Raw genomic sequence first — 44,192 nt, 5'->3', positions numbered from 1 at the left:
TTTGGGTAAGGGTTCGATTTCTCGGTCGGAATCAGTTAAAGTATCTCCCGTTTTTGCCCCTTCCATGCGCCCCAGAGCTACAATTTGACCCACGCTAGCTTTTTGAATCGGGGTTTGCTGTTGACCCATTAATTGATATATGCCACCAATGCGATCGCCATTGAGAGTCATACCGTCAGAGATTTGACCTTGCCACACCCTAACTAAAGATAAACGTCCTCCTTGAGCGGTAAAGTAGGTCTTGAGAACTTGAGCGATGGCATCCCCTTCTGGTTTAGCTTGCAAGCCACGACGTTCTGCCGTAATGTCTGGGGAAGGAGCTTCTTTAACCAAAGCATCTAATAAAGGACGTACTCCATAATCTCGTTCTGCTATACCCAAAAATACGGGAACGATGGAATCAGCACTTAAATCTTTCTTCAGATCTTGTAAAATTTCAGCCTGAGGCGGTTCGATGTCTTCGACAAGTTCTTCTAATAAGCGATCGTCAAAATTTGCCAGGGTTTCTAGCATCTCATTTCTGGCAGCTTGTTCGACCTCCGCCAAATGTTCGGGAAAAGCAACGGGATCGGCAGGCAGATCGGGATGATAGTGATATGCCTGTTCGGTAATTAGATCGATGTAGCCAATACAAGCTTCGTTTTGATGGATGGGATATTGTTGGGGAACTAAAGGACGGCTGGAAAGTTCTTGAAGAGCGTGAAGAATTTCTAAAAAGCCGTAGGAACTGCGATCGATTTTGTTAATAAAGACCAGGTGGGGAATCGACCAGTCATCGAGAAATTGGAACAGGGGTGCTAAAGTCAACACCTTTTCGATTACTGGCTCGCAAACTACTACTACCACTCCCGCGCCAACTAAGGCATTGTAGGTTTCTTGGGTAAATTCAACCGAACCAGGACAGTCGAGAAAAGTAAAATTAGTATCTTGATATTGGCTATTAGCTACGGATAATTCTATAGTGCTGTGGCGATCGCGGGCTTCTGGAGAACCATCTCCTATAGTATTGCCATCTTTAATATTGCCTTTACGAGTAATTTTTTGAGTAACAAATAAAATACTTTCTAATAATGTAGTTTTTCCGCCAGAATAGGGGCCGACAATTGCTACATTACGCACGTTCGTGATGCCGTTTTGACTCATGACTTCACCTCAAAGTAGATTGTATGGGTTTTTCTAAAAACACCGATCGCCAGGGCGATCGAGTTTGAAGGAGAATATATGGAGGTATTTAACATTGCTGTCGATTCTACTTTGAGATTACTACTGCTAGGCATTGACTGAATAAAAATTGTAATCTCTCGTAATAGCAACAGTACATTTCGATCTAAAAGTAAAGATAATTATGCTTGAGGTCTAAAAAAAGTTACAATTATTAAAATAGTGGTACTAAAGATCCCCTATATTATTCAGATCTAAGATTTTTGCAGTGGAAACGCCTCAAACTAACCCAATTGTTTTTGATTCTATTGATTCTGCTTTAGCTGATATTAAAGCAGGTCGTTCTGTTGTAGTTGTAGACGATGAAAACCGCGAAAACGAAGGCGATGTAATTTGTGCGGCTCAATTTGCAACTCCTAGCACGATCAATTTTATGGCGGTAGAAGCTAGAGGCTTGATCTGTTTGGCAATGACAGGCGATCGCCTAGACGCTTTAGACTTACCATTAATGGTAAATAAAAATACCGATCCCAACCAAACAGCCTTTACCATTAGCATTGATGCTTCTCCTAAATTAGGAGTAACTACAGGTATTTCCGCAGAAGACCGCGCTCGTACCATACAAGTAGCCATCAACCCTGCCAGCCGCCCTGAAGATTTGGTACGTCCTGGTCATATTTTTCCTTTACGAGCTAAAGTCGGAGGAGTGTTAAAACGGGCAGGGCATACGGAAGCAGCAGTCGATCTAGCTCGCCTAGCAGGGCTTTATCCTGCGGGGGTTATCTGCGAAATTCAAAACCCCAACGGTTCGATGGCAAGATTGCCTGAGTTAGTGGAATATGCCAAGGAACACAATTTAAAACTAATTAGCATTGCCGACTTAATTAGCTATCGCCTCCAACACGATCGCTTTGTTTATCGGGAAACAGTCTGTGAATTTCCCAGTCAATTTGGCGAGTTTAAAATTTATGCCTATCGCAATGCGTTAGATAATACGGAACATCTGGCGATCGTTAAAGGAGAATTGGCAGATTTAAGTAACAAACCTGCAATGGTAAGGATGCATTCGGAATGTCTGACAGGGGACGCTTTAGGCTCGATGCGTTGTGACTGTCGGATGCAATTACAAGCAGCTTTAAAAATGATCGAAGCTAATGAATTGGGGGTAGTGGTATATCTGCGTCAGGAAGGTCGAGGTATTGGTTTGGTTAATAAATTAAAAGCCTATACTCTACAGGATATGGGTTTGGATACGGTCGAAGCCAATGAAAGATTGGGTTTCCCCGCCGACTTGAGAGACTATGGCATGGGGGCGCAAATTCTCAATGACTTGGGTGTCAAACAAATTAAATTAATTACCAATAATCCCCGCAAAATAGCTGGCTTAAAAGGCTATGGATTAGAAATAGTCGATCGCTTGCCTTTATTAATCGAAGCTACCGATTATAATTCGGTGTATCTGGCTACCAAAGCCAAAAAATTAGGTCATTTACTCCTACAAACTTACTTGGTTACTGTGGCTATCAATTGGCAGGGAGAAGTATCTAGCGAAATCCGCTACCAAAAACTCGATAAAATTCGCTATTTGGCTCAAGAACAAAACTTATTAGTACAAGAAGAAGCAAGACCAATTGCGATCGCTTTGTTTAGTAATTCTTCCTTAATTTTCCATCTTGGTTTAGATCGACCAAACTTAGTTAAAAGTAATTGGTATCAAGATCTTAATCATCCCTATTTAGCAGGAATTATCAAAATTTTAGATGTTTTAGGAGATTGGCAAGATGTAAATCTTTTAGAATTTTTAATTGCTGTGGGAGAAGACCCGATGACAGGACTGCAAGTTAAATTAGAACGCCAAAATTATCATCTTGATTTAAAACCTTCTTCTCTGGCTAATAATTTAGAAGGTCAAATAATTTACAGTTTTGATAAACATTAAATGACAATAGTTTGGCTGTTTTATTGTTAAATAAATTACAATATTTTCCTGAAAAAAAATTGCTCTGTGCATCTATTTTTGTTTATGATACAAAACAGTTTGCTTTTTTTATAGGTAATAACCCAGACTCTGATGCAGCAAAATTCACCAAACAACATAGAGCATCAAACATTTGCTAAAAGTGAATTGATTCCTCTTCAAAGCGATATTTACTGGTTGTTGCAACAGGGCATTGTCAAAACCTCTACTTGGACGGAAGAAGGACATCCCATCACATTGGGATATTGGGGTGCGAAAGATATGATTGGGCAACCCCTATCTCTGGTCGAACCCTGTCTGGTAAAGTGTATGACTGAGGTGCAAGCCTTAGCTATTCCCGTCCAACAGCTAGGTAGCGTTAGCGACTTTATTCATCGTCACGTACAGCAAACAGAACAATTGCTATGTATTATTCGCGCCGAGACAATGTATCAAAAACTGCGTCAGATATTAATCTGGTTGAGTCGTAAATTTGGCAAAGAAGTTGGAATTGGTCGGTCGATCGATTTGCGCATCACCCATCAAGATTTGGCAGAAATTATTGGGGCAACTAGAGTGACAGTAACCAAAATAGTCAACCAGTTAGAAAGAGAGGGTTTTCTAAGTCGTCCAGAAAGAAATACAATCGTTTTACTCAATTCAAACAATAACGATCGGTAATTTTTTATGTCTTCTATGGTCAGCATCCATGATGGTGCTAATAATTCTCAACTACTGGCGATCGCTCCCAAGAAATCGGGAGTTAGTGTTAAGGGTACGATAACTATTCCAGGGGATAAATCCATCTCCCATAGAGCTTTAATGTTAGGTGCGATCGCCGAAGGAGAAACCACCATAGAAGGCTTGTTATTAGGAGAAGATCCCCGCAGCACCGCAGCTTGTTTTCGAGCGATGGGAGCAGAAATTTCCGAACTAAATAGTCAGCAAGTAATCGTCAAAGGGGTAGGCTTAGGCAATCTTCAAGAGCCAGCTAATATTTTGGATGCGGGCAACTCTGGTACGACCATGCGCTTGATGCTGGGTTTACTCGCTTCTCACCCCGATCGCTTGTATGTAGTTACGGGGGATAATTCCTTGCGATCGCGCCCCATGTCGCGGGTAGTCAAACCCCTGACTCAAATGGGTGCGAGCATTTGGGGGAGAAAAAACAACTCTCTCGCCCCTCTCGCAGTGAAAGGACAACAACTAAAACCCACTCACTACCATTCCCCCATTGCTTCGGCTCAAGTAAAATCATGCGTCCTGTTGGCAGGCTTGATGGTAGATGGCAAAACTACAGTCACCGAACCAGCTTTATCCCGCGATCACAGCGAGAGAATGTTACGAGCTTTTGGCGCAACTTTAGATATTGACCCCGATACCAATAGCGTCACCCTCACAGGACAGCCTACCTTAAAAGGACAACCAGTAATTGTTCCTGGAGATATTAGTTCTGCTGCTTTTTGGTTGGTGGCTGGAGCAATCGTTCCTGGTTCGGATTTACTCATTACCAACGTGGGGGTTAACCCGACTCGTACTGGGGTATTAGAAGCTCTAGCCATGATGGAAGCAGATATCCAACGGGAAAACGAAAGAATTGTCGCAGGAGAACCTGTCGCAGACTTAAGGGTTAAATATAGCCGTCTCAAAGCTTGTGAGATATCGGGCGTTCTGATTCCCCGTTTAATCGACGAAATCCCCATTCTAGCTGTCGCTGCGGCATTTGCCGAGGGAACTACCGTAATTAAGGATGCTGCCGAATTGCGAGTTAAGGAAAGCGATCGCTTGGCAGTTATGGCGACAGAATTAGGCAAAATGGGGGCAAATATTAGCGAATTGAGTGATGGTTTGGAAATAACTGGTGGAAACCACCTTCAAGGGGCAGAAGTAGACAGTTATACCGATCACCGTATTGCCATGAGTCTGGCGATCGCTGCTTTAAATGCCCAAGGCAAAACTACTATCGCCCGCGCCGAAGCGGCTTCGATTTCTTATCCTAATTTTGTCAGCACCCTCAAAGAAGTAATAAGTAATGAGTAATTAAGTAACCTTAGTTCGGGATAAGAGAATTGCTCGAAGAGAATAGTCTTTAGTCTTTAGTATTTAGTTCTTTTATTATCACCCTACTCCCCTACTCCCCAGTCAATCCATTGTGGCTCATAGATTATAAAGTCATTCTGGGAAAACGATAAAATATAAACTATATACTAAGAAGAGATTTTGAAAAGCAGATATTAAATCTATGGTTACTGTTGTTGCAGTTGAAAAGAAAAAATTAGATAATCCACCTTTAGATATTCACTATTTGGGCGATCGCGTTTTGCGTCAGCCAGCCAAACGTATTGCTAAAGTTGACGACAAAATTCGCACTACTATTAGGGAAATGCTGCAAACCATGTACAGTGCCGATGGTATTGGTTTGGCAGCACCCCAAGTAGGTATCAACAAACAGTTAATTGTTATTGATATTGCTTTAGACAAACCAGACGAGCCTCCTTTGGTTTTGATTAATCCTAAAGTTGTTAAAGCCAGCAACAATTTTTGTAACTCCGAAGAAGGTTGTTTGAGTATTCCTGGGGTATATCTAGAAGTAACTCGCCCTGAAGAAATCGAAGTAACTTATAAAAACGAACAGGGAAAACCCTGTAAACTAAAAGCTAACGGTTTATTAGCCCGTGCTATTCAACACGAGATGGATCATCTCAATGGGGTGATGTTTGTCGATCGCGTCGAAAATGGTTTGGCTTTGAACGAAGAATTGAAAAAACGCGGTTTTGCTGTGAGTGCGGTTAAGCCAATTAAAAAATAAAAACTATAAATAACCTCAAAGGAGCATAAAAAATGATTTCAATGACACCAAAAAGCGGGGTCTGTTTGTTGCTATGTTGCATCACCGCGATCGCAGGAGTAGGTTCGGTATTTGAACTTTCTTCTGGTAACCCCGAACTAGGTAGTATGGTGACGGGGCTTATTTTGGCAGCCAGCATTCCCCTAACAGCTATTTTGTTTTGGGTAGCAGTGCAGGATACTAAAGCCAATCAAAGCTAGATGTGGAGACAGGGAGACGGGGAGATATTATCCCGCGAAGACGGGACGAGGTGACATCACGACTCCTGACTCCTGACTTCTTTAAACTCTGCCATAACGAGCTATTTCTGCGTTTCCCATTTCATTTTTTAACCAAGCCCACATCTGATCGCCTAAAGAAAAGTGCCACCATTCTCCAGGATGTCGTTGAAAACCAGCATTAGTCATAACTCGATAGAGTAGTTGGCGATTGAATTGATATTGTTGATTTTCATTATCGCGATCGCTAACATAGTAGTCGGGATGCGATCGCTCGGAAAGTTCGTCAAATTCTCCACCCATATCTAAAGTTTCGCCGCGATCGTTAATAATCGTTACGTCTACTGCTGCACCAGTGCTATGAGGGGGTGGCATTTTACGGTCTAAACTAGGTGCTGCCCATAATTGGTATACTTGACCCCACAGATCTTGACGCTCTCTTGCTGATAGTTTTTGTTCCTGAAGATTGCGACTTTTGAGCAAAGAGTTGTAGGTGTAGTTCACCATAAACTGCTGCACTCCTACTGGACGATAGGCATCATATATTTTAATTTTCCAGTTGGGATAGCGTTTCTCCAATAAAAATTGTGCTTCCAACAAAGCCTTGACTACTCCTTGGCGCAAACAGTAAGGAGATTTTTTACCATATTCTGCCCCCAATTTTTCATAGGGATGGGGTAATTCTACCGAAAAGTTATCTAGGGGTATTGCAATAAGAGGTTCGCCACAATCTTGAATGGGAATCTGATGATATGGTTTCACGATTAATGGGTAATGAGTAATGGGTAATGAGTAATGGGTTAAAAACTAAAAACCATTAGTTTGCTATCCATGTACAAAGTCTAGTCAAATTTTTACCTACATCCATCCAAAATGACTAGTCGATCGCTAGCAATCATAAATCATAATATTGTTTTCCACATCAAGCATTACAGATATTATGAAAAATACAAATTAGCATTGTAGGCGATCGCACTTTACATGAATATCTTTCTTGAAACAGAACGACTTATTTTACGTAACTTAACCGAAGACGATCTAGATTGTCTGGTGGAGTTGGATAGCGATCGGTTAGTGATGCGCTACATTAATGGCGGAATTGCAGTTAGTCGGGATGCGATCGCCAAGAGCTTTTTACCCTACGTTAAAAGTTATGATTCCCAAGCAGATTATGGTTTTTGGGCAATACTTGCTAAACCCGATCGAGAGTTTATCGGCTGGATCTTTTTACGTCCTGAAATGGATTTTGAATTGTTACGTCAGTTGAATCTTGCCGAAGCAGACGCTACAGAAATAGGCTACCGCATAGGGCGATCGCATTGGAATCGAGGATATACAACCGAAGCAGCAAGGAGTCTAATCGATCGAAGTTTTACCAAATCAAACATAGCTAAAATATCTGCATGGGCTTTAAAGGAAAATCGGGCTTCAACTAGAGTCATGGAGAAAGCTGGTTTAAAGTTGCAGCAAGAGTATTTGGTAACTGCAGATATGCTATCTTCTAGTTTATTATCAGATGCTTTAGTGCAAAATGTCTTAAATCGTCCGTTTGTTAGGTATCAGTTATTAAAATCAACTCCAGCTTCAAAAATGAATAATGAGTAATGAATAATTAATAATCAATTATTAATTGGTAAAGATCTACTAGTTCCAATTCCAGATCTATAGCAGCTAGTTTGATTACCACATCTTCTGTTTCGTATTCTGACCCTATATATAGTATATACATACATATTTTTTTGATTTAAACACTATATATGGTGGTATGATACCAATCTCAAAGTTCAAGAGATTAAATTAAAGATGGATCATTTACGGGAATGGAAAGCAAGTGGAGTAAAGGAGGAATTAACCAACTTAAATGTAGTTTCTCTTGAAGGTACTTCCCCTGCTGAATATTTGCTTTATTCAGATTCTATCCCTAGAAGAAATGATGGCAGAATAAGTGAAGGTTTTCTTCAACGTTATGCCCATACCGATGCTGGCGGTTGGTGGTGTTCGGGAATTGATGTTTTAAGTGGAGAAGAAGATATTTGGGGCTGTTTCAAACCCAATTCTCCCCGCAATAGTTGCGATCGCCTGATTAAATACGAACATCCTCCTAAAACTAGTACTGGCTTATTTGCCCTGAAAGTCACTCTGGATATCTGGCAAGAGATAGCCGAGTCGGCAAAAGTGACTATCGCCCCAGAAGCAATTAAATCCGACAGTGCGGACTTGGGTTTTTGGCAGTGGTTGAGCGATCGCCCAGAAGTACCCCTGTGTATTACGGAAGGGGCAAAAAAAGCTGGGGCATTATTATCCGCTGGCTATGCTGCGGTGGCTTTGCCAGGGATTAATAACGGTTATCGCACTCCTAAAGATAGTAATGGCAAGCGAATTGGTAAATCCCATTTGATTCCTCAGTTGGCTAAACTAGCAGTGCCAGGAAGAACAGTATATCTTGTTTTCGATCGCGATTCTAAACCAAAAACCGTTAAGGCTGTTAATGCAGCGATTAAAAAAACTGGCTATTTATTACAAAAAGCTGGCTGTCGGGTCAAAGTGGTTACTTGGAGTCCCAGTTGGGGTAAAGGAGTAGATGATTTAATTGTCGATCGCGGCAAAGAGTCTTTTTCCCAGGCTTATGAAGATGCTTTGGACTTAGAAACTTGGAAAGCAAAGTCTTGGACTAATTTAACTTATCCGACAGATCTAGAACTCAACAGTCGTTATTTACCCGAATTAGCAATTTCTCCCACAACTAAATTAGTAGGCATTAAATCTCCCAAAGGTACGGGAAAAACTGAAGCTTTAACTAAAATTGTCACCGATGCGATCGCTCGCCAGCAAAAGATTTTGGTTATTGGACATCGAGTACAGTTAGTTAGAGAACTATGTCAGCGATTTGGTTTGAGTTATGTGAGCGACATAGATCCTCTCGCTCGCAACATTGCAAATTATGGCTTATGTATTGATTCTCTACACGGCACTTCTCAGGCTCAATTTAACCCCCAAGATTGGACGAATAGCTTAGTCATCATTGATGAAGTGGAACAGGTGTTGTGGCACGCTTTAAACTCTAGTACTTGTAAAGAGCGTCGAGTAGAAATCTTAAAGTGCTTTAAAACTTTGATGCAAAATGTTCTAGGAGATAGAGGACAAGTATATGTAGCCGATGCCGACTTGAGCGATATTTCCTTAGACTATTTAATTTCTTTGTCGGGAATGGAAATCAAACCCTTCATCGTGCAAAATATCTGGCAAAGCGATCGCCATGTATCTTGGCAAGTATATAACTATACAGGCAAAAGTCCCAAGAAATTAGTCAGCAATCTAACTAGCTACATTCAGCAGGGAGGTAAGCCCCTAGTTTGTCTTTCGGCACAGAAATTAACTAGTAAATGGAGTACCCAAACCCTAGAAGCATATTTAACACAAAAATTTCCCCAGAAAAAAATTCTGCGGATCGATTCCCAATCTCTAGCCGACTCCAGCCATCCCGCCTATGGTTGCATTGCCAAATTAGAAGCCATAATGTGGCAATACGATGTGGTTTTAGCCAGTCCTTCCATTGAAACGGGAATTTCCATCGATCTTAAAGACCATTTTACTTCCGTTTGGGCGATCGCTCAGGGGATTCAAGCAGAAAATGCCGTACGCCAAACTCTATCGCGCCTGCGTCAAAATGTTCCCCGTCACCTGTGGTGTGCTAATTATAGTTTTAATAAAATTGGCAACGGTTCGACTTCCATTCCTGCTTTATTAAGTTCCAATCAACGGTTTACCCAATTAAATATTCGCTTGCTACAACAGTCAGACTTTAGCTATCTCGACGATCTGGATACGGGTTTTCAAGCGGAATCCTTATTGTGCTGGGCAAAAATGGCAGTACGGTTTAATGCAGCAGCAGTCAATTACCGCAATTCTATTTTGGCGGGACTAAAAGGGGAAGGACACCAAATTTTAGCAGCCTCTAAATTTAAACCCGAACCCCCCAAAGCCAAAACTGATAGTTGTTTGGTAGAAGCCATAACTGAAATTAGCCATCAAAACTATTTAGCGGAATGTAGGGCGATCTCAACTTCTCCCAATCTTAACGAACAAGAATATCAGACACTCAAAAAATGTCCGATCAAATCCATTAGCGATCGCCGTATTCTGCGCAAGTACGAATTACAACAACGCTATCATCTCCCCATTACTCCAGAATTAGTTTCTCTCGACGATGACGGTTGGTATGAAAAAATTAGATTGCATTATTTCTTAACTGTAGGTCGTCCTTACTTAGCAGATCGCGATACTCAGGTTGCCCGCAAACTAATCGCCAGAGGTAATGGTAGCTTATTTCTACCCGATTTTAATAACTCCCAATTAGGGGCAGCAATCGGCACTTTAGAATTATTAGGTATTCCTGTTTTGTTGCAAGATATCTCGCGGGAGTTATGCAATATCGATCCAGAATTACAATCTTTAGCAAAAATTGCCTTAAACAATCGTCGGGAAATTAAAACTATTCTCAATCTTGGTATCGCCAAAAACTATAGCCCCGTTACTATAATCAGTCGCTTGCTGAGTAAAATCGGCTGTAAAATTAAATGCCAGCGTTTGCAGAGTTGGCAGAAAAAAAGAATCAGAGTATATCAGATTTTAGCCCCAGAAGATTCGAGAGATAAAGTCTTTAGTCACTGGTTAAATATAGATCGCCAACGTCCTGGTAGTTCTTTATTCTGGTCGCAAGACAACCGCCAATCCTGCCAGTTACACCAGTCGCCTTTGGTCGATAATTACCATCAATTAAGCTTGGATCTTTGATAGTTTTCTGTTAAATGTTAACTATTAACTGTTCAAGAATACCTCAAGATGACAAATGCGATCGCAACTGCTCTTCAATCGATTGTCGATAGAGACACTGAATTAATCGAACTCAGTCAAGCTGATTCCCATTGGCAAACTAAAATCAATTCGGCAATTAAAAATAACCAGCAATCGATCTATTTAGTATTTCCTCATACTGTAGATAGTCTCTCTGCGATCGTCAAACAAGCATCCCAAGAACAATGGAGGCTGTTGATTTGCGGTAACGGTACTAAATTAGCTTGGGGAAAGCAGACTGACAATATTCAGCTAGTTGTTAGCACGCAAAAATGCGATCGCCTTATCGAACACGCTGTCGGAGACTTGACGGTAACCGTAGAAGCGGGAATGAAGCTTAAGGATCTCCAAGCAATATTGCGATCGCACGCGCAATTTTTGCCACTCGATCCTGCCTATCCAGATAGTGCTACTGCAGGGGGAATTGTGGCGACAGCGGATACTGGTAGCTATCGTCAAGGTTATGGGGGGGTTCGCGATTTATTATTGGGTATTTCTTTTGTACGGGCGGATGGTGCGATCGCCAAAGCAGGGGGAAGAGTAGTTAAAAATGTGGCTGGTTACGACTTAATGAAATTGTTTACTGGAGCTTATGGCACTCTGGGAATTATTTCTCAACTGACATTTCGCACCTATCCTAAAATTTCTACTTCTAAAACTCTTTTATTAACAGGCGAAGCAAAAGCTATTGCTAAAGTTACTCAAACCATCCGTAATTCTAGCTTAACGCCCACTGCCATGGATTTATTATCTGAAGGGGCGATCGACTCTTTAAAATTATCTGGAGAAGTGGGTTTAATATTGCGCTGGCAAACCATTCCCGAAAGCATCGAACAGCAAATCAAACGGGTCAAAGCAATTGTCGATGGGTTAAATATTATCGCCCATGACTATGAAGGAGAAGCAGAAACAAACTTATGGCAACAATGCGCCAATCTCACTAACCTACCCAATTCCGAAAATGCAGTCACTGCCAAATTTGGTCTTGCCCCTGCTGTTGCGGTGGATTTTTTGCGCTCGCCAGCAATAGTCAATGGTAATGTAGCTGGGAGAATTCATGCCAGTAGCGGTATCGGACAGTTACAACTAGATCGTCCTGATGATGAGGTTATTTTAAAAATGCGATCGCACTGCCAACAAAACTACGGTTTTTTGACTATGCTTCATGCCCCTTCAACTATCAAGCAACAAATAGATGTCTGGGGCTATCAAGATAACGCCCTCAAAATCATGCAAGCCCTCAAAGACCAATTCGACCCGCAAAATATCTTGAATTGCGATCGCTTTTTAGTTTAATGTTTAATGTTGTTTGATGGGCGATCGCTAAAACAGCCCATTTCCACACTTATAGCGATCCTCAGTCAATGTTTATTACAAAACTTTGCAATCCTGGTAATGCTCGTGACTATTACCTTAAGCTGACAATTACTATCTAACAAATGGCATTAATAATAAATATTTTTTTATATGACTGTTTCTCCCCATCTAAAAGCTAAGGCATTAAAGCCAGGTAGCCGTCGTCCCGCTAAAGAGCTATGTAGTGAATGCGGACTTTGCGATACTTACTATATACATTATGTTAAGGAAGCTTGTGCTTTTCTCAATCAGCAAATTGCTGAGTTGGAAACAGTCGCTCACGGTCGCAGCCGCGATTTGGCAAGGGAAAATGACTTGTATTTCGGAGTCAATCAAGAAATGATGGCTGCCCGCAAAAAACAACCCATTGAAGGGGCGCAGTGGACGGGAATCGTCAGCACGATCGCTTGTGAGATGTTAGAGAAGAAAATAGTAGAAGGGGTAGTCTGCGTCCAAAATACTGCTGAGGATCGCTTTCAACCAATGCCTATTATCGCTCGCACTCCTGAAGAAGTATTGGCAGCAAAAGTAAACAAACCGACTCTTTCCCCCAATCTCAATATATTAGAACAGATCGAACAGTCAGGAATGAAACGCCTATTGGTAATTGGCGTGGGCTGTCAAATTCAAGCTTTGCGGGCGGTAGAAAAAGAATTAGGCTTAGAAAAGCTTTATGTGTTGGGTACTCCCTGCGTTGATAATGTCAGTCGCGAAGGGTTACAAAAGTTTTTGGATACTACTAGTAGATCTCCCGATACAGTAGTGCATTACGAATTTATGCAAGACTTTCGGATACATTTTAAACACAAAGATGGCTCGATTGAAAAAGTTCCTTTCTTTGGCTTAAAAACCAATCAACTCAAAGATGTTTTTGCCCCTTCCTGCATGAGTTGTTTTGACTATGTTAATTCTCTAGCCGATCTAGTCGTGGGCTATATGGGCGCGCCCTTTGGCTGGCAGTGGATTGTCGTGCGTAACGATACTGGTAAAGAAATGTTAGATCTGGTACGCGACCAATTAAATACTCAACCAGTTAGTTCCAGTGGAGATCGCCATAATGCCGTACAGCAAAGCATTCCCGCTTACGATAAGGGGGTAACCCTTCCCATGTGGGCGGCAAAAATGATGGGAGTAGTCATCGAACGTATTGGCCCCAAGGGATTGGAATACGCTCGTTTTTCTATTGATTCTCACTTTACTCGCAACTATCTCTATCTCAAGCGCAAACATCCTGAAAAGTTAGAGCAGCACGTCCCTGAATATGCGAAGAAAATAGTTTCACAATATAAATTACCCGAATAGAGTGGGTAATAGGCATTGGTGACAACTTAACGCTTTGTACCTAGGGTAAATCGCTCTTGAGTAACAAGTAATGAGTACGATAGTTGTCTGAACTTATTAAAGAAGAGCGAACGTTTTCTTTTTAAATCTATATATAGTGTAGTAAATATACCTATACTTAGTCCTTTTTTTCTGCCACAAATTCAATATTAGTGGCTAAATATTTTAAAGGAGTATACTCCGTACAAAATTGGTCTAAAGATTCAAACAACTGATATCGGGGATATTTAATACTATTTTTTGGTAGCAATTGTCTGTGCCACAAATCTATAATTTCAAAGTGAGAATTATTTAATAGTTCTCTTACTTGAGATTTAGAATAAAGGCGATCGTGATAGTAATTACCTCGAAGATGAGCGATATTTTGAGTATAAGAAAATATATAGGGTAAATTAAAACAAAATAATAATCCTCTTGCCTTGAGAATTCGATTTATTTCGAGAAGAGATTGAAAATCTTGGGATACGTGTTCTAATACGCCGAAACTCAAGACCACATCCATCGATTCGTTTGCGTAGGGTAGCTTGTAGGGGTGAGATAGGGGTTCGACAGGAATATGATGCTCGTCCAAAATTGGCGTTTCTTGTCCAAAACTCGAATCATTATCGGCAGATTTAAGGTCGCAACAAATTGTTTTAGCCCCTAATTTATTTAAAAGATATGAAACATGACCTTTTCCACTACCCCAATCTAAGATCTGGAGAGCGTCTATTTTTTGTTGACAATGACGTTCGGATAATGCTTTAACAAATAACGTTAAATATAGATAAATATTTTGACCCGCAGGATTTTTTAAGAAACTATGACTGGCAAAACCATCTACTGTTTTGAGCAACTCCACGTCTAAAGGAATTGGTATCGAAAAGATTTGCTTTCTCAGTTGAGAATATGATTGTTTCATAGTTCGATCTCTTCATTAATTATTGGTACGATCTTATCGAGCGATCGCGATCGTGGTTTAGACTCTTAAGATAAATTACTTATCCCATTAACTATCTTGTGGATTATTGCTGTAAATTGAGTAGTTATTAGGCAAGCATTGGGAGCTTAAAAAAATCAGATGGGGAATAATCGGGATGTAGTAGTCATTACGGGGATGCACCGTTCTGGTACATCTTTGACCGCATCCTTATTACAAAGTGCGGGAGTTTTTATTGGCGATCGTCTTTTAGGGATTAATTTGAGCAATCCCAAAGGACATTTTGAAGATTTAGATTTTGTCGAGTTGCATCAAAATATTTTGCAGTCTCAAGGACTAGCCAGCGAAGGCTGGAACGATAATACTGGCAAACAAATCTCTCTACAATATGTCTCTACAGCGCAGCAATTAATTGTAGACAGAAAGCAATACTCAATCTGGGGTTGGAAAGATCCCCGCACGGTATTGTTTTTAAATTTTTGGTCGGAATTAGTCCCTCAGCTAAAGTACGTTTTTGTCTATCGTTCCCCTTGGGAAGTTGTAGACTCTTTATATCGTCGAGGAGATCCTTTATTTCGAGGCAATCCTAAAATCGCCATTCAAACTTGGATCGATTACAATCAGAAAATTTTGCATTTTTGTCAGACTACCCCTCAACCCTGGATCTTATTAAGAATTGAAGACATTATCGATCGCCCGCAGTTTATTATTAATTCCATCAAACAAAAATTATCCCTCGACTTAAAATCGCCCCAAAACCTCTACGACGATACTTTGTTTAGCAACAGTAAAGTCAATTTATATCGGGCGCAGGCGACCATGGTATACAAATATTTCCCTCAAGCTATCAAACTCTACGGGCAACTTCACGAACTCGCTACTTTAGGAGAAACTACCATCTCTTATACTATGAAAAAATCACCCTATCCAGTTTGGTTTTGGCAAAACTGGCTCGATCGACCTATTATTAGGGTCAAAACTTTTCGATATTGGTCGAGGCTCAAAACAATCGATAATTAACAGTTAGTCTTTAATTATTGGTTGCACAATAGAGCGTAGCAAGTATTAAAATATTAAACAATAATTTGTAAGTTGGTTTAATTCAAAAAAAATACACTACTGTTTGCTTCGAGCATTTACCTGTTCTCTAATTCTCAAAGAAAATAATGACCAATATAGCCCAAAATAATTCTGTAACGATCGTAACAACGGGAATGCACCGTTCTGGGACTTCTTTAACCGCATCCTTGTTACAAAGTGCGGGAGTAAATATTGGAGATCGTCTTCTGGGTGAGGATCGAGGCAATCTCCCAGGACATTTTGAAGATTTAGATTTTGTGGAATTTCATCAAAATGTTCTGCAATCTCAAGGAATTAGCATTGCAGGGTGGACGGAAAAAAGTTCGCTGGAAGTGCAACCACAATATTTAAAACCAGCCTTAGATTTAATTTCAGCCAGACAAGACAAACCTCTATGGGGTTGGAAAGATCCTCGTACTACTTTGTTTTTGGATTTTTGGTCGAAATTAATTCCTCATGCCAAATATGTCTTTGTTTATCGATCGCCTTGGGATGTAGTGGATTCTCTCTTTCGTCGCGGAGACGTAATTTTTCGCACGAATCCTAATTTTGCAGTCAAGCAGTGGTGTCATTATAATCAAATAATTTTAGACTTTTATCAGCATCAACCAAAAAAATGTCTCTTATTAGAAATTTCTAGTATTATTGACGACCCCGATCGCATCATAGATTTATGCCAACAAAAATGGCAACTAGAACTGTCTTCAACCTCAAAGTCTTCTACTTCATCTGCTGGGGATATTTATCAACCATCACTTTTTACCGTCGATAGTAATTATTATCGTCAAACTGCAATTAGTAAGTTTTTCCCCCAAGCTCTAGATTTATACAATCAACTAAAGCAACAGGCAGATCTGAATCAGTCTAGCGATCGATCTCAACTCATGAGTTGTAATTACGAATCTTGGGTATTGCAAGATTGGCACGATTTGCAACGAACATCCCAAGAAAAACAGCAATTAGAAACCGAGTTAAACCAAGCTCAATTAGAACTACAGAATACCAAAGAAAGACTAGCTCAACTAGAAGTCACCGAAACCGAGTTAAATCAAGCTCAATTAGAACTACAGAATACCCAATTAGAATTACAGAATACTAAAGAAAGAGTAGCTCAACTAGAAGCTACCGAAACCGAGTTAAACCAAGCTCAATTAGAACTACAGAATACCAAAGAAAAACTAGCTCAACTAGAAGCCACCGAAACCGAGTTAGATCGAGCTCAATTAGAACTATTAGATATATCCCAACAATCAGCCAAAAATCTGCAAATAGCTCGCAAAAAAATCGAAAAATTGGGCTGTCTGGTGCGAGCTATGGAAAGTAGCAAATTTTGGCAATTCCGACAAAAATGGTTTGCCCTCAAGGAAAAATTAAATATAAAAAGCTCTGATGCCCTATACCAAGAACACCTAGAGTCAGTTAGTGTCGATGATTCTCTCGAATTTACTGTTAAACCAGTAAATACTTATTCAGAAAAAATTTATCAAGGTAACAATAGTAATTATTTAAAATTGCTCAAAGAAAATTTTCCCCATAAAGCTACTCTCAAAAAAACAGCATGGGCAATTAAATCGGGACTATCTTTTACTCCACCAGTACATCTTCAAGAACCCCCACAAAGTAAAGATCCTAAGTACCAAAAGTGGCTTGACCTCAACTATCCAGACTTATATCAACTAAGTAAGATTAAGGAAGAGCTCAAAAAAATTGACTATCAACCAAAAATTAGCATTATCGTACCCGTTTATAATCCCAATGAAGACTTTTTGCGTCAAGCGATCGATTCGGTTCTGACCCAGGTTTATTCCAATTGGGAACTATGTTTAGCCGATGATTGTTCGAGTAAACCCGAAATCAGTCAAATCCTCGAAGAATATGCTCGACAAGACCAGCGGATTAAAATTGTTTTGCGTTCAGAAAATGGACATATTAGTCGTGCTTCCAACTCTGCTGTGGAAATTGCTACGGGAGAATATCTTGCTCTTTTAGATCATGATGATTTACTCGCCCCTCACGCCCTAGCCGAAGTGGTCAAATTGCTCAATCGCCATCCAGAGGCTGATTTTATTTATTCTGATGAAGATAAAGTAAACGAACAGAATATTCACTCAGAGCCTTACTTTAAAGCTGATTGGTGTCCCGATTCTTTTTTATCGCGGATGTATACTTGTCATTTGGGAGTATATCGGCGATCGCTAGTCAACGAGATTGGTAATTTCCGAGTCGGTTTTGAAGGCAGTCAAGATTACGATTTAGTACTGCGAGTCACAGAAAAAACCGATAAAATCTTTCATATTCCAAATGTTCTCTATCATTGGCGAATTCATTTTCAATCTACGGCTGCTTTTGCAGATGCCAAGACCTATGCTTTTGATGCGGGGAGAAAAGCCTTACAAGAAGCGATCGCTCGTAGGGGAGAACCAGGAGAAGTAATTAGTAAGGTACAATTTCCAGGGGTATATACAATCCGCTACGAAATTAAAGAACACAAACTAGTTAGTATTATTATTCCTACCAAAGATTTGGCTGATACTCTCAATGTTTGTCTCAAGTCTATTTTTACTCAGACTACCTATCCTAACTATGAAGTGATTGTGATTGATAACGGTAGTGTCGAAGCCAAGACTGCCGAATGTTTTGCCTATTGGCAACAGTCACAACCCGATCGCTTTAAATGCTATCCCTATGATGTGCCTTTTAATTATTCCCAAATCAATAATTATGGGGTATCTAAAGCTAATGGAGAATATCTCCTCTTTTTAAATAACGATACTGAAGTAATTAGTTCCGACTGGTTGGAGGCAATGGTAGAACAAGTCCAACGTCCTTCTATTGGTGCAGTGGGCGGTCTATTACTCTATCCCGACGATACCATTCAACACGCGGGAGTGGTTCTGGGTATCGGTGGGGTTGCAGGACATAGCCACAAAAATTTTCATGTATCTCAACCTGGATATATTTCTCAAATAGTATCTACCAATAACTATTCTGCCGTTACAGGGGCTTGCTTGATGTGTCGTCAAGAAGTATTTGCTGAAGTTGGCGGTTTTGAAGAAAAATTGGCGATCGCTTTTAATGATGTAGATCTTTGTTTGAAAATTGTCGAGGGCGGTTATCGTAATATTTATTTACCTCATGTCGTCTTATATCACTACGAGTCGAAAAGCAGGGGTTATGAAGATACTCCCGCAAAACAAGCCCGTTTTGCCCGAGAAATCGGCTATATGCAAGAAAAGTGGCAAGATATTTGTCATGCCGATCCTTGTTATAATCCCAACCTGACTAAAAATCATGAAGACTATAGCTTGAATGTTTAATTTTCACTCAACAGTATGAAAAATACTTTAGACAACAAAAATGTCCAGAAAAGAGTCATCTTATTGATTTTTGGCTGTCTATTTCTTGGCTACTGTCTGTTGGTACTTTTGCCTTGGCAACCAGCACCTTATGGTTACGATCTCAATGATTCTTGGGGGAGTGCGGCTCATATTGCCTTTAGAGATAAAATTCAGTTTGGACAAGAGTTTATTAATACCTCTGGTCCTTATGGTTTCTTACGGGTAGCCCATTATTATTTTCCCGAAACCTATGGCTATGGTTTTGGTTTTAGTGTCTTAATTGCCCTGGCTACTTGGGCGGGACTATTTAGACTAGTTCGATATTGTTTGAGTCGTGGTGATGGATCGATATTTTTCTTGATTCCTATATTGTGGTTTTTTCCCAACCAAGACGTATCCCTCGAATCGTTTCAATTTATTTTGCTAATCTTGCCTTTAATACTCTACTTTTACGTTAGCAAGCAGATAACTCCTGCATTAATTCTGACAACTATTAATGGAGCATTAGCCAGCCAGATCGAACAAACCTATTTTATTTTGGCGATCGCTTTTATGAGTTTAATTGCGATCGATGAGATCGGCAAACTAAAAAGAATCCCGCGAGTAGCTTCGGTTTATATCGCTTTTATGCTGATATTTTGGCTGTTTGCAGCCCAAGATCTGGGCAATATTCCCGCTTATATTGTCAATAGCTTAGAAGTGGTTCGAGGATTTAGTGCCTCTATGGGCTTGCCTGGGGAGTTGAGAGAAGTTTTACTTTATTTGTTTGTTGTTAGCACCTTTTTACTGCTAACAACCATAACCGAGCTGCAAAATCGTTCTTGGTGGAGAATATTACCGATATTAGGCTTGGCAATAATTTTCTTTATTACTTTCAAAAAGGCATTTACTCGTCACGATAGTCACGCATTGCAAGCAGTCTTTAATGCCACCCCTGTAATGCTAATTTACACGGCAATATTATGGTCTTCGATCAAAAATCTTTGGCTCAAAGTTAAAATTTTGAGGTTTCCTCCGTTGCTGCTGTTATGGGGTATTACCGCAATCTCGACCATTATCATGAGTTCGGTGATTTTAAATAACTATCTTCAATATGGTTGCGGTAGTTACGCTGTTAAAACCATCGATCGTGTTATTCGACGATTGCCCCAGGTTGCCAAAGTAATCACGGGTCAAGAAGATTTTTTAGCCATTGCCGAACAAGGTAGAGCAGAAATTAGAGCAGCTAATATTTTACCTTCTGTATCGGGGACAGTCGATCTTTATCCCAACGAAATATCCACTATTTTTCCTTACGATTTCCCCTACCAACCCAGACCAACAGTTCAGAGTTTTTCAGCTTATACTAGCAAGCTAGCTAGATTAAATGCCGAACATTTAACTCAACCCGATGCAGCCGAAAATATTTTCTTCGACCTCAAACCAATCGACGGACGCTTGGCAACTGTTGAAGACGGTCTTTCTTGGCCAGAATTGTTAACTCGCTACGATATCGTCGATTTAGAACATAGCTATCTACTGTTAAAACGCAATCCCCAACCCCGACAATATCAATTCCAACCACTACTCAAACGAGAGGTGCAATTAAATGAATGGTTGGAAATGGAAGATCTCCAACAGCCTATTTGGGCAAAAATCGAGCTTCATCCCAATCTGATTGGCAAACTAAATACCACTCTTTTAAGATTGCCACCGATCAATATAGATATAGAAACTACCGACGGTGCGATCGCAGGATATCGTATTGTGGGAGATATTATGCAAGAAGGTTTTTTACTTTCTCCCGTACTATCTAGTAGATGGGATTTTGTGGATTTTGCTACGATTGATTGGCAAAAAAAATTAGAGGGCAAACAAATTAAACGGTTTCGGATTGCAGCAGAAGGCTTTAACGCTATGCAATATCCCAGCAAATATCAAGTTAGTCTCAGTCAACTTCAATTTCCCCGACAAAGCTTTGAAGGAATAGCCAGGTAAAGAAAATAAACTATTATAGTCATTCCAATTAATTAACTAGACGTTATGGAAAATCCTCTAGAAAGAGTCCGCATTTCTCAAACAGCGGAAGAACAACTAATCAAACTCAAGCGTGTAACCAAAATTAAGCAGTGGAATACCCTCTGTCGCTGGGCTTTATGTCGCTCCCTTGCCGAATCTAGTATCCCCTCTCCCATACCAATTAAAACCGACAGTAAAGTAGAAATAGCTTGGAATGTTTTTGGTGGTGAAATAGGAGATACATTACTAATTGCCCTCAAACAACGCTGTTATCAAGATGGATTGGGAACAGATCCAGATACTCTCAAGCAGCAATTTACCCTTCATCTCCATCGAGGTATTGGTTATTTAGCAGGGGATAGTAAAATTCAGCAAATTGAAGATTTAGTTAATGGGTAGGATCGAACATTGGTTTGCTTTTATAGTGATTAACTCGTCCACAATCTAATCCCACCTAATAACCCCGATACATTAGGGATAACTTTGGCATTAGGAGGAAGATCGAATTTAATATGTTTTGCTTCTCCCCCCCCAATATAAAGAAAGTCGTAATTAAATAAATGGTCTAAAGTTGCGATCGCTTTTTCCAGACGACTATTCCATTTCTTTTTACCTTCTTTATCCATTGCTGCCCTACCTAATTGTTCTTCATAGGTTTCTCCCTTGCGGAATGGATGGTGTCCCATTTCTAAATTAGGCACTAGTTTGCCGTTAATAAACAAAGCCGAACCAAATCCCGTACCCAAAGTAATTACCAATTCTAAACCTTGACCCGAAATTGCCCCAAAACCTTGAATATCAGCATCATTAGCCACTTTAACGGGTTTGGATAGCAATTGAGTCAAACTGGTAGCTAAATCGTAATTTAGCCAATCGTCGTCTAAATTAACCGCCGTTTTAATCAAACCATTTTGCACTACTCCAGGAAAGCCAACGGAAGCGCGATCGAATTCATGAGATTTCGCCAAGGTGAGGATTGTATCGATTACTTCTTCTGGCTTGGCTGGTTGAGGGGTTTTTAAGCGATCTCGTTCGGTCAAGGGATTGCCTTCGGGATCTAATACCATTACTTTGATGCCACTACCACCAATATCTACAGCTAGGGTGCGAAAAGATTTTTTTGGTTCGTTCATTATCTGTGATGAATGTTTTTCAAATTCTATTGGGAATTATATACATAGTATCGATCGCTTGGATTGTGAGGGTTGTTGCGATCTAAAAATTAATTTTGCGTATATTTATTAATAAATTACCATGAAAAATAAATATCAAATTCAACCCTGGTTGATTGTACGAGGATCGATTGGTTTGATTTTTGGCTTATCGCTTTTAGGATTGGGATTAATGCCTGCTATTAGTGCCGAAAAAGTAAAATTAATTTATGGTCCTTTTAATCGTAAAATTTCTATAGAGTCTTTAGAGAAATATGCTAAAACAGGTGAAATGACTCGCGAGTTTCGCTTATATTCTAAATTTTTAGATCGGGAAACTTTAGCGCAATTGAAGTATTGGTTAAATAATCGTTTTGAAAGCGATCGCGTGGAAGTTTATCGTTTTACTAATAGTCCTGAAGGGGAAGAGTTTTTAACTGAATTGGGAACGGCAATTAAAACTCATCCGAAAAGAAATGGTTTATATGCCATTCGTTCGGCATTAATTCAAGCTGCCGATAAACCCCAAGAATCTGATGGTTGGACTATTATTGAGGCTATGTATTCTTTTCCTACAGAAGACTTGCAAATTAACACTAGAGACTTATTTAACTTGAAAAAATTTTGGTCGGTTGAAGGAAATAAAAATTCAACTGCCCTAGAAATCTTTGAATTCAAAAAGGATGAATAACTAATAACTCAATAATTATTAATTACCTAATAATAGCTGTTTTAGGTCTGGGTCTAAAGTCGAATTAATAATCGATATTTGTAAAGCATCATAGTTAGGGATATTAAGTAGTTTTTTGTCGAAATATTCTGGGGCTAAAGCTCGATTTTGAAGATAGGTTTGAAAAAAAATAGTAGTCACTACTTTGATTATTGGATAAGCTTTGGTGGGGCTAATACCAACCACATCATCTGGTACTGGTAATATTCCCAAACCTTCTCGCAAAAAGCTAAAATGAGTACCTGGTTTAACTAAGATTAAATATTTATCTAGATCTTCATCTAACCAACTAAAAGGTTCGATCTGTTCGGTTACGGGAGGCATAATTAAATCGTTTGTTCCCGATACGATTGCTGTGGGAACATCGATCGATTTCATGCCTTGTTTGCCGAATATTCTACCCATGGGATTAATTGCGATCGCCGCTTTAATTCTCGGATCTTTTAGATTTCGATCTACTTCAGAAATTTGATTAAAAGTACATTTTGCCAAAGAAGATAAGTCGAGTATAACGTTTTGAAAATCTTCTGTTTGACAATTAGCATTATTATCATCGACAATCAATTTTCCTCCTGCTAAAGCTAAAGCTGTATAACCTCCAAAGGAATGTCCGATAATACCAATTTCTTCTAAATTAATTTTATTGTGTAGTAAAGGATTAGCTACCGATTCTATTTCTAAGCGATCGATAACTGCTTTAATATCTAAAGGTTGCTCGATCAAATTGTTGGGTTCGGGAAAGGAAGCTTTTCCCGATAAAAACTTATCGAATTTTTTGAAGCCAATCCCATCGTGTTCGACTATTGCCACTGCCCAACCGTGACTGGCTAAATGTTTTCCTAAATAACCAAAAGTTTTGCGATTAGAAGCGACACCATGAGAAATAATAATTAAAGGAGCATAAGTATTTGTGGGTAAGTATAAATCAAAATATCCCGATTGAGAATGGTGAGGATTTTTATAAGTTAAAAGTTGTTTTTGCCAGCTAAAATCACCCGATTCAACAAGCTTATTATCTACTTCAGAATAATCATTATTTGTATCTGCAAAAAAAAGCTCATCAATTACTCTACGATCTTCTAAGATTTTTTCTCCTTGTTCTATATAACGGTCTAAAACTGAAATATCAACAAGAATAGTGTTTAAAGGAAATTTCTTTAATAAATTGATAGCAGTCAATCCTTCACTATCGAAGGCAGCAGCAATAATAGCCCCTCGCAAAGCCAAAAAACCATTGCGATTAGTTCTAGTTCTAATTCCCTTGCCAAAATTTCTAATTAGTGTTTCGCCAATTGTAGAGTTACTAAACTTAGCAATAGTTAAGGGATTAAATTCTAAAGGAGTTGCCAATAATTCTGGAATTTTATCGACTTGTTCTGGAGGTAAGCGATCGAGATAATAAGCTAGTTCTCTCGATCTTTCTCCTGTCTCAACAAATGTCTCTAGATCGTTTACTTGAATTTGAAATTGACCAAAAGGAGAAAGATTAAAAACAATTCTTTCCGCTGCGATCGCTCTTATTGGTAATGATGCAGCACATATACCCAGGACTGATGAGATTAACGACTTAATCATTAAAACTAGCTATTGTTCTCAAAATATATGGAAATAGTAGCATCTTTGCCGATTGCTACATTTTTTATTTAGTTATAAATCTTTGATTTTTAGTTTTTTTAGTTTTTGATGCTATTTCCTGTCTATCTACTTAACTAAAAAAATATATTATACCTAGTAATAATACCGTTTCAAACCAAGCCATTCGAGATTTAAAATTACTTTTGAGTTACCAACTCAATCGAAATAATCATAGCTGGCGATCTCAGACACAGATAGATCGCAGAAGACAGTTTTAAATAGAAACAGAACCATAACTATTTTTATAAAAAAATAAATTAGCAAACCAATCAATTAGTATTTTAAACCATGTGTAATTATTGCAATTTTGATGTTTATACTCACTATTTAATCAATGGTGATTTTTCTTTAGAAGATACCTTGAATGTCGAAGTGGGTAGTGACCAATCTCTAGAAGATCTAGCCGTCATCAATCTAGTAGCTACCGAAGCTAATACTTCTTTCTATCAACTAGATGAACTTTTCGAGAATGAGACAGAAGGAGCGACAAAATATAGTGCCATTCTAGTTAATGGAGAACAATTACCAGCATGGATCGCTTTAGATAGTAACACTGGAGAATTTACCCTAAAACCAGAAGCGGAAAAACTCGGCATTTATGAAATTATAGTTCAGACAACTAATAGTTTGGGTACGAATATTGATTTTTTAGTTTCTCTTCAGATAATCAGCGAAGCAGAAAAAGAGTCTTTTGTTACCGAAGATAGCAATACAATCATTTTAAACAATACAGAATCAATCAATAATACTGACCCCCAAGAAACCAATGCCCAACCGCAAATTGCGATCGATGACGTTCAAACTACCGATAGTAGTGCGGGAAGAGAATTAACTTTTACCGTTAGTTTAGATGCTGCTAGTAGCGAAACCGTAACCGTAGAATATAATACCGCAGATAATACGGCTGTCGTAGGAGAAGATTATCTGGCAACAAATGGTAGTTTGACTTTTGCCCCTGGAGAAACCAGCAAAACTATTACCGTCAGTACTACAGGCACTTCCTATCTCGATAATGATGAAAACTTCTTAGTCAACCTCAGCAATGCAACCAATGCAACTATCAGCGATAGTGAAGGAATAGGTACAATAATACCAGCCCATGCTGGACTTAGAGGTTCGTCATTCGTTCAAGAAACTATTACCTTTAGCTTCTTTGACGAATCAGTCTTTGGACAAGGCGGTTATAATGGTGGTTCGGCAGAAAGTAATGCTAGAGAAGTTAGCGACTCGGTCAAAGCCAGCTATCGCGAGATTTTTAGCCACCTCAATACCTTTGTCGATCGCGAGTTTGTGGAAGTAGCCGAATCAGAATTGGAAGTGGGAGATATTCGCATCCTGGTTTCTGATGCCCCCAGCTATGCCTATGCCTATTATGGAGGTAATATTCACCTGGCAGAATGGGCAGCAGCTTCCGATGCAGGAATTAACGGTTTTGAATCTGTTCCAGGGGTATATGGTTATTCAACTTTGTTACACGAATTGGGTCATTCTTTAGGAATGCCTCACTCTTTTGGCACAGATAGTTCGGTATTCGATCCTGAAGAGAATTCCTCTAATACCGTTATGTCTTATACTTTCCCTGGCAATCATCCCGGGACATTTATGGCATACGATATTAAGTCTTTGCAGGAAAGATATGGCGCGGCAGTATATCGTGCTGGAGATACGGTATATGAATTTTTGACCGTAGATAACTATATTGTTAACGGAGAATTAGCAATCGATACTTCTTCTCGCCTCAAACAAACCATCTGGGATAGTGGCGGTACGGATACTTTTGACTTTTCTAATTTGGCTTTTGATAGTTTTGGCTATCGTTTTGACCTCAACCAAAGCAAATATCAAACTACTCAAACTGCTCATCAAGGATCTTCTTATACCAGAAATGGCACTACATATTACGTTCCCAAATACGGTACTTCCATTGCGCTCGATGTAGAGATTGAAAACATCATCAACTCTAGTAGCGATGATATTATTATAGGTAATGCGATCGGTAATATATTTGCTGGCTATCTCCCAGAATTAACTACAGGAAACGATCTTTTAATCGGAACGGATAATTTAGATACCTTAGATTTATCTAGCTTTGCTTTTTCTGAATTAAACCTGACTCAAATTAATAACGATCTGCAAATAGATTTAGGCGCGACGAATTTTGTAACGGTAGCAGACTACTATGCTTTAGCAGAAAACGAACGAATCAATATCCTTTACAAACCAGAAGGAGAAACAGTAACAATCGATTCCCCTGTGGTTTCCATAGAAAATATTACCGTCTATGAAGAAGATAGTACCACTAACGCCCAAGTCACCATTAGTCTCAATAAAGCAGTTCGAGATACATTTACCGTTAGCTACAATACTTTAGATAATACTGCCGTTGCAGGAGAAGACTATCAAGCTGTTAATGGTACGGTTACTTTTAACCCAGGACAACTCACCAAAACCGTAAATATTCCCATTATTGGTGACTCTCTCAATGAAAGTAACGAAAGCTTCTATTTTAGTACTGGTGACGGACAAGCAGAAATTACTATTAACGACGATGAATCTGCTACTCTTCCCCAAATTACCATTCAAGATGCGGGAGTTTTATCTAATATTCCCGTTAGAGATAGCAGCAACAATATTAGAAATACCACAGGGTTACTGTTCAAAATTACTCTAGACAATCCTAGCGATCGCACTGTTAGGGTAAATTATGCTACAGCCAATGGCACTGCCATAGCAGGAGAAGACTACACTGCTAAAAGTAATACTCTTACCTTCCAGCCAGGAGAAACAGCCAAACAAGTATTTGTCACCGTTGCTGTAGACGATACTACCGAAGCAGATGAAATCTTATATCTCAATCTTACTAACCCCGTAAACGCTACCATTGCCGATAACCAAGCAATCGGCACAATTGAAGAAACGCGATCGCTTTCTGCTGGCGATGTTACCGTCAGCGAAGATGGTACGGAAGCTTTGTTTACGGTTAGCTTAGATAAGCCCAGCGTTCAAGGAGTATTTGTTAACTACTCCACTGTAGATGGTACTGCCAAAGCAGGGGAAGACTATACAACAACCAACGGCAGACTATTTATTAAAGCAGGAGAAGCCAGCGCAACTATTACCGTTCCTTTAATCGATGACGGCATAACAGAAGCAGACGAAACCTTTTTCCTCAATCTATCCAATCCCAAATACGTCCTCATCGATGACTCTCAAGGACAGGCAACTATTACCAACGATGATGCCATTCCCACTCAAAACCCAGGGGGAATTTATCAAAATCTCCAGCTATGGTTAAAAGCTGATAGTGGCTTAACTATCGATAATGGAGAAATAACTACTTGGACAGATAACAGTCAATTAGCCTTTGAGTACACCCCTAACGATGTTAACCATCGACCAGTATTAGCAACAGAAGAATTTAACTTCAATCCCGCTATTAGCTTTGACGGCAACGATGCTTTAACTACCACTCGTACCAATTTTGATGGCGGAGAAGTATTTTTTGTCCTTAAAGGTCAAGATAACGGTGGTAATTCCAGTTTACTGAGCGATCGCAATTATTATTATCAATCTGACTTTAAATACGAACAGTGGTGGAATCAAGGTAAACTCGGTTTCACTAGAAAAGGTATAGCTGACTATACTTCCAACATAGATTCTCCCAATAACCAGCTATCTTTACTAAGTTTCAATAGCGACATTAACAGCAACATCGTTAATCTAGCAGTAGAAAATAATGGAGTCTTGTCTCAAGATAGCCTTGACATTGGTGCAAGCAATTCCATTGCGATCGAATATCTAGCGCAAAGTTTTAAAGGAGAAATTGCCGAAGTCATTGTCTTTGATGACGTTCTCAGCGATGCTGAAAGACTGCGACTACGTTCTAGTTTGGCGATTAAATATGGTCTAAATCTCGACCTTAATTCCGATTATGTCAATTCCGACAATCAAATTTGGTGGGATAGCAGTCTGGCAGGACAATATAAATACGATGTAGCAGGTATCGCTAAAGATTATAGTGCCGATCTAGCTCAAGTAAAATCTCGCAGTAGCAACGACGATGCCATTATTACCATTACTGCTGAAGATACCCTCAATGGTTTGGAAGATGGAGAAGCTTTAATTTGGGGTAATAACAATAGCACTGTGTTAAGCGATCGCATCTGGCAAGTCCAAGAAAACCAGGGTGATGTCGGCAAGGTTTCGATATCCTTCGATTTATCGAATTTAGGAGAAGTGCAACCCATAGAAAACTATGCCCTGCAAATAAGCAATAACGAGAATCTTACCAATTCCCACTTCCATATAATTGGACGAACCATTGAAGGCGATACTTTAACTTTTACGGGAATAAATCTAGATAATGGTGAATATTTCACGTTGAATACTGAATTTGACCCAGAACAACCTAACGTTATTATTGGTACTGAGAATAACGATTTTCTTCAAGGTTTTAATGGGAATGATACTCTCAATGGGGGAGATGGTAAGGATACCCTTGTGGGGGGATTGGGTAACGATCTTCTTCAAGGTGAATTAGCTAATGATACTCTCAATGGTGGAGATGGGAATGATACTCTCAATGGGGGAGATGGCAACGATCGACTTTATGGCAAAGTAGGTCACGATGTTCTCTTTGGAGGGGATGGTAACGACTACTTTAGCGGTGCTTCTGGCAACGACACTCTCTACGGAGGAAATGGAGATGACACCATGTTTGGTGGTGGAAATAGCGATCGCCTTTACGGAGAATTAGGCAATGATACCCTTAATGGAGGCGATAGCAACGACACTTTAGCGGGAGAAGCAGGGGATGACTCTCTCATCGGAGGAGCAAGTAGTGATATTCTCAGCGGAGGCGAAGGTCAAGATACCCTGGATGGTGGCGATGGCAACGATCGACTTTACGGCAAAGTAGGTCACGATGTTCTCTTTGGAGGGGATGGTAACGACTACTTTAGCGGTGGTGCTGGCAACGACACTCTCTACGGCGGAAATGAAGATGACATAATGTTTGGTGGTGGAAATAGCGATCGCCTTTACGGAGAATTAGGCAATGATACCCTTAATGGAGGCGATAGCAACGATACTTTAGCAGGAGAAGCAGGGGATGACTCTCTCATCGGAGGAGCAAGTAGTGATATTCTCAGCGGAGGCGAAGGTCAAGATACCCTAGATGGTGGCGATGGCAACGATCGACTTTATGGCAAAGTAGGTCACGATGTTCTCTTTGGAGGGAATGGTAACGACTACTTTAGCGGTGGTGCTGGCAACGACACTCTTTACGGCGGAAATGGAGATGACACCATGTTCGGTGGTGGAGATTCAGATATTTTTGCTCTCGAATCGGGTTCGGGTTCGATTTTAGTGAATGATTTTACCGATGGAACTGATTTCTTGGGTCTTACGGGTTCTCTTAATTTTAACGACCTAGATATTGTCAACAATTCAGCTAACACGGGAATAATAATTTACGATTTGACTAACAATAACGCTGTCTTGGCTAATGTTACGAATATATCTGTAGCTGAGATCGACAGCGATGATTTTATTGCTATTTAACCCATAGCCTCGATCGCTGCTTCTAAAGCGATCGCAATATGCGTCCAGTGTGTACCTCCCTGACAAAAAGCAATGTATGGTTCTCGCAAAGGGCCATCGGCAGAAAACTCGGAGGTACTACCGTCTATAAAAGTCCCACCTGCCATAACTAATTTACTTTCATAGCCAGGCATTTCCGCAGGTACGGGTTCTAAATAAGAATCTACGGGAGAATGCTGTTGTATTGCTTTGCAAAAGGCAATTAGCTTTTCGGGCGAACCCAATTGTATGGCTTGAATAATATCCCGACGGGGTTCGAGGGGCAAAGGATTGACGGGATAGCCCAGTTTATCGAAGACATAAGCAATTAAATGACTACCTTTTTTAGCTTCCCCCACCATACCAGGGGCGAGAAACAAACCTTGATATAACAAACGATTCTGGTTTAATGTTGCACCTCCACTACTACCAATTCCAGGGGCGGTTAAACGACAGGCTGCCATTTCTACCAGTTCTTTTTTTCCCGCTACATATCCCCCAGCAGTGGCGATACTTCCTCCAGGGTTTTTAATTAACGAACCAGCCATTAAATCTGCACCCACATCAGTAGGTTCTAAGGTATCAATAAACTCCCCATAGCAGTTATCCACAAAACAAACTGTATTGGGGTTTTGCTGTTTGACTATTGCTACTATTTGTTTAATATCTTCAATAGATAAACTCTTGCGCCAAGCATAACCGCAGGATCTTTGAATCGATACCAAACGAGTTTTGACTCCGATCGCTTTTTTCAAACCCGACCAATCAATTTCCCCTTCCTCTGTAAGATTCAAAACCCGATAATTAACCCCAAAATCCTGAAGAGATCCTTGATTATTACCGCGCAAACCAACTACTTCTTCTAAGGTATCGTAGGGCGCGCCCGCCACAGCTAACATTTCATCTCCAGGTCGTAATACTCCATACAAAGCACAAGCGATCGCATGAGTCCCCGAAACAAACTGAACCCTTACTATTGCTGCTTCCGCACCCATTATTTGGGCGAAAACTTTATCTAAAGTATCTCGTCCGAGATCGTCGTGTCCATAACCGCTAACGCTGGCAAAATGCTGCACTCCTACCCGATTATCGCGAAATGCCGACAAAACTTTTTTAATATTTTCCTTGACCTGGGTGTCAATACCAGAAAAAATCGGTATTAGTGCTTTTTCTGCTTCTATTAGCAGATTTTTAGTATTCATATATTTTTTTGAAGTGTTTTAACAGCACGCAAATATTACACAGAGTTGAAACTTAGATTAATAAATGACAGTTGCTACATCAGAAAAAATCCCTCCTGCTTGGGGAACAATCATCTACATGGCTATCATTCACTTTATAGCTTTGTTTGCTTTATTTCCTAGTAATTTTAATTGGCAAGCTTTAGGTATTGCCTTTGTACTTTATGTACTTACTGCAGGAGTGGGCATAACTTTAGGTTTTCACCGCCTTATTTCTCATCGTAGTTTTGAAGTTCCCAAATTATTAGAATATTTTTTAATCTTTTGCGGTACGCTGGCGGGTCAAGGAGGGCCCATAGACTGGGTGGGACTGCATCGCATTCATCACCAATATTCCGATAAAGAACGAGATCCCCACAACTCTTTGAAAGGTTTTTATTGGAGTCATTTAGGTTGGATGTTGTGTCAAAATCCTGCCAACCAATATATCCCAAAATATACCAAAGATATATCTAGCGATCGCTTTTATCAATTTTGTCAGTATGGCATGATTCCTATCCAACTAGTCTTAGCAGCCATTTTGTATTATTTTGGCGGTCTGCCCTTTGTAATTTGGGGAGTTTTTGTGCGTTTGGTAGTGGTTTTCCACTGTACTTGGTTTGTGAATAGTGCAACCCATAAATTTGGCTACAAAAGCTATGATTCTCAAGATACATCTCTCAACTGTTGGTGGGTAGCCCTACTAACTTTTGGTGAAGGTTGGCACAACAATCATCATGCTTTTCAATATTCTGCCCGTCATGGTTTGGAGTGGTGGGAAATAGATTTAACTTGGATGATGATTAAAACTCTATCTTTCTTTGGTTTGGCAACAAATATCAAATTGCCTCAAGGTAAAAAAATTTCTCTTTAAAATTGGTGATTGGGTGATTGGGTGACAGATAACAGCTTAAAGCATAGCACTACTACCCACTACCCACTACCTACTATTTAATCTCTCATCTCCTAGCAAATTACTCCATTTCCAATTTAAGAGAAGGCATTAAACGTTGTAAATTTTTGAGAGATTTTCCTTGCCAGGGATTCTTTTTTGCCCCGATGACCACCATTTGAATATTTTTGCGTCGGCGAATATTAATCACAAATTTAGATAAAACGCTAATTCCCGAACTATTAAGAAAGTTAAGTTCTTTAAGGTCTAGAATTATTTTTTCAGGCTCTTGCTGTGCTACCTCTTCCAGTAGTTCGGCGATCGAAGCATATTCCGCAGTACCATTAAGACGAAGCGAACCATCAAAAATAATGTTATTAGAGGCTTCATCATATAAGACATTGTAATTCTCAGCTTTAATTTCCATTGTCATCTTTAAAAAATAATATTTCCCTCGGAGGGCTTGACTTTTGAGGACTGTAAATAATTTGGCTCTAAATAAATCTTTATTACTATTTTGGCTATCTTAACCTCGACCAGATTTAATTTTAAAAAATACAGTTTAAATTTTAAGTTGCACCATTGTAGTAACTGCTAGTTCAGTAGATTCCTCAGGCAAAAATTCAAATTTCCAACCTAATTTTGCCCCATAATCATTAAGCATAGTTAATAGTCCCAGACCAGATTCTTCGCCATCTTCCTCTAGGGCATTTTTTTCTAATTGAGCGATATATAATTCGCTGGGATTGCTATTAAGTAAAGTTTCAATTTTATTTTTAAATTGCGGAGTTTGCTCGGAAGGAATACTATTGGTAAGCTGAAACACGATCAAATCTGGATTGAGATGAATTTGAATGCTAATAGGAAAAGGAGAAAATTCTACACCATATTTCATCGCATTTTCTAATAGCTCATTGGCAATGTAACTGACTGCACTTTTAACTTCTGCTTGTTTATTACAATCCACTTGCTGATGTTCGTCACTTAAGAAAAAAGTACTTAGATAATCTGCCAAAAAATCTGCGGACAAACAATTATTACGCCATCTTTGGCGAAGAGGAATCGAACCAGGAGAAAAGCTTAAAATCAAATATTCTTGACTGGGAGGTAAATTTTGAATATAGTCTCCTAATATTTGTTGAACAGCAAGGTTAGTAGTATTCATATAATTTAAGATAATAAATAAAGTTCAATATAATTAATCGAGTTGATGGACGACTAGAATAACTATTTTTGTTTTAAAACTACCAAAGTTATATCGTCGTATACTTTTTCTACTCCAATATGCGATCGCAAGTCTTTAATTACTGCTTGTCTGATCTCCTGTGCTGACTTTTGCCAATTTTCTTGGACGATAACACACAGATTGTCTAGTCCATAATGTATTCCCATATTGTTTTCTGCCTCTGTAATTCCATCAGTGTAGAGTATGACGACATCTCCTCGATCTAGACTAATTTCGGCTTGAAAGACAAAATCTTTGATAGTTTCTTCTAAACCAATAGGAAACCCTAAATCAATGGTATCTACCCGTTCGACTTTTCCTCCAGAACGAATGACAAGCATTTCTTCATGTTGACCGCTTAAACGTAAAATTCCTTCGTGATAATCTACCAAGCACAAAGACAAATTTTTATCAGAGTCCATGCGCTGGACATTTTTGTAAATAGTACGATTGAGGACTTCAAAAAACTTTTTCGGATCGGTTTCGTTATTTTCCATCAAAGTACGAACGGCAGTTTGTACCATCAACATCAATACCCCACTCTCCAAACCATGTCCCGTAACGTCTCCAATACCGATGGTGACTCTTCCGTGATGCTGCAAAACATCATAATAATCTCCTCCTACTTCATCAGCAGGTTCCATGAATCCTGCAATTTCTAAACCTTCGATTTGATTTAGTTCTTTTTCTTTGGGGAGCAGCATCATTTGCAATTTTTGAGTTACTTCCAGTTCTGTACTCAATCGATTATTTTCAGCTTGCAAGCAGCTATTAAGAGTTTTAATTTCTTCATTAGCTAAAGCCAATTTATCTAAATAAGATGACTCGCGATCGCGCAATCTCTTTTGTTCCAAACAAGCACCAACTCTAGCTTTTAAAAGAGTGGGGTTAAAAGGCTTAGCTAGATAATCAGCCGCTCCCATCTGAATACATTTAACTACACTATCAATTTCATCTAAAGCAGAAATCATAATTGTGGGAATATGTCGCCAAGCACCAGCACGAATCCATTTCAAGACTTGATAGCCATTGATATGTGGCATAATAATGTCTAGCAAAATTAAATCGTAAGCCTCTGTTTTGATTGCCTCAATTGCTTGTTTGCCATCCTTGGCTACGCCTACATTGTAGCCTTGAGCTTTAACCTGACGAGAAAGCAGATCTCGATTGGTTGCATTGTCATCAACAATCAAAATTTTATATTTGGAAGGTTCTAAAGGTTGTTCTTCTTCTTGAGCTAGAAGTATTCCAGAGTCAATAATCAAATCTATATCTAAATTATCTTGGAATTCGGTTTCGACTTCTGAAAAATATTTTTCTTCAACAATGGTCGCATTTTGACTTTTTTGGCTAACATCATTTTCTACTGGAGTTTTTACCTCCAATAGATTTTCAATCTCATTTAAAAGTTTATGGGCAGCAAGATTTATTTTCTCAACATCGCTAACGAATTCCCGTTCGATTAAAGGTATTAACTGCTGACAACGAGAAATTACTAGTTCGGTAGGATTTGTTAATTCTGCTTTTAAAACGGGATTGGTAATAATTTTTGCCAATTCTAATTGATTAGAAGGAGGAATAGCTGGATTTAAAAAATTATTAATCGAGACTAATAATTTAGCACCACAATCGCGGATCTCTTCTAATTGACCAAGATACGCAACATCTAAGTCTATATATTCAAACTCCTCCACGATCATCTCACTGTAACCAACGATCGCATTGATTGGCGTACGTAATTCGTGACGCAAATGAGATAAGAATAAATAAGGTTGGTTATCAGTAGTCATTTAAAATATAGTGGGATAGTAATTAATCAACTTGGCTATCTGGCAAAAAAGCTTTGATTTTGCTCAACAGGCGAGGTAACTCAATTGGTTTGGTATCATAGTCATCACAGCCAGCTTGAAGAGCTTTTTCGCGATCTCCAGACATAGCATGAGCGGTAAGAGCAATTACAGGAATAGATTCAGTACTAGAATCTGCTTTAATATTTTTAGTAGCTTCCCAGCCATCCATCACGGGCAAACTCATATCCATTAAAATTAAATCTGGCATCAATGAGGCTGCCATTTTTACCCCTTCTGCCCCATTCACGGCAATTTCTACTTCATAGCCACGACGTTTTAATCTTCGCGAAAGCATATCTCGATTCATTTCGTTATCTTCGACCAATAATATTTTGAGCATAATTTTAGTAACTTTTTATTTCTGGGGATATTTCACATAAAAACTCATTAGCCATTATGCAGATATGCTAGTGGAAATGGTTTGATTGTTTGTTTCGTTTTGCTGGCGGGCGATCGCGTTATCTAGTAAGAAACTGACTTCATTAAACAAAACAGATCTTTGATACGAACCCTTTTCAAAAATTTTGTTAACTCCACCATTAAGTTTTTGACGGTCTTGATTAGTAATGGTTTTAGCAGTTAAAACGATGATAGGAATAGACTTAAGTCGGTCATCTTGCTTGAGACAATGGACTAGCTCAAAGCCATCCATTTCAGGCATCATTAAATCTGAAAGAATCAATCCTGGAGTAGACTGACATTCCTTAAGTTTTACCAACGCTTGTTTACCATTTTCAGCTTGAATTACTTGCCAATTTTCCGCTTTCAATTGACGACACAACATTTCTCTGATTCCTGGATCGTCTTCTACTACTAAGATTGAATTAGAATCTGAATCGGGTTTGAATTTATCCAGAATTTTTGCTAATTTTTTGCCATTAATTGGCTTGAGTAAATATTCCGCAGCCCCTAAAGCGTAACCAAGATTTTGATCGTCTACCATAGTCATCATAATGACAGGAATATCGGCGGTTTGGGGATGAGCTTTAAGAGATGCCAGCACAGACCAGCCATCCATTCCAGGCATCATTACATCTAGGGTAATTGCTTCTGGTTGTAGTTTTTTGGCTAATTCAATTCCTTCCGTACCACTTTTGGCGGTTTTAACTTCAAATCCTTTCTTACTTAAAAAGCGTTTGAGAAGATCGTGAATTGTCGGGTCGTCATCAATAACTAAGATCGTATTTTTGCGCTCGCCACCATTTTTCGTTTGACTAGCAGAACTATCAGAAGGCTGGTCAATTTTTGGTTTGCTGGTATTAACAACTTGACTGGGAATATAAATAATAAAAGTCGAGCCAATACCAATTTCACTTTCGACTTTAATATCTCCTCCCATCATTTGACAGAATTTTTTGGTAATTGCTAGACCCAATCCCGTCCCTCCATACTTACGAGTAGTGGAAGCATCTGCTTGAGAAAAAGTTTGAAATAGCTTGCTTATTTGCTTGGCATTCATGCCAATGCCAGTATCTTTTACTTTAAAGACAATAAACTTTTTATTTTTAATGGTTTTGGAACTGATATCTAAAGTGATTTTGCCTTGATTGGTAAATTTACTGGCATTGCTTAATAAATTAAACAAGCTTTGACGCACTTTAGTAAGATCGGCGTGCATGGTGTCTAAATCTTCAGCAAAATTGGTTTCTAAAATATTTTGATTTTTTTCGATTAAAGGGTAAATTGTCGATATCGTTTCGTTAATTAAATTCTTGATATTAAAATTTTCTAAGTAGAGTTCCATACGACCAGCCTCAATTTTAGATAGGTCGAGAATGTCATTAATTAAATTGAGAAGATGTTTCCCCGCACCATGAATTTTGCCTAAGTCGGGAATAAAATCATCCTGCCCGATATCTTCTGCTTCTTCGATTAGCATTTCACTATAACCAATAATCGCATTCATAGGAGTCCGTAATTCATGACTCATATTGGCTAGAAACTGACTTTTTGCTTGATTGGCTTTTTCTGCTTCCGCCATACTTTTGGCTAATTCCGCAGTCCGCTCTTTAACTCTAATTTCTAAATCTTGTTTTTGCTGAATTAATTCTACTTGAGCTTGACGTAAAGATTTTAAGGTGCGGGAAAGTTTTTGAGTCCTTTCTTCAACTCTCTGTTCTAAGTCTTGATTGAGTTTCACTAAAGAGCTTTCTACTCTTTCTCTTTGGAGAATTTCTTTTTTGAGCATTCTATTTTGCCCCTCCAACGTTCGAGCCAGATTGCGTAATTGTAATTGCACTCGCACCCTAGCCAATACTTCTTCCCGCTGAAAAGGTTTGGTGATGTAGTCTACCGCACCAATTGAAAACCCTCTAACTTTATGCTCGGTATCTGATAAAGCAGTCATAAAAATGACAGGAATATCAAAGGTATTGGGATCTGATTTAAGTCTCTGACAAGTTTGATAACCATCAATTCCTGGCATCATTACATCCAGTAAAATTAGCTCTGGTTTGTAGTATTCGATCTGTTCTAAAGCTGTTTCTCCATCGATCGCCACTGCTATTTGAAATCCCGCTCTAGTCAGAGTTTCTGATAATACTTCTAGATTGTTGTGATTGTCGTCAACAATCAAAATGCTGTGGGAATTTGTTTGTTCTGTCATTTCTTCTTCTGCCTTGCTCTCAAATGTTTTGCATAAAAATCTATATCAGATTGCCTAAGGAAAATGAGTCTCATGGTTTTTAGAGATATTCTTCGAGAAAAGTTTTGATCTGTTTTAATTTGAAGCTTTTAGCATATCCCCGCAGAGTTTTCGTGAAAGGTACAAATTTGGGATCTAATTCTTCTATTCTTTCTATTTCTTGCAATAAATCATTAATTAGACCTTTGCGACTGAAATCGTGAAGTATTGCCACATCTTGAGGAGTGGGAGGAACAATTGGTTGTGATTGTTGAATGTAAGTTGATTTTTCGATAACAGTTTCAGCTTCAGAATCGGATTCTAGTTCTCCTTCATAAACCCACTCTAAATTGAGATGTTTTTCTAAAGTCTGCAATAAAACATCTTTTTGGATTGGTTTGGGTAAAAAATCATTTGCTCCTGCTCGCAAACTTTTTTGGCGATCGCTTTCAAAAACGCTGGCAGAAGAAACTACTACTGGTAGCTCGGGAGATATATCTTCAGATTCGCGGAGTTTTGCCAGCATTTCATGACCGTCCATCACGGGCATTGCTAGATCGGTAATAATTAAATCTGGTTGCCATTCTATAGCTGCTACTAAGCCATCTTGACCATTTTCTGCTGACATCATCGAAAAACCAAAAGGTTCTAGTAAATTGACCATTACAGAAGTATTTTCCCAGCGATCGTCTACGATCAAAATCTTGCATTCTTCTCTTTTAAAACCAACGATCTTGCCTTTTAAAGCAGCATTATGTGCAACTTCTTGCCAATTATTTGTTTGCTTAAGTTCAATTTCAAACCAAAAAGTAGTACCTTTATTTGGTTGGCTGGTAGCTTGTAATTCCCCTCCCATCATTTGAACGATTTTTTGACTAATAGCCAAACCTAAACCTGTTCCTTCTGCCTGTTTTTTGACATTTCCCACTTGCTCGAAAGGTAAAAATATCTTTTCGATATCTTCAGGGTTCATGCCAATACCGCTATCCTCTACCTCAAAGCGAATATTGTGGATTTGTGTGTTTTCAGGAACGCTAGATTTGTTGGCTACGATTAGCTTGACCGCACCTTTGTCGGTAAACTTAATCCCATTACTCAAAAGATTCATGATTACCTGACGGAGCATTTTCTCATCTGCTTCAATGCCTGCGGGTAAATTGGGATCTGGTTCGTAGATAAAATCAATTCCTTTTTGTTCTGCCTTAATTTGGCAAATTTCTACTACACCTTGAACGAAAGAAGGAAAGTGCAACTCTACAGGATGCAATTCCATTTTACGAGCTTCAATTTTGGAAAGATCGAGAATATCATTAATTAACGTCAGTAAATGAGTTCCGCATTGATTGATGATATCTACCCCTTTTTTTTCTTTTCCCTCTATGTGGCGAGATTGCTGAAGAATTTGAGCATAGCCTAGAATACCGTTAAGAGGAGTTCGCAATTCATGACTCATATTGGCTAAAAATTCGCTCTTTGCTTGGTTTGCAGAATCAGCTTCTTCTTTAGCCTCTTTCAACTCGACAGTTCTTTCGTTAACTCTGTTTTCTAGTTCTACATTAGTTTCAGCTAAAGCATTAAATGAAGAGCGTAACTGCTCTGCCATACGGTTGAAAGACTTAGCTAGAATGCTCAACTCATCAACTTTAAATTGTTCGTCGACTTTTTGTTCTAGTTTGCCACCAGCGATCGCTTCTGAAGCCTCATTCAGTTGCATAATTGGTTTAGTAATCCAACGGGAGGTATAAAATCCTAGAGCAATTGCTAATCCCAATGCCAATAAGCATAAAGCAATTGTCTGATTAGTATTGGCATTAATTTGTGCCATGAAGTCTGACTCAGGTACAGCTACCACTACTAGCCAATCCAAACCCAACTCATCTTGCCAAGGAGTTACCTGAACAAACTTACGCTCTCCGTTGAGTTTGAACTCTAACTGTTGCGCTTCTTTAATTTGAGCAAGATCGTTGAATTGTTGATTGAGATGATTGGCAGTTGCTTGAATTAAAGGATCGGTACTATTTATTGCTTTAATTCTTTGAGGTTTACCATTGACAATTTCAAATGGTTGTTCTTCTGCATTATCCCCAATCAACAAACCATCCCGTTCAATGATAAATGTTTTAGCCGAAGGACTAATTTTAACTTGGCGTAAGAATTCGCTAATACGAGCCAAACGCTGTTCGACAGAAATTACTCCGTGTAGTTTTCCTTGTGGATCGTAAACAGCACGACTAGCCGCAACATTTAAGTGATAAGGTTCTGTTTCCCAATTATAAACGGGACTCCAGACTAGTCCTTCTTTTTTAACTGCTTCGGTATACCAAGCTTCTTTTTGAAAAAATGAGCCTTCTAATTCTATGTCTATGCCATCTCGATTACCCTTATCGTCCGTTTTATAGATATAAAGTTTGGAATCTCCATGTAAATCTTGAGAAACTTCATCAATTGTGATGTTGGTATCATCAAAATAGCCAGTCGCTAAAAATTTACCCGAATCAAAGCCATAAAGTACATAGCCCACTTTAAAAGTTTTGAGCTGCTTCCAAAAATAACTACCTAAAGTTTTGGTGTCTTCTACATCTAATAGATCCATTTGCACCGCATTCCAATTATTCTGGACGACTTGTAAAGGTGATGCCATGTAACTATCAAGACGCTCGTCAATTCTTTTACTGACTTCGTTTCTTAGCTGACTTGCTAGATCGTTAACAGCCCTTTGTCCATTACGCAATGAAAGGTATCCCGTCAGCCCAACAGCAGCAAATATTTGAGCTACAAAAGGAACAACTAAAATTAAGCGAAGAGGTATATTTTTTTTCTGCTTAACAATAGATGCTTCATCAACTTCGGAAGCTTGTTTCGATAAAAGTTCGGATGACATAAGAATTTATCTAAGTAGTCTTGTTACCATTTACAATTCCCAAAAGGCGATCGATAATTAACATCTAGATAAATAAGTAATTTCAAGTATTATTTAGAGGAGAGGTTACTCTTACGATAAGGTGCGATCGATTTAATTGATTATGGATTGTTTTTTATAAATTAAGCTTTTAATATTTTGGCAATCATTTTGCCTCTCGTTAGTAATGTAACAATAATAAAGTTTACTGAAAACAAATATATAGAGAATAGGCCATCATCTGATATAAAGAATAAACTACCCTCTGAACTCCAAGTTTCAACTGAAAAGAGGAGAAATGTACTGGATATTAAATATAAAATCCAGGTCAACATATTTTCTGATTCTGGTTCTTGATAAGATTTCTTGAATGTAGGCAAAACCCCAACAAAATCTACAGCAAGGGTCATGGATAAAGCAATCATTGGCTCGTCAAAATGCCACCAAAAAGCTAAACCCAATCCAACAAAAAAGAGGCAAATTAAATCAAAGTTACTCCAATTTCCTTTTCCTTGTTTCAAAGCTAGTAACGCAATAATACCTTGTCCGAATGCTCCAATCAGAGGAACCCATATGGTATTAAACGAACCTTCTGCGAACATGGTAGCAGTTACAACAACACTCAATATTGTCCAGGTGAGCCAGGTAGCAATATTTGGTTTAGTTTTACCTTTAATTGTAGTGATTATATAGGGAAGATAGCAAAAGATAGAGACAATTGCTGCTATCAAACCCAAAATTGCTTTATAATTATCCATTATTATTTAACTTTAAAATAAGACTAAATTTAGATGTTTTTAATATAAAAATAAGAAAGAGACATCGTGTGCGCCATAAAACTTTTCAAATGTAGGTTTTTTGTTTTCATCTACAGAGTGTCCTTGACCGAGAATAAAACGAGTCAAACGAAAGCGATGATAGTTAATTAATTGTTCTTTTAAAGATACATAACGAACATTACTTGGTTCTTCTATTTTCTGATTTAATTCTGGTAGAGTATGCCAGGAACATTTCATAATTGTGTGATGAGCATTGTGATAGCCAAAGTTTAATAAAAGAACGTTTAACCAAGGATATTTACGAGATAGTAAAGTGGAATATGTATGAGCTTCTTCATGGTTGCGATCTCGTTTTGGCAGTTCGACTCCTGGGGGGAATCCTTCATAAGTATGTTGGAAAGCGTCAGCCCATCGTAAAATTGTAATCATGCCAATATAGGCAATGAAGTAGAGTAACAAAGTTTTGAGAGAAATTATTCCTAGAGAAATAAATATTCCTATTCTCAGTAATAAAATAACTATGATTCGAGTTTTATATTTACTACGTTCGGGATTCCAAAAAGGAGAAAATACAGAATGCCAACGCGACCAAAATCCCATAGCAGGAAAATAAAGCCATTCTAAAGCTAGAATTAAATTACGAGTTATTTTGGGTAGTTCTTGTAATTTGGGAATGGGTTCAAAAGTAAATACATCAACTCGATCTATATGGTGGGCAATATGTTGTAAAGTTAGGGCTTGATAGCCGTTATAGCAACCACCATTAAGCCATAACATAATATTTCCAAAAACACTATTCCAATTACGGCTTTTAAATATTGTGCCGTGCATGAATTCGTGAGTAAGATAGGCAGAATATACTAGGCTGTGAGTAATTAGTAAAACTGCAAGTATATTTAGAAATAAATTAGCATTAAATAGTAAACTAAGACCATATACATAAGCCAAAAAGGTGTATGAAATTACGATAGTATTAGCTATTGGTTTATGTTGGCTAATATAATAATGTTTATCTAGCTTTTGACTAGATTTATTATTAGCTTGAGATTTGATATTAGTTATCATAATTTGTTCTGTAAACAGACACTTAGAATTCAAGTATATAAACTTATAAAAAATAGGCTGTGATAACTATCACAACCTATTTTAAACAAGCTAATTGTCTATTGTTTAAGCATTAACTAAAGATTGATTAGTTGTAGTAGCTTTGAGAATATCAGTACCTCGATTCATTTCTAAGCATTCTTTAAAGATTTTTCTGAACAAGCTTTGTTGTAATTCGACAAAAGATTGAAATCCTTCTAATACCCATTCGGTTAACTGTTCGTTAGATTCGGGACGACATTTCAGTACCATGTTAAGAGCATTTAAAACATGAACGAAGTGTTTAGCTTCTGCACCAGTACCTTCATATTTACCGTGAATGAGAATATATCCCCAAGGAAGATAGCTGTGTTTGCCAATTTTAGTAGCTTTCGTTTGTTTTAAATAGCGATCGAAACCAATACCTTCATTTTCGTAACGAATAATCATGTCAAGTAAGGCATACTCGCGATCGCCCATCAATTCGGAAGCAGCATGAAAACCAATCCCTTTGATCAGAGATTCTGCATCCCCAGGAGTACCTTGATATTTAGCCATAGTTTCTTGGCAAATTTCTTCAAGCCATTCAGGAACTTCAGCTACTGTATTACGTTCTTCAGTAGAAAGCTCTGCATAGTCGCCCAAAGTTCTATCTAGGAGCTGCGCTAACTCGCGGTGAGTAATTTCGTGAGAACCTTCATCAGCAGCTGCAATCATTATTTCAGCAGAAATTTGAAACCCGCGATCTGCTTCTTCTTTGACTGCAACATCAGGATCGTTAAATAAATAACGAGACATTGCAATGGAGCTAGCTAGGCGGGAAATTACAGAAGACGCATAGCCGTTAAAATACATATATCTGTGAAAGAAGCGATATAAAGTTTGAGGATCTTTAGCTGCTAGACGAATCGTAGAAGACACTGTATTGTCAAATTCAGCGAAATTAAATAATTCTTCAAAATAGCTTTCAGTAAACTGGATCATGTTGTTAAATAGATTTTTTATGTTACTTAAAAAAATATGTTTAGTAGAAGATAAGTAACTAGATTTTTGGGTCTGATATCTTCTTGTATGTATGATCTACTACAAATACGTCAACTCATAGGATCTCGGACAAAAAAAAGTGCGATCGCGATCGCACCATAATTATGTTTTTATTGTATGAGAAATAAAGTATCTGTTTAAAGTTTTACGCTGTTGTGCGTCATCTACATTTACTTTATGTTGTAAACAAATATTGATATTTTTTTATCGCGAAAAGGACGAGTAAAGCGATCGCTGAAGTAATAGAATCACCATTTGTTTACAACATAAAGTAAATGAAGATGACGCACAACAGCGTAAAACTTTAAACAGATACTTTATTTCTCATACAATAAAAACATAATTATGGTGCGATCGCGATCGCACTTTTTTTTGTCCGAGATCCTATGAGTTGACGTATTTGTAGTAGAT

At 38.7% G+C, this 44,192-nt stretch carries 31 protein-coding genes; 16 read left to right on the top strand and 15 right to left on the bottom strand.

All coding sequences use genetic code 11. The features are described from left to right. A partial coding sequence (locus tag AC33VI_RS12125; protein ID WP_491782523.1) for a GTP-binding protein occupies positions 1-1,143 on the bottom strand: 1,143 nt, incomplete at its 3' end. Positions 1,144-1,429: 286 nt separating this feature from the next. Between AC33VI_RS12125 and ribBA the strand changes: the two genes are divergently transcribed. From ribBA to AC33VI_RS12100, 5 genes are all read left to right on the top strand, one after another. Further along, complete coding sequence (gene ribBA, locus AC33VI_RS12120) at positions 1,430-3,100, top strand: bifunctional 3,4-dihydroxy-2-butanone-4-phosphate synthase/GTP cyclohydrolase II (RefSeq protein ID WP_491782522.1); 1,671 nt, start codon at positions 1,430-1,432, stop codon at positions 3,098-3,100. Positions 3,101-3,232: 132 nt separating this feature from the next. After that, the gene (locus tag AC33VI_RS12115) at positions 3,233-3,799 is read left to right on the top strand and encodes a Crp/Fnr family transcriptional regulator (protein ID WP_491782521.1); all 567 of its coding nucleotides are present in this window, start codon (positions 3,233-3,235) and stop codon (positions 3,797-3,799) included. Between the two features lie 6 nt (positions 3,800-3,805). Continuing rightward, positions 3,806-5,158, top strand: a complete 1,353-nt coding sequence (gene aroA / locus AC33VI_RS12110) for a 3-phosphoshikimate 1-carboxyvinyltransferase (protein ID WP_491782520.1) — start codon at positions 3,806-3,808, stop codon at positions 5,156-5,158. 202 nt (positions 5,159-5,360) lie between these two features. Continuing rightward, on the top strand, positions 5,361-5,927 hold the full coding sequence (gene def / locus AC33VI_RS12105) for a peptide deformylase (protein WP_491782519.1): 567 nt from the start codon (positions 5,361-5,363) through the stop codon (positions 5,925-5,927). 41 nt (positions 5,928-5,968) lie between these two features. After that, positions 5,969-6,166 (top strand): hypothetical protein, encoded by a 198-nt coding sequence (locus AC33VI_RS12100; protein WP_491782525.1) that lies wholly within the window; start codon positions 5,969-5,971, stop codon positions 6,164-6,166. Positions 6,167-6,247: 81 nt separating this feature from the next. Here the strand turns inward: AC33VI_RS12100 and AC33VI_RS12095 are convergent, their stop codons facing one another. After that, entirely contained in the window at positions 6,248-6,946 is a 699-nt protein-coding gene (locus AC33VI_RS12095) for a M15 family metallopeptidase (RefSeq protein ID WP_491782518.1), read from the bottom strand. Positions 6,947-7,165: 219 nt separating this feature from the next. Here AC33VI_RS12095 and AC33VI_RS12090 point away from each other — a divergent pair, with 219 nt between their 5' ends. The 4 genes from AC33VI_RS12090 to AC33VI_RS12075 all read left to right on the top strand — a co-directional run bounded on the left by AC33VI_RS12090 (position 7,166) and on the right by AC33VI_RS12075 (position 13,696). Continuing rightward, positions 7,166-7,789, top strand: a complete 624-nt coding sequence (locus AC33VI_RS12090) for a GNAT family N-acetyltransferase (protein WP_491782517.1) — start codon at positions 7,166-7,168, stop codon at positions 7,787-7,789. 198 nt (positions 7,790-7,987) lie between these two features. After that, on the top strand, positions 7,988-10,978 hold the full coding sequence (locus AC33VI_RS12085; RefSeq protein WP_491782516.1) for a plasmid replication protein, CyRepA1 family: 2,991 nt from the start codon (positions 7,988-7,990) through the stop codon (positions 10,976-10,978). 48 nt (positions 10,979-11,026) lie between these two features. Next, the gene (locus AC33VI_RS12080; RefSeq protein WP_491782515.1) at positions 11,027-12,334 is read left to right on the top strand and encodes an FAD-binding oxidoreductase; all 1,308 of its coding nucleotides are present in this window, start codon (positions 11,027-11,029) and stop codon (positions 12,332-12,334) included. A gap of 171 nt (positions 12,335-12,505) precedes the next feature. Continuing rightward, a complete protein-coding gene (locus AC33VI_RS12075; RefSeq protein ID WP_491782514.1) occupies positions 12,506-13,696 on the top strand; it encodes a Coenzyme F420 hydrogenase/dehydrogenase, beta subunit C-terminal domain in 1,191 nt (396 codons plus the stop codon). Between the two features lie 157 nt (positions 13,697-13,853). On the opposite strand, the gene AC33VI_RS12070 is transcribed toward AC33VI_RS12075, so the two are convergent. Next, complete coding sequence (locus AC33VI_RS12070) at positions 13,854-14,636, bottom strand: class I SAM-dependent methyltransferase (protein WP_491782513.1); 783 nt, start codon at positions 14,634-14,636, stop codon at positions 13,854-13,856. A gap of 159 nt (positions 14,637-14,795) precedes the next feature. Here AC33VI_RS12070 and AC33VI_RS12065 point away from each other — a divergent pair, with 159 nt between their 5' ends. The 4 genes from AC33VI_RS12065 to dndE all read left to right on the top strand — a co-directional run bounded on the left by AC33VI_RS12065 (position 14,796) and on the right by dndE (position 21,469). Continuing rightward, positions 14,796-15,674, top strand: a complete 879-nt coding sequence (locus tag AC33VI_RS12065) for a sulfotransferase family protein (protein ID WP_491782512.1) — start codon at positions 14,796-14,798, stop codon at positions 15,672-15,674. 146 nt (positions 15,675-15,820) lie between these two features. Further along, entirely contained in the window at positions 15,821-19,051 is a 3,231-nt protein-coding gene (locus AC33VI_RS12060; RefSeq protein WP_491782511.1) for a glycosyltransferase, read from the top strand. A gap of 15 nt (positions 19,052-19,066) precedes the next feature. Beyond that, positions 19,067-21,049, top strand: a complete 1,983-nt coding sequence (locus AC33VI_RS12055) for a hypothetical protein (protein WP_491782510.1) — start codon at positions 19,067-19,069, stop codon at positions 21,047-21,049. A gap of 45 nt (positions 21,050-21,094) precedes the next feature. Further along, positions 21,095-21,469, top strand: coding sequence for a DNA sulfur modification protein DndE (gene dndE / locus AC33VI_RS12050; protein WP_491782509.1), 375 nt, complete (start codon positions 21,095-21,097; stop codon positions 21,467-21,469). A 29-nt stretch (positions 21,470-21,498) separates the two neighbouring features. On the opposite strand, the gene AC33VI_RS12045 is transcribed toward dndE, so the two are convergent. Next, on the bottom strand, positions 21,499-22,203 hold the full coding sequence (locus tag AC33VI_RS12045) for an ROK family protein (RefSeq protein ID WP_491782508.1): 705 nt from the start codon (positions 22,201-22,203) through the stop codon (positions 21,499-21,501). 121 nt (positions 22,204-22,324) lie between these two features. On the opposite strand from AC33VI_RS12045, the gene AC33VI_RS12040 reads away from it, so the two are divergent. Continuing rightward, the gene (locus AC33VI_RS12040; RefSeq protein ID WP_491782507.1) at positions 22,325-22,912 is read left to right on the top strand and encodes an alpha/beta hydrolase; all 588 of its coding nucleotides are present in this window, start codon (positions 22,325-22,327) and stop codon (positions 22,910-22,912) included. Positions 22,913-22,930: 18 nt separating this feature from the next. On the opposite strand, the gene AC33VI_RS12035 is transcribed toward AC33VI_RS12040, so the two are convergent. After that, positions 22,931-24,526, bottom strand: coding sequence for an alpha/beta hydrolase (locus AC33VI_RS12035; protein ID WP_491782506.1), 1,596 nt, complete (start codon positions 24,524-24,526; stop codon positions 22,931-22,933). Positions 24,527-24,874: 348 nt separating this feature from the next. On the opposite strand from AC33VI_RS12035, the gene AC33VI_RS12030 reads away from it, so the two are divergent. Then, entirely contained in the window at positions 24,875-30,148 is a 5,274-nt protein-coding gene (locus AC33VI_RS12030; RefSeq protein WP_491782505.1) for a Calx-beta domain-containing protein, read from the top strand. Here AC33VI_RS12030 and AC33VI_RS12025 read toward each other — a convergent pair. After that, a complete protein-coding gene (locus AC33VI_RS12025) occupies positions 30,145-31,368 on the bottom strand; it encodes a methionine gamma-lyase family protein (protein ID WP_491782504.1) in 1,224 nt (407 codons plus the stop codon). The two genes, AC33VI_RS12030 and AC33VI_RS12025, sit on opposite strands and share 4 nt — an antisense overlap. A gap of 64 nt (positions 31,369-31,432) precedes the next feature. Here AC33VI_RS12025 and AC33VI_RS12020 point away from each other — a divergent pair, with 64 nt between their 5' ends. Beyond that, on the top strand, positions 31,433-32,260 hold the full coding sequence (locus AC33VI_RS12020) for an acyl-CoA desaturase (RefSeq protein WP_491782503.1): 828 nt from the start codon (positions 31,433-31,435) through the stop codon (positions 32,258-32,260). Positions 32,261-32,360: 100 nt separating this feature from the next. Here AC33VI_RS12020 and AC33VI_RS12015 read toward each other — a convergent pair whose 3' ends face one another. From AC33VI_RS12015 to AC33VI_RS11975, 9 genes are all read right to left on the bottom strand, one after another. Then, a complete protein-coding gene (locus AC33VI_RS12015; protein ID WP_491782524.1) occupies positions 32,361-32,705 on the bottom strand; it encodes a slr1659 superfamily regulator in 345 nt (114 codons plus the stop codon). A 135-nt stretch (positions 32,706-32,840) separates the two neighbouring features. Beyond that, positions 32,841-33,443: a slr1658 family protein gene (locus AC33VI_RS12010; protein WP_491782502.1), complete on the bottom strand. Its 603-nt coding sequence runs from the start codon at positions 33,441-33,443 to the stop codon at positions 32,841-32,843. A 62-nt stretch (positions 33,444-33,505) separates the two neighbouring features. Next, positions 33,506-35,293, bottom strand: a complete 1,788-nt coding sequence (locus AC33VI_RS12005; protein ID WP_491782501.1) for a SpoIIE family protein phosphatase — start codon at positions 35,291-35,293, stop codon at positions 33,506-33,508. 22 nt (positions 35,294-35,315) lie between these two features. After that, positions 35,316-35,693, bottom strand: coding sequence for a response regulator (locus AC33VI_RS12000; protein ID WP_491782500.1), 378 nt, complete (start codon positions 35,691-35,693; stop codon positions 35,316-35,318). A 54-nt stretch (positions 35,694-35,747) separates the two neighbouring features. Further along, a complete protein-coding gene (locus AC33VI_RS11995; RefSeq protein WP_491782499.1) occupies positions 35,748-37,958 on the bottom strand; it encodes a response regulator in 2,211 nt (736 codons plus the stop codon). 79 nt (positions 37,959-38,037) lie between these two features. Then, positions 38,038-40,857 (bottom strand): hybrid sensor histidine kinase/response regulator, encoded by a 2,820-nt coding sequence (locus AC33VI_RS11990; RefSeq protein WP_491782498.1) that lies wholly within the window; start codon positions 40,855-40,857, stop codon positions 38,038-38,040. 161 nt (positions 40,858-41,018) lie between these two features. Beyond that, positions 41,019-41,633 carry a hypothetical protein gene (locus AC33VI_RS11985; RefSeq protein ID WP_491782497.1) on the bottom strand — a complete coding sequence of 205 codons (615 nt, stop codon included), beginning with the start codon at positions 41,631-41,633 and terminating at the stop codon, positions 41,019-41,021. A gap of 39 nt (positions 41,634-41,672) precedes the next feature. Further along, on the bottom strand, positions 41,673-42,719 hold the full coding sequence (locus tag AC33VI_RS11980; protein ID WP_491782496.1) for a fatty acid desaturase family protein: 1,047 nt from the start codon (positions 42,717-42,719) through the stop codon (positions 41,673-41,675). 105 nt (positions 42,720-42,824) lie between these two features. Then, positions 42,825-43,721: a hypothetical protein gene (locus AC33VI_RS11975; RefSeq protein ID WP_491782495.1), complete on the bottom strand. Its 897-nt coding sequence runs from the start codon at positions 43,719-43,721 to the stop codon at positions 42,825-42,827. Positions 43,722-44,192 lie beyond the last annotated feature (471 nt).

The sequence above is a fragment of the Waterburya sp. genome (assembly GCF_058530065.1).
The sequence above is the reverse complement of the archived record's forward strand: the minus strand, read 5'-3'. Positions and strand labels throughout refer to the sequence as shown.

Coding starts and splice junctions, on each gene's coding strand:
- AC33VI_RS12010 (WP_491782502.1), bottom strand. CDS start 33,443: ATGAATACTACTAACCTTGCTGTTCAACAAATATTAGGAGACTATATT.
- AC33VI_RS11980 (WP_491782496.1), bottom strand. CDS start 42,719: ATGATAACTAATATCAAATCTCAAGCTAATAATAAATCTAGTCAAAAG.
- AC33VI_RS11990 (WP_491782498.1), bottom strand. CDS start 40,857: ATGTCATCCGAACTTTTATCGAAACAAGCTTCCGAAGTTGATGAAGCA.
- AC33VI_RS12115 (WP_491782521.1), top strand. CDS start 3,233: ATGCAGCAAAATTCACCAAACAACATAGAGCATCAAACATTTGCTAAA.
- AC33VI_RS12020 (WP_491782503.1), top strand. CDS start 31,433: ATGACAGTTGCTACATCAGAAAAAATCCCTCCTGCTTGGGGAACAATC.
- AC33VI_RS12065 (WP_491782512.1), top strand. CDS start 14,796: ATGGGGAATAATCGGGATGTAGTAGTCATTACGGGGATGCACCGTTCT.
- AC33VI_RS12090 (WP_491782517.1), top strand. CDS start 7,166: ATGAATATCTTTCTTGAAACAGAACGACTTATTTTACGTAACTTAACC.
- AC33VI_RS12005 (WP_491782501.1), bottom strand. CDS start 35,293: ATGACTACTGATAACCAACCTTATTTATTCTTATCTCATTTGCGTCAC.
- AC33VI_RS12100 (WP_491782525.1), top strand. CDS start 5,969: ATGACACCAAAAAGCGGGGTCTGTTTGTTGCTATGTTGCATCACCGCG.
- AC33VI_RS11975 (WP_491782495.1), bottom strand. CDS start 43,721: ATGATCCAGTTTACTGAAAGCTATTTTGAAGAATTATTTAATTTCGCT.
- dndE (WP_491782509.1), top strand. CDS start 21,095: ATGGAAAATCCTCTAGAAAGAGTCCGCATTTCTCAAACAGCGGAAGAA.
- AC33VI_RS12035 (WP_491782506.1), bottom strand. CDS start 24,526: ATGATTAAGTCGTTAATCTCATCAGTCCTGGGTATATGTGCTGCATCA.
- AC33VI_RS12015 (WP_491782524.1), bottom strand. CDS start 32,705: ATGGAAATTAAAGCTGAGAATTACAATGTCTTATATGATGAAGCCTCT.
- AC33VI_RS12025 (WP_491782504.1), bottom strand. CDS start 31,368: ATGAATACTAAAAATCTGCTAATAGAAGCAGAAAAAGCACTAATACCG.
- AC33VI_RS12030 (WP_491782505.1), top strand. CDS start 24,875: ATGTGTAATTATTGCAATTTTGATGTTTATACTCACTATTTAATCAAT.
- AC33VI_RS12000 (WP_491782500.1), bottom strand. CDS start 35,693: ATGCTCAAAATATTATTGGTCGAAGATAACGAAATGAATCGAGATATG.
- aroA (WP_491782520.1), top strand. CDS start 3,806: ATGTCTTCTATGGTCAGCATCCATGATGGTGCTAATAATTCTCAACTA.
- AC33VI_RS12080 (WP_491782515.1), top strand. CDS start 11,027: ATGACAAATGCGATCGCAACTGCTCTTCAATCGATTGTCGATAGAGAC.
- AC33VI_RS12075 (WP_491782514.1), top strand. CDS start 12,506: ATGACTGTTTCTCCCCATCTAAAAGCTAAGGCATTAAAGCCAGGTAGC.
- AC33VI_RS12055 (WP_491782510.1), top strand. CDS start 19,067: ATGAAAAATACTTTAGACAACAAAAATGTCCAGAAAAGAGTCATCTTA.
- AC33VI_RS12085 (WP_491782516.1), top strand. CDS start 7,988: ATGGATCATTTACGGGAATGGAAAGCAAGTGGAGTAAAGGAGGAATTA.
- AC33VI_RS11995 (WP_491782499.1), bottom strand. CDS start 37,958: ATGACAGAACAAACAAATTCCCACAGCATTTTGATTGTTGACGACAAT.
- AC33VI_RS12040 (WP_491782507.1), top strand. CDS start 22,325: ATGAAAAATAAATATCAAATTCAACCCTGGTTGATTGTACGAGGATCG.
- AC33VI_RS12060 (WP_491782511.1), top strand. CDS start 15,821: ATGACCAATATAGCCCAAAATAATTCTGTAACGATCGTAACAACGGGA.
- AC33VI_RS12045 (WP_491782508.1), bottom strand. CDS start 22,203: ATGAACGAACCAAAAAAATCTTTTCGCACCCTAGCTGTAGATATTGGT.
- def (WP_491782519.1), top strand. CDS start 5,361: ATGGTTACTGTTGTTGCAGTTGAAAAGAAAAAATTAGATAATCCACCT.
- AC33VI_RS12070 (WP_491782513.1), bottom strand. CDS start 14,636: ATGAAACAATCATATTCTCAACTGAGAAAGCAAATCTTTTCGATACCA.
- AC33VI_RS11985 (WP_491782497.1), bottom strand. CDS start 41,633: ATGGATAATTATAAAGCAATTTTGGGTTTGATAGCAGCAATTGTCTCT.